Source organism: Paracidovorax anthurii (assembly GCF_003269065.1).
In the GTDB taxonomy this organism is placed as follows: Bacteria; Pseudomonadota; Gammaproteobacteria; order Burkholderiales; family Burkholderiaceae_C; genus Paracidovorax; species Paracidovorax anthurii.
On the sequence record NZ_QLTA01000016.1, the window covers coordinates 1 to 55795 of the forward strand.

Below are 55795 nucleotides of genomic sequence, written 5' to 3' on the forward strand. Positions count from 1 at the left end.
CTGATCGCAAGGGAGCGCTTGCGGCCTTCAAGCGCTGCAAGCGCTCGCTGGGGCGGGTGCAAAGTGTGCTGACGGACAGCGGTTACACAGGCGAGCCCTTCGCGCAAGGCGTCAAGGACATCCTGGGTGAGCATGTGACGGTGCAGATCGCCAAGAGAAGCGAGTTGCACACCTTCAAGGTCATGCCCAAGCGCTGGGTGGTTGAGCGCAGCTTTGCTTGGCTGGACAAGAACCGGCGGCTATGGAAGAACTGTGAGCGATGGCTCAACACCAGCTTACAGTTCGTCCACTTGGCGTTTCTGGCTCTGCTACTCAGAAGATCGTAAACACGTTCTTAGAACGTGCCCAAAGTTACAGCAGGGTGTGAGAAGCTCGCCAGTTGAGAAAAAACGACAGCCCCCCGGTGCCCAGGCCAGAGTGCCGGGTTGGCGGGCCCCTGCGTGCAGGCAGTGAACCGCGGCCCCGGCCCGCGAGACTGTGAACGCGTTCCGGGCGAGATTCGAGGCTTTTTTTGCACCATGTCGCCGTATTCATTGGCTTTTCAGCTACACAAACAATAGCAACCATGCACCACCACGATGCTCCTTCCGGCTGGATCTCGCGCTGGGCGCACCTCGTGCCGGCGGGCGGCTCGGTGCTGGACGTGGCCTGCGGCACGGGCCGGCACCTGCGCTGGTTCCATGCGCGCGGCCACCGCGTGGCCGGCGTGGACCGGGCGGCCGACGCGGTCGCTGCGCTCGGCGGGCTGGGCGAGCTGGTGTGCGCCGACATCGAGCAGGGCCCCTGGCCGTTCGCGGGCCGCCGCTTCGACGCCGTCGTGGTCACGAACTACCTCTGGCGGCCGCTGCTGCCGGCCATCGTGCAGGCCGTGGCGCCCAGCGGCGTGCTGCTCTACGAAACCTTCGCGCAGGGCAACGAGACCGTGGGCCGCCCCGCGCGGCCGGACTTTCTGCTCGCGCCCGGGGAACTGCTGCGGGCCTGCGAGGGTCTGCGGGTGGTGGCCTACGAGGATGGCTTCCTGCCGGCGCCGGAGCGTTTCGTCCAGCGCGTGGCGGCCGTCCGCGAAGTGCCCGGCGGCGCACCGCCGCGCCACGGCCTCGCGGCCCCGGGGGCGTAACCCCCGCTGCCGGGCCTGTTACGCACTCGTTAGAATGCTCTTTTACCGTTTTCCTTCGTGGACATGACCTCTTCCAGCGCCACCCTCACCGGCAGCATCGTCGCCCTCGTCACCCCCATGCACGAGGATGGCAGCGTGGACTACCCCACTCTGCGCAAGCTGATCGACTGGCACGTCGCCGAGGGCACCGACTGCATCGGCGTGGTGGGCACCACCGGCGAGTCGCCCACGGTCAACGTCGAAGAGCACTGCGAGATCATCCGCGTGGCCGTCGAGCAATCCGCCCGGCGCGTGCCCATCATGGCCGGCTGCGGCGCCAACTCCACCGCCGAGGCCATCGAGCTGGCCCGCTTCGCCAAGAAGGTGGGCGCCGACAGCCAGCTCCAGGTGGTGCCCTACTACAACAAGCCCACGCAGGAAGGGCAGTACCTGCACTTCAAGGCCATCGCCGAGGCCGTGGGCGACCTGCCCACCGTGCTCTACAACGTGCCCGGCCGCTCGGTGGCCGATATGCAGCACGACACCGTGCTGCGCCTGGCCCAGGTGCCCGGCATCGTCGGCATCAAGGAGGCCACGGGCAACATCGAGCGCGCGCAGTGGCTCATCCGCGACCTGCCCGAGGGCTTCGCCGTCTATTCGGGCGACGACCCCACCGCCGTGGCGCTCATGCTGTGCGGCGGCCAGGGCAACATCAGCGTGACGGCCAACGTGGCGCCGCGCCTCATGCACGAGCTGTGCGTGGCCGCCCTCGCCGGCGACGTGCGCCGCGCCATGGAAATCCAGTTCCGCCTCATGCCCGTGCACAAGCACCTGTTCGTCGAGGCCAACCCCATCCCCGTGAAGTGGGCCATGCAGCGCATGGGCCTGTGCGGCGGCACCCTGCGCCTGCCCATGACGCCCCTCTCCACGGGCAGCGAGGCCGTGGTGGAAGCCGCCCTGCGCTCCGCCGCCCTGCTCTGAGCCAGGACAACTCCCGCCCCGCCCGCTCTCCAGAGACACCCTCAAAGGATTTTCCGCGTGAACGCTATCAACCGCCTGGGCCTGCTGGGCCTTGCCATGGCCCTGTCCGCCTGCTCCGTGCTGGAGAACGACAAGATCGACTACAAAAGCGCCACCAAGGGCGCGACGCTCGAAGTGCCCCCGGACCTGACCCAGCTCTCGCGCGATTCGCGCTACGTCGTCCCGGGCGGCGTGGTATCGGCTGCGGCCTTCCAGGCCGGGCAGAACCAGAAGGCCCCCGGCACCGCCACCGCGGCCGCCAAGTCCGTGGGCGACGTGCGCATCGAGCGCGACGGCAACCAGCGCTGGCTGGTCGTGAGCCGCCCGGCCGATGCCCTGTGGGACCCGGTGCGCGAGTTCTGGTCCGAGAACGGCTTCGTGCTCGTGCTGGACCAGCCCAACCTCGGCATCATGGAGACCGACTGGGCCGAGAACCGCGCCAAGCTGCCCCAGGACATCATCCGCTCCACGATCGGCAAGTTCTTCGAATCGGCCTATTCCACCGGCGAGCGCGACAAGTTCCGCACGCGCCTGGAGCGCGGCGCCAACGGCGCCACCGAGATCTTCATCAGCCACCGCGGCATGGTCGAGGTCTACACCTCCAGCCAGAAGGACAACACCATCTGGCAGCCCCGCCCCGTCGATCCCGAGCTGGAGACCGAATTCCTGCGCCGCCTGATGGTCAAGCTCGGCGTGAGCGAAGAACAATCCCGCGCGGTCGCCGCCGCCCCGGTGCAGCAGATTCCCACCGCCCGCATCGGCCGCCAGAACAACGCCCCCGTGGTGGAACTGGACGAGAACTTCGACCGTGCATGGCGCCGCGTCGGCCTCGCGCTCGACCGCACGGGCTTCACCGTCGAGGACCGCGACCGCACCCAGGGCACCTACTTCGTGCGCTACGTCGAGCCCACCGAGAAGAAGGACCCCGGCTTCTTCGGCAAGCTGCTGGGCCGCTCGGGCGACGCCGCAGCCCCGGTCAAGTACCGCATCCTCGTGCGCAGCACGGACGGCAAGAGCACGGTGTCGGTGCTCAACGCGGCGGGCACGCCCGAAACGTCGGCCAACGCGGAACGCATCGTCCGCGTGCTCACCGACGACCTGAAGTAAGCAGGGCCGGCCGCCCCGCCCACCCCGCAAGGCCGCCGCGCGTGCTGCGCTTCAGGAGCCTGGGCAGCGGCAGTTCGGGCAACGCCACCCTCGTCGAAGGGTGGTGCGGCACGCAGGTGCGGCGCCTGCTCGTCGACTGCGGCCTCGGCCCCCGGCAGCTCGCCGGGCGCCTGGGCGAAGCAGGCCTCGCCATCGATGACATCGACGCGATCTTCATCACCCACGAGCATTCGGACCACGTGGGCTGCGTGCAGAAGATCGCGCTGCGGCACCGCATTCCCGCCTGGATGAGCCACGGCACGCATGCCGCCATCGGCGCACCCGACCTCGACGGCCTCCTGCGCATCGCCGGCGACGGCATGCCCATCGACCTGGGGGCCTTCCAGGCCCTGCCCTTCACCGTGCCGCACGACGCGCGCGAACCGCTGCAGCTGCGCTGCAGCGACGGCGCCACCCACATCGGCCTGCTCACCGACCTGGGCCACGCCACCGGGCACGTGCTCGCCCACCTGAGCGGCTGCCATGCGCTGCTGCTGGAGGCGAACCACGATCGCGGGATGCTCGCGGCCTCCAGCTACCCCGCGTTCCTCAAGCGGCGCATCGGCGGCACCCACGGCCACCTCGCCAACCCCGCGGCCGCCGACATCCTGCGCGCCGTGCAGCACGGCGGCCTGCGCCGCGTGGTGGCTGCCCACCTCAGCGCGCAGAACAACCGCCCCGACCTCGCGCGCGCCGCGCTGGCCGAGGCCATCGGCTGGCCACCGGAGCAGATCGACGTGGCCGATCCCCGGCACGGCACGGACTGGGTCGCGGCGGGCTGAACACGGCCTGGCGCGCACCGTGCAGCCACCGCCTGCCCGGCACAAGAAGCGCCTGCCCAAACAAAAAAGCCCCGACCTTGCGGTACGGGGCTTTTCGCGGGTCCTGCCTCCGGCGGGTGGCCCGGCGGCGGCATCGGACGGCCGGCTTACTTGGCGGCGGATGCGCCACCGGCAGCAGCGGCAGCGGCTGCATCGGCAGCCGCCTTGGCAGCGTCGCTTGCAGGAGCGGAAGCCTCGGAGGCGGGAGCTGCGGCTGCGGCGGGAGCCGATGCATCCGAAGCAGGGGCTTCTGCAGGTGCTGCGGCGGGAGCCGGTGCCGGAGCGGGGGCTTCCACGGGAGCGGGTGCCGGAGCCGGGGCTTCTTCCTTCTTGCCGCATGCGGCGAGAGCAACGGACGCGACCAGGGCAGCCAGAACGAGAGAGTTCTTCATTTCAGTTTTTTCCTATTGGACAGACGGATCTTTGAATTGCCGCCACGCCGCCCTCTTTCAGCGATGCGCGTTGGCCTCGTGTTGTGCGCCCCATGGCGCTTTGACAGCAACCGCAAATTATAGGGAGATTGCGTCAATACTGACTAATACTGACAACCCGCCACGCCTCACAGCCCCAGCGTGGTCGCCGGGAAGCCGGGCGAGCTGCGCCGCAACAGCCATTCGTCGAGCGACTCGCGCACCCTCAGGCCGCGCTCGGGTTCGCTGCCTGCGACGCCCGTGCAGCGCTGCGGATCGAGCCGCTGCAGGACCCAGCGATCCGACCACAGCACGCTGGGCAGTTCCAGCCGGTCCGCCACCGGCGCCCTGCGGCAGCGGATGATGTGGTCCCAGGCTCCGCGCCATTGCACGAACCGGGCATGGCGGCGCACCACCTCGTCGTAGTGGGTGGCCAGCAGCGTGAGTTGCCGGCCGCGCCCGGCCCAGGCTTGCAGCGATGCGATCACGTCGCGCTCCCCCAGGGGCCAGTCGTGGAAGTCGAAGTCGCAGAGCACCAGTTCCCGCCACGGCTCGCGCGCCGCGCACGCCAGGGCCGCGCGGATGCCGTCGGCGAAGGCCTTGCGCCCCTCGAAGCGGCCGGCTGGCAGCGGCGGGCCGTCGCCTGGGGATTCGGAGGCATCCATGCGCAAGTGCCTATGCGGCGCCCGCGTGCACCCACCCCGATTCGCACCACGATGCCAGCAGCTCCAGCGCATCGCAGCTCGCACGGGAGAGGTCGCGGGCCGAGAGCGCGCGCCGGTCGGCCAGGCGGCGCATTAGCGTCGCATCGCGCCCCGCCGCCAGATAGCTCTCTCCGTTGATGAACACATGGCGCGCGTCATACACCATGCGCGTGCGGCGGTCGAGCCGCACGCCTTGCGCCACGTCCGCGGCATCGCCCGGCTCGAACCAGACATTCGGCTTGGGCTCGGTGAGGCTCTCGCCCAGCGCACGCTCGACGGCCAGGGGCTCGGCGAGCGCCCGGGCCAGCGCATCGCGCGCGAAATCCACCAGGGCCGCAGGCACTTCCCCGGGCCAGTCCACCGCGCCCTGCGACGGGTCGCGGTACAGGTGCGCGGGCCCGGCACCGTCGTCGTCCGGCTCGTCGGCCAGCCGCGTGAGCAGCTCCTGCGCCAGCCCCGTGCGCGAGGGCGAACGGAAGCCGATGGAATACGTCATGCACTCGCCCTCGGCGATGCCGTCGTGCGCATAGCGCGGCGGCAGGTACAGCATGTCGCCCGGCTCCAGGACGAACTCCTGCTCGGGCTCGAAATGGTCCAGGATCTTGAGCGGTATGCCGTCCTTCAGGGTGAGATCCTTCTGGCGGCCGATGCGCCAGCGCCGCCGGCCGTGGGCCTGCAGCAGGAACACGTCGTAGCTGTCGAAGTGCGGCCCCACGCCGCCGCCATCGCTGGCATAGCTGATCATGAGGTCGTCGAGCCGCGCCTGCGGCACGAAGCCGAACTGCTGCATCAGCGCATGCACCGCATCGTCGTGCAGGTCCACGCCCTGCACCAGCAGGGTCCAGTCCGGCGTGGCGAGCGGCGGCAGGGCGCGGCGGGCAAAGGGGCCGTGGCGCAGGCTCCATGCGCCCTTCTTCTGCTGCACCAGGCGCGACTCCACCCCTTCCTGCGCGGCGAGCGCGAAAAGCTCCGGACGCAGCACCGGCGGCTCGAAGGAGGCGATGGCCTGCCGCACCAGCAGGGGCTTCTTCTGCCAGTGCCGGCGCATGAATTGGGCGGGGGTCAGTCCGCCCAGGAGAGCGAGGGGAGCGTGTGGGTCCATGGGGAAGGAAAAAGACGCCGGGCGCGGGGGACGCGGCCGGCCGGTGGTCGAACTGCGACAATTCTCCTATGGAAATCAAAGAACAATGTGTGGTCGCCTTGACCTGGATCTTGAAAGACACGCTCGGCGAAGAGCTGGACGTGCTCGACGAGCCCGTGGAATTCCTCGTGGGGGGCGATGACCTGCTCGCCCGCATCGAGGAGGCCCTGCAGGGCCATGCCGCCGGCGCCGCCCTCTCGCTGCACCTCGAACCCGAGGAAGCCTTCGGCGAATACCGGGACCAACTGCTCTTCCTGGAGCCCCGGCACCTGTTCCCCGAAGATATCGAGGAAGGCATGACCTTCGAGGGCAGCGCGCTGCCCGAAGGCACCAACCCCAGTGCTCCGCGCGACGCGCTCTACACCGTGGCCCAGATCTACCCGGAACACGTGGTGCTGGACGGCAACCACCCCCTGGCCGGCATCGCGCTGCGCCTGCACCTCACGGTGCAGGGCGTGCGCGAAGCCACCGAGGAGGAAATCGGCCGGGGCACGGCCGGCACGGGCTTTTTCCGCATCCAGGCGCCGGGCGGCGAAGACTCCCTGCTGCACTGAGGCGCCCTGGCGGGGCCGCTGAGCGGCATCGCCGATCCGAAAAAGCAAAAGGGCCGAAAGGCCCTTTTGCTTTTTGCTTCGGGAAGAAGGCAAGGACGGCGCCGATCCGCCTTGCCGGTTCCACGCTTACATGCGGGAGATCTGTCCGCCATTCAGGCTCACGCGATCGCCGGGCCGCAGATCGCCGGGCGTGCTCACGTCGTAGGCCCGCTGGCCGCCCCGGTCGAGCTGCACCGTGATGCGGTAGCCCTCGACCCGGCCGCTGTTGCTGTTGCGGCTCTCGACCTGGTTGCCCACCACGCCGCCGCCGACCGCGCCGAGCACGGTCGCCGCGGCACGGCCGCTGCCCTTGCCCACCTGATTGCCCAGCACGCCACCGATGACGGCCCCCGCCACGGCCCCCACGCCGCTGGTGCCGCTGCGGCTCTGCAGGGTTTCGATATTGGCCACCGTTCCGTACTCCACGCCCACCGGCGCTGCGGCCGGGTAGCTCGAATACGTGGGCTGCGCGGGGTATTGCGACACCTGGCGGGGTTGGTCGACGCAGGCGACCAGGGCGCCGGTCAGCGCCATCGTGATCACCAGTGCGGTGGTGCGGGAAAACTTTTGCATGCTTGACTCCTTATTAGGGAATGGGGCGGGGCCCGAACCCCGCCGGCCGATCCATTGGAGCATGGGCCCCGTCCGGGACCTCGCCGGGCGATGGCCGCGGCCACCGTAGGCGCCAACGCCACGGCCGGATAGGACGATACCTACACCTTGCCCGTGGAACCGTAACCGTTTTCTCCGCGCTCCGTCGCGGGAAATTCGCTGACCACATTGAACTGGGCCTGCACCACCGGCACGATGACCAACTGCGCGAGCCGCTCCATGGGCTGCAGGGTGAATGCCGTATCGCTGCGGTTCCAGGCGCTCACCATGAGCTGGCCCTGGTAGTCGCTGTCGATCAGGCCCACGAGGTTGCCCAGCACGATGCCGTGCTTGTGGCCCAGGCCCGAGCGCGGCAGGATCAGCGCCGCATAGTTCGGGTCCCGGAGGTAGATGGCGATGCCGGTGGGCACCAGTTGCCACGCGTTGGGCTCCAGCGTGAGCGGCTCGTCCAGGCAGGCACGCAGGTCCAGGCCGGCACTGCCCGGGGTGGCATAGGCGGGGAGTTGCTGCGCCATGCGCGCATCGAGAATCTTGACGTCGATTTTCACAAGAGCTTTCAATTGGTGATGTGGGGACGCAACGGCCGGCGGGCCGCCCCGCCGGCGGGCAGGCGTCAGGACGCGCCCTGCAGCCGCCGCGCGATGTCCGCGATGAGTTGCCGCGCCAGATCGCGCTTCGTGGCGCGCGGCAGGGTGTGGTGCCCCTCGGCATCCACCAGCAGCAGGGCGTTGTCGTCCTGGCCGAAGGTGTCGGGGCCGATGTTGCCCACGAGCAGGGGCACGCCCTTGCGCGCGCGCTTGGCGGTCGCGTGCTCCAGCAGGCTGTCGCTCTCGGCCGCGAAGCCCACGCAGTAGAGCGCTCCGCTGCGCGCGCGGCCGGAGGCGGCGATGGTCGCCAGGATGTCGGGGTTCTCCACGAAGGCCAGCGCCGGCACGGCGCCCGATCCGTCCTTCTTGATCTTGCGCGCCGCGGTCTCGGCGGGGCGCCAGTCCGCCACCGCGGCCGTCGCCACGAACACGGTGGCCTGCTGCGCCAGCGAGGCGGTGGCCTCCAGCATCTCGCGCGCGGAGCGCACATCCACGCGCCGCACGCCGCGCGGCGTGGGCTGGTGCACCGGGCCGGCCACGAGGTCCACCTCGGCCCCGGCCTCGCGCGCCGCGCGGGCGATCGCGAAGCCCATCTTGCCGCTGGAGAGATTGGTGATGCCGCGCACCGGGTCGATGGCCTCGAAGGTGGGGCCCGCGGTGATCAGCACGCGCTGCCCGGCGAGCAGCCTGGGCGCGAACGAGGCAATGAGGTCTTCGAGCAGCTCTTGCGGCTCCAGCATGCGGCCGTCGCCCGTCTCGCCGCAGGCCTGGTCGCCGGTTCCCACGCCCAGCACCACGGCGCCGTCGGCGGCGACCTGGGCCATGTTGCGCCGCGTGGCGGGGTGGGACCACATCTCGCGGTTCATCGCGGGCGCCAGCAGCAGCGGCACGCGCTGCGCGGGGCGCGCGAGGCACAGCAGGCTGAGCAGTTCGTCGGAGCGCCCCTGCGCCAGCCGGGCGATGAAATCGGCGCTGCACGGCGCGATCAGGATCGCGTCGGCCTCGCGGCCGAGGTTGATGTGCGGCATGTTGTTGGGCTCGCGCGCATCCCACTGCGAGGTGTAGACCGCGCGGCCCGTCAAGGCCTGCATCGTGACGGGGGTGATGAAGCGCTCGGCGGCCTCGGTCATGACCACCTGCACGCTGGCGCCCGCCTTGCCGAGCAGCCGGGCCAGCTCGGCCGACTTGTAGCAGGCGACGCCGCCCGAGAGGCCCAAGAGGATGTGTTTGCCCGCAAGCTCGTTCATGGGCGCGCAATTTAGCAGACGTCCCGCGGCACGGCGGGGGCAAGGGCTTGGCGGCCCCGGGCATGGGTGGGCCGGCCTCTATAATCCCGATTTCCCACCACCAAAAAAGACATGACCAAATTTGTCTTCGTCACCGGCGGTGTGGTGTCTTCCCTGGGCAAGGGAATCGCCTCAGCCTCCCTTGCCGCGATCCTCGAATCGCGGGGTCTCAAAGTCACCCTCATCAAGCTCGACCCGTACATCAACGTGGACCCGGGCACCATGTCTCCCTTCCAGCACGGCGAGGTGTTCGTCACCGACGACGGCGCAGAGACCGACCTCGACCTGGGCCACTACGAGCGTTTCATCGAAACGCGCATGAAGAAGACCAACAACTTCACCACGGGCCGCATCTACCAGTCCGTGCTGGAGAAGGAGCGCCGCGGCGACTACCTGGGCAAGACGGTGCAGGTGATCCCGCACGTCACGAACGAGATCCAGGAATACGTCAAGCGCGGCGCCGGCATCGGCACCGACGATGCCGTGGACGTGGCGATCGTCGAGATCGGCGGCACCGTGGGCGACATCGAGTCGCTGCCCTTCCTGGAAGCCGTGCGCCAGATGAGTCTGCGCATGGGCCCGAACAACGCCGCCTTCGTGCACCTCACCTACCTGCCGTGGATCGCGGCGGCGGGCGAGCTCAAGACCAAGCCCACGCAGCACACGGTGCAGAAGCTGCGCGAGATCGGCATCCAGCCCGACGCCCTGCTCTGCCGCGCCGACCGCCGCATTCCCGAGGAAGAGCGCGGCAAGATCTCGCTCTTCACCAACGTGCCCGAATGGGGCGTGATCAGCATGTGGGACGTGGACACCATCTACAAGGTGCCCCGCATGCTGCACGAGCAGGGCCTGGACGGCCTCATCTGCGACAAGCTGCGCCTGAATACGCCGCCCACCAGCCTCAAGCGCTGGGACCAGCTCGTGTACGAGACCGAGCACCCGCAGGGCGAGGTCACCGTCGCCATGGTGGGCAAGTACGTGGAGCTCTCCGACAGCTACAAGTCGGTCAACGAGGCGCTGCGCCACGCGGGCATGCGGAACCACGTGCGCGTGAAGATCGAGCATGTGGATTCCGAAACCATCGCCACCGACGATGCGGCCGAGAAGCTGGCCCGGTACGACGCCATCCTCGTGCCCGGCGGTTTCGGCGCGCGCGGCGTGGAGGGCAAGATCTCCACGGCACGCTTCGCCCGCGAGCAGAAGGTGCCCTACCTCGGGATCTGCCTGGGGATGCAGGTGGCCACCATCGAATACGCGCGGCACGTCGCGGGCCTGAAGGACGCCAACAGCACGGAGTTCGACGCGGCCACGCCGCACCCGGTGATCGCCCTCATCACCGAATGGAAGGACTCCGACGGCACGATCCAGACGCGCAGCGAGAATTCCGACCTGGGCGGCACGATGCGCCTGGGCGCGCAAAGCTCCGACGTCGCGGCCGGCACGCTCGCGCACGAGATCTACGGCAACATCGTCACCGAGCGCCACCGCCACCGCTACGAGGCCAACGTGAACTACCTCGACCAATTGCGCAAGGCCGGCCTCGTGATCTCCGCGCTCACGCAGCGCGAGCAGCTCACCGAGATCGTCGAGCTGCCGCGCGAGGCGCACCCGTGGTTCATCGGCGTGCAGTTCCACCCCGAGTTCAAGTCCACGCCCTGGGACGGCCATCCGCTCTTCAACGCCTTCATCAAGGCGGCCCTCGCGCACCAGAAGGGCCGGCAGCCCGCACAGGCCGCCGCCTGAGGCGGTGGCGGATTTTTCCGGAAAGGCACTGCCATGAAACTCTGCGGCTTCGACGCCGGCCTTGAGCACCCCTTTTTCCTCATCGCGGGCCCCTGCGTCATCGAGTCCGAGCAGCTCCAGATGGACGTGGCCGGCCGCCTGAAGGAAACCACGGCGGCGCTGGGCATTCCCTTCATCTTCAAGAGCAGCTTCGACAAGGCCAACCGCTCCTCGGGCACGAGCTTCCGCGGCCCGGGCCGCGAGAAGGGCCTGGAGATCCTCGCCAAGATCCGCCGCGAGCTCGGCGTGCCGGTGCTCACCGACGTGCACACCGAGGAAGACATCGCCGAGGCCGCCAAGGTGGTCGATGTGCTGCAGACGCCCGCGTTCCTGTGCCGGCAGACCGACTTCATCCGCGCCGTGGCGCAGTCGGGCAAGCCGGTGAACATCAAGAAGGGGCAGTTCCTCGCGCCCCACGACATGAAGAACGTCATCGACAAGGCCCGCGCCGCCGCGCGCGACAAGGGCCTGCCGGAAGACAGCTTCATGGCCTGCGAGCGCGGCGCGAGCTTCGGCTACAACAACCTCGTCTCCGACATGCGGGGCCTGGCCATCATGCGCGAGACGGGCGCGCCCGTGGTGTTCGATGCCACGCACAGCGTGCAGCTGCCGGGCGGTCAGGGCACGAGCAGCGGCGGCCAGCGCGAGATGGTGCCCGTGCTGGCGCGCGCGGCCGTGGCCGTGGGCGTGGCCGGCCTCTTCATGGAAACGCACCCCGATCCGCGCAACGCCCTCTCGGACGGCCCCAACGCCGTGCCGCTGCAGCACATGAAGGCGCTGCTCGAAACCCTGGTGGCGCTCGATGCCGTCACCAAGCGCAACGGCTTTCTCGAAAACGACTTCGGAGCTTGAGACACCCATGAGCAGCGCCTACATCATCGCGTCCGTCACCGTCACCAACCCGGAGCAGTACGACGAATACCGCCGGCTCAGCACGCAGGCCATGCAGGTGCATGGCGCCGAGGTGTGCGTGCGCGGCGGCCGGGTGGACGTGCTGGAGGGCGACTGGAACCCGGGCCGCACCGTGGTGCTGAAGTTCCCCTCCATGGAGGCCGCGCGCGCCTTCTACGAATCGGCCGAGTACCAGCAGGCGAAGGCTGCGCGCACGGGCGCGGCCATCATGCGGATGGTGTGCGTCGAGGGGGTCTGAGGATTGAAAGTACCGCTCAATCCCCCCATGGTGGTCGGGATCGCCCGCGACGGCTATCTCACGCCCCGCTACGAGTTCCCGGACCGCACGCACATCCCGGCGATGAGCCCTCCGAAATACGGGCAGGACATCACCTTCGGCTGCCGGATGGCGCCCGGGCGCCAGAGTGTCGGCAACACGCCCGACGAGCTCGCGCCCAAGATGCAGAAGCTGCTCGGCATCTTCGCGGCGGGTGACCGGACCGGCATGGCCAAACGCCTTTTCGATGCGTTCCTGCAGCCCCGCCGCTCCACCGTCGAGTATTTCGACGACCCCAACCTGAACATCGCGGCGGCCTCGCACCCCAACATCATGGCCTTCTGCAGCGCCGTGCTGTCGGCCCCGGGCTCGCAGACCCAGGCGACGAAGCAGACGCGACTGCACCAGGAGCTGAAGAAGGCGCAGTGGGACATCCAGAAGCTGTACATGCCCGCCAACCTCGGCGTGCCGGCCTTCAACCTGGGCAGCAAGGTCTTCTCGACCAAGGATTTCAACAACGGCCTGGGCCTGATGATCAACGGCGTCCAATACGTCTACGTGATCGCCACGCACTACCACTACGACAGCAAGGCCGGCAAATACTGGCTGACCCTCAAGTTCGTCTTCTACGACGTGTTCGGCCTGGACGACGACGACCTGAAGGAATACGGCGCGGCCTCGGACAACCTCCTCGCCTCCTCGGCCGCCGTCGGCATCACCGCCTGGTGGCAGCTCCAGCACCAGTACGCCTACCCGCCCCTGGTCACACGGGCCGTGGTCATCAAAGACTACGAAATCCATGCGGGATAGCGCCGTGCCGAACCTCCAACCACCCGCGCTGGCATGCGCCTGCTTCCTGCTGGGGCTGGTGCTGACCCCCTTCGCCTACATCGCCATCGGCGCGCTCGGCGGGTTCTCGGGCGCGTTTTCCGCCATCGCGCTGCCGCTCCTGCTGGCCGGAGGCGGCTTCCTGCTGGCGCGCTTCCTGCGCCGATCCACGCCCGCCGCGCCGCGCCGCGGCATGGCGCTGGCGGAGGCGGCCGGCTGGCTGCCCGTCGGCGCCTTCCTCTTCTTCGTCTCGAACTTCACCCTGCTGACGACGTTCGAGCGCATCGGCCTGTTCTGCACGCTGTTCCTGGCATGCTCCCTGGTATCGCTGCCGGTGCTGCTGCTGCGCCGCCCCGCGCTGCTCGCGCGGGCGCAGGCGTGGCCCGCGCCCCGGGCCTGGGCCGGCGCGCTGGCGGTCGGCGGGGCGTCGGCCGCCCTGGCGTCAGCCTATGTGCTGAGCGCGAATTCGTTTCTTTGAAAATAGCAAGCAACTGGAGAATCCCAATGAGTGCCATCGTTGACATCGTAGGCCGCGAAGTGCTGGACAGCCGCGGCAACCCCACCGTCGAATGCGACGTGCTGCTGGAATCGGGCGTGATGGGCCGCGCCGCCGTGCCCTCGGGCGCCTCCACCGGCAGCCGCGAAGCCATCGAGCTGCGCGACGGCGACAAGGGCCGCTACCTCGGCAAGGGCGTGCTGAAAGCCGTCGAGCACATCAACACCGAGATCTCCGAGGCCGTGCTGGGCCTGGACGCCTCCGAGCAGGCCTTTCTCGACAAGACCCTGATCGACCTGGACGGCACCGACAACAAGAGCCGCCTGGGCGCCAACGCCATGCTGGCCGTCTCCATGGCCGTGGCCCGCGCCGCCGCCGAGGAATCCGGCCTGCCGCTCTACCGCTACCTGGGCGGCATGGGCGGCATGCAGCTGCCCGTGCCGATGATGAACGTCATCAACGGCGGCGCGCACGCCAACAACAGCCTGGACCTGCAGGAATTCATGATCATCCCCGTGGGCGCGCCGAGCTTCCGCGAGGCCGTGCGCTGGGGCGCCGAGGTGTTCCACGCGCTCAAGAAGATCATCCACGACAAGGGCATGAGCACCGCCGTGGGCGACGAAGGCGGCTTCGCCCCCAGCGTCGAGAACCACGAGGCGGCCATCCGCCTGATCCTGCAGGCCATCGACCAGGCGGGCTACACGGCCGGCGAGCAGATCGCCCTGGGCCTGGACTGCGCGGCCAGCGAGTTCTACAAGGACGGCAAGTACGTGCTCGAAGGCGAAGGCGGCATCCAGCTCACGGCCCAGCAATGGACCGACATGCTGGCCGCCTGGGTGGACAAGTACCCCATCATCTCCATCGAGGACGGCATGGCCGAAGGCGACTGGGACGGCTGGAAACACCTCACCGAGCGCCTCGGCCAGAAAGTGCAGCTGGTGGGCGACGACCTCTTCGTCACCAACACCAAGATCCTCAAGGAAGGCATCGAGAAGCACATCGGCAACTCGATCCTCATCAAGATCAACCAGATCGGCACGCTGACCGAAACCTTCGCCGCCATCGAGATGGCCAAGCGCGCGGGCTACACGGCCGTGATCTCGCACCGCTCGGGCGAGACGGAAGACTCCACCATCGCCGACATCGCCGTGGGCACCAACGCCGGCCAGATCAAGACCGGCTCGCTCAGCCGCTCGGACCGCATCGCCAAGTACAACCAGTTGCTGCGCATCGAGGAAGACCTGGGCGACATCGCGCACTACCCCGGCCGCGAAGCGTTCTACAACCTGCGCTGACCCCTCGGCCCTCTTCCGCCTTTCCACGCCGCTGCTGCCATGGCCGCCCATGCCGCGCCCGCCCCCGCCCGCCGTGACCGCACGGCCCGGGGGCCGGTCCGTGGCGTGCGGGCCGGCCGTGCGGGCGGCGCGGCGGCGGCCCCCACCCCTCTCACTTTGCGCGGCTTGCGCGGCGCCCGTCCATGAGTTCCCGTGTCGTTCCCCTGGTGCTGCTGCTCCTGCTCGTGGCCGTGCAGGCGCAGCTCTGGACCGGCCGCGGAAGCATCGGCCACGTGCAGGAGATGCGCACCAAGATCGCGGCGCAGAAGCTCTCCAACGAGCAGGCCCGGCAGGAGAACGACCGCCTGTCCTCCGAGGTGCACGACCTGCGCGACGGCCTCGACATGGTGGAGGAGAAGGCGCGCAGCGAACTGGGCATGGTCAAGCCCAACGAGATCTACGTGCACGTGGCGCCGCGCTGAGCGCGCCGCGCGCCCATTGACGGCCGATGGACGGCGCCCGCCCCGCATCCCCGCCGCCGCCGATCCGCATCGCGCTGCTGGGCGCCCCGGGCACCGGCGCCGCGGCGCTGGCGACCGCGCTGCGCGGGCATGCCGCCCTGCCGCCGGACCGCCATGCGTTCATCCTGCCGGCACTGCCCGACCTGGAAATGGCAGAAGGCGCGAAGGCCGAGGCGGCGCCCCGCCCGCCGGGCTGGACGGCCGCCCTGGAAACCCTGCGCGCCACGGGCTGCGCGCAGGCCTGGCTGATGGGCCTGGACGGAATGGGCCTGGACGGCACGCCCGAACGCCCCCTGCCCGCCGACGAGCGAGCCCACCTCGAACGCCGCGACACGGCGCTGCGCGCCCTGCTGCGCGCGCTGGCTCAGCCCTTTCACGTGCTGTATGGCCCACCCCCTGACCGCCTGCGCCAGGCGCTGGCCCTGCTGGGCGCGCCCACGGACGCGGCCGGCCCGGGGAATGCTATGAAAAACATAGCAAACAATTCAATATTTACGGCGACACCGCGGCATTCCGGCACCTCAATGCCTCCGCAGCCGGTCTGGCAATGCGAGAAATGCAGCGATCCGGAGTGCGAGCACCAGCTGTTCCAGCGCCTGATCGCGCGGCCGCCGGGCTGACGGAGCCCTCTTCCGGCCTGTCCTAGCCCCGGGCGGCACGCCGCCGGGGCTGCGCCCCTCCTTACTGAACGGACTGGGTGCCCGGCGGCAATTCCGCCGCATTGGTGAAGATCTGCGCGGCATCCACCGGGTCGAAGCGGTACTGCTGGCCGCAATACTCGCAGGCCACCTCGATCTCGCCCCGCTCGGCGATGATGCTTTCGGCCTCCTGCGGGCCCAGGCTGCGCAGCATGGAACGCACGCGGTCGCGGCTGCAGGTGCAGGTGAAGCGCGGGCCGTCCACGCCCGCCTTGGGCACGAACCGCAGCAGCTTCTCTTCCCAGAAGAGGCGGTGCAGGATGGTGTCCACGTCCAGGGACAGCAGTTCCTCGCGGGTGAGGCTGGCCGCCAGGGTGGCGATGCGGTTGTAGTCCTCGTTGTGCCCGATCTGGTCCTCGTTCTCGCTGTGGCTCAGTTCCTGGCCCGCCAGGTTTCCACCGCCCTTGACCGGCATGCGCTGGATCAGCAGCCCCGCTGCCACCTTGTCGTCCGCCGCCAGCACCAGCGTGGTGTCGAGCTGCTCGGACTGCAGCATGTAGTGCTGCAGCACGTCGCTGAGCTTTTCCAGCTTCTCGTGCCGGTCGCCATGCAGCGGCACCACGCCCTGGTAGGGCTGCTGCCCCGGCATGCGGTCCTTGGGGTCGAGCGTGATCGCGCAGCGCCCGCCGCCGTGGACGTTCAGCATCTCGGACAGCCGCGCACCCAGCGGCACCTCGCCCTGGATGGAGGCCGTGGCGCGCAGCCCCAGGTCGGACTGCACCTCGGCCACGGCCAGCTTGACCGGGCCGTCGCCGAACACCTGCAGCACCAGCGCGCCGTTGAACTTGATGTTGGACTGCATGAGCACGCCAGCCGCGGCCATCTCGCCCAGCAGTTCGCGCACGGCGGGCGGATAGGCCCCCGTGGCCGTGTTGCCGGCGCGGCGCGCGAGGATCTCGGTCCAGGCATCCGTGAGGCGGACGATCATGCCGCGCACGGGCAGGCCATCGAAGAGGAACTTGTGGAGTTCTGACACCCTGGGGTCTTTCTGCAATCTGCGGTCAATGGGTGCCATCCGGGCATCAGCCCGTCCGGCGCAGCCCCGCCCGGAAACGCCGGGCGTTGGCGATATAGGTCTGCGCGTTCCGGCGCAGGCCCTCGATGTGTTCCGGCGAGAGCTGCCGCACCGCCTTGGCCGGACTGCCCAGTATCATCGAGCCGTCCGGGAACTCCTTGCCTTCCGTCACCAGCGCGCCGGCCCCGACCAGGCAGTTGCGGCCGATCCGCGCGCCGTTGAGCACCACGGCCCCGATACCGATCAGCGACCCGTCGCCCACCGTGCACCCGTGCAGCACCACCCGGTGGCCGACCGTCACGCCCTCGCCCAGCACCAGCGGCTGCCCGGGGTCGGAATGCAGCACGCTGCCGTCCTGCACGTTGGTCCCCGCGCCGATGGTGAGCGCCTCGTTGTCCCCGCGCAGCACCGCGCCGAACCACACGCTGGCCCCATCGCCCAGCACCACGTTGCCCATCACCTCCGCGCTGTCGGCCACCCAGGCCGAATCGGCGATGCGGGGGGCCATGCCATCGAGTTCGTAGAGCGCCATCGTGTTGTCTCCAGTGCCTGTCGTGCGTGCCGTCCACCCTCCACCTGGGGGCGGAAACCTAGAATTGTAGGGATGGAGCTTCGCCATCTCGCCCTGCAGGCCCTGTGCCTGACCGATCCCGAACACAAGGCGGCCCGGACGCTGGAGCTGCACGCCTCGGCCGATGCGCTGGCCATCGCGCCCGACGCGCCCGCCCCGCCCGCCCCGGACACCCTGCCCGGCCGCCCCGAGCGGCCCGAGCTGCGCCGCCACACCGAAGTCGCGCGGCGCTCGCCTGCCACCCCGCTCGGGCGCGCCGTGCTGCTGCACGCCATCGCCCACATCGAGTTCAACGCCATCAACCTCGCGCTCGATGCCGTCTGGCGCTTCGGCGGCATGCCGCGGGACTACTACCTCGACTGGCTGCGCGTGGCGGCCGAGGAGGCGTCGCACTTCCGCATGCTGCGCGCGCACCTGCGCGGCATGGGCCACGACTACGGCGATTTCCCTGCCCACCAGGGCCTGTGGACCATGTGCGAGAAAACCGCGCACGACATCGTCGCGCGCATGGCGCTGGTGCCGCGCACGCTGGAGGCGCGCGGGCTGGACGCCACGCCGATCATCCAGCGCAAGCTGACCCAGGTCGGCACGCCGGATGCCCTGGCGGCCGTGGCGATCCTCGACGTCATCCTGCGCGAGGAGGTGGGGCACGTGGCCATCGGCAACCGCTGGTACCGCTGGCTGTGCGAGCGCGGCGGGCACGACCCCGAGACCCACTACGGCGAACTCGTGCGGCGCTACGAGGCCCCGCGCCTGAAGCCGCCGTTCAACGAGGCCGCCCGGCGGATGGCGGGGTTCACCGAAACCGAGCTGCGCTGGCTGCAGGCCGAATGACGGAGCGCCCCGGGGGCATGGCGAATTTCCTACAATGGCCCCGGTTGCCCCGCGCGCATCGGGGCGGCTCTTGTTCCCAGACCCGGCATGCTTCCCAACCCATCCTCCATGACCTCCCAGCGCCCCGCCGATAGTGCCGCCTCCAGCGCTGGGTCTTCGGGCGCCATGATCGCCCGCCAGGCGATCGTGAACGCCCAGCACTCCGTGATCGGCTACGAGCTTTTCAACCGATCCCGGGCCGGCGTGGCGCATACCGCCGCCACCGACGTCTTCCTGGTGTTCACCGCCCTCTCGCACGCGGGCACCGAGGAACTGGTGGGCAAGAAGCTCATCTTCGTCAACAGCACGCACGAAAGCCTGGCCGGAGGGCACCTCGAACTGGTGGACCCCGACAAGGTCGTCCTGGAGATCCCGCCCCTGGGGCACGCGGCGGCGGCCGAAGTCGGCACGCGGCTGCCGATCCTGCAATCCCTGCGCGCGCGGGGCTTCCACCTCGCGTTCAACCACACGGTGCTCGAATCGGCCTACGCCCCCTGGCTGCCCCTGGCCGACTACATCAAGCTCGATCTCTCGCTGCTCGCGCCCGACCAGCTCGCCGTGCTGATCAACTACGCCGGGCGCCATTCCAAGGCGGAACTCATCGCCGAGAAGGTCGAGAGCGCCCAGCAGTACGACATGGTCTCCAGCAAGGGCGTGCAGCTCTTCCAGGGGTTCTGGTTCGCGCGCCCGGCGATCGTCGAGGCCAAGCTGCTCACCCCGTCCCAGGCCAGCATCCTGCAGCTCATCAACCTGGTGCGCCAGCAGGCCAGTACCGACGAAATCGAGGAGGTGCTCAAGAAGGACGCCGGCCTCGCCTTCAACCTGATGCGCCTGATCAACTCCTCGGGCTTCGGGCTCGACCGCGAGATCACGTCCTTCCGGCAGGCCGTGATGCTCATGGGCCTGAAAAAACTGTTCCGCTGGGCCGCGCTGCTGCTCACCGCCTCCCGCATCGGCGGCACCCCCGCCGCGGTGGGCCACACGGCGGTGGTGCGCGGCCGCCTCATGGAGCTGCTGGCCCTGGAAACCCTCTCCCAGGAAGATGCCGATCAGGCCTTCGTGGCGGGCATCTTCTCGATGCTGGACGCCATGCTCAACATGCCGATGGAATCGGCCATCGGCCTGCTCCACATCCCGGAGCCGGTGGCGAATGCCCTCCTGCACCGCCAGGGCGTGCTCGGCGAGCTGCTGCGCCTCGCGGAGGCCTGCGAGTCGAGCGACGACGCGCTGTTCGACCAGGCCGCCAGCACGCTGCACCTCAGCAGCCAGCAGATCAACTGGGCCCACTTGCAGGCCCTGGCCTGGGCCGACCAATTGACGGACTGATCCCCATTGCCGCGACGATGTCGCCCGAGGCTCACGAAACGTCTCCTTGGTGGTAAGGTGAGGGGCTGAAACGGGGCATCTCCCGGCTTTTCCTTCCATTCACGTCCATGTCGAGCACCACCGAAAACGCACCGGCTTTCGAGCCGACCCAACCTCCGGACGGCACCGACCCCGCGGCAGACAGCGACAGCCTGGCCATCATCGCGCGCCAGGCCATCGTGGATGAGCACCGCGCCGTGTTCGGCTACGAACTGTTCGACCGATCCACCGCCACCGACGCCCACACCGCCGCGAGCGACGCGGCCCTGCTCTTCAACGCGCTGTCCTATGCCGGCACCGAGGCGCTGGTGGGCAAGAAGACCGTTTTCATCAACTGCACGCACGACAGCCTCGCGGGCGGCCACCTGGAACTCATCCACCCGGAAAAGGTGGTGCTGGAGGTGCCCACGCTGCCCGACACCGCCACCCTCGAAGAGATCGAGGGCCGGCTCTCCACCCTCGAAGGGCTGCGCGCGCGGGGCTTCCGCCTGGCGTTCAGCCAGAACGTCCTGCGGCGCAACTATGGCAGCTGGCTGCGCATGGCGGCCTTCGTCAAGCTCGACATGCAGGCCTTCCGCCCCGAGCTGGCCGAGCCGCTGGTGAAGTTCGCCCGGGCCAACAGCCAGGCCATGCTGGTGGCCGAAAAGGTCGAGACCGCCGAGCAGCACGAACGCATGGCCGCGCTGGGCGTGAAGCTGTTCCAGGGCTTCTGGTTCGCCAAGCCCGCCCTGGTCAAGGCCCAGACCATCCGGCCCTCCCAGGCCACGATCATCCAGCTCATCAATCTGGTGCGCAAACAGGCCAGCACGGCGGAGATCGAGGAGCTTCTCAAGAAGGACCCCACCCTGTCCTTCAACCTCCTGCGCTTCATCAACTCGTCGGGCTTCGGCCTCTCGTGCGAGGTCACCTCGTTCCGGCACGCGGTGATGATCCTGGGCCTCAAGAAGCTCTTCCGCTGGGCGGCCCTGCTCATGACCACCTCGCGGGCCGGCGGCTCCCCTCCGGCCGTGGGCCAGACGGCCGTGGTGCGCGGGCGCCTGATGGAGCTGCTCGCGGCCGAACTACTGCCCCCCGAGGAATGCGACAACGCCTTCGTCGTGGGCGTGTTCTCCCTGCTGGACGCCATGCTGGGGGTGCCGATCGAGAAAGCGCTCGAATCGGTGGCGCTGCCCCAGCCGGTCATCGATGCGCTGCTGCACAACACCGGCGTGTTCGCTCCATTCCTGGAGCTCACAAAGGCCTGCGAAAGCGGCGACGAAATGGCGTTCGCCCGATCCGCCGAAGAACTGCATCTGTCGAACCGGCAGGTCAACTGGGCCCACCTGCAGGCCCTGACCTGGGCGGAGAACCTCGGCGAATAGCGCCGCCTCGGCGCATGCGGGTGCCATCGTCCGCATGCGCCGAACGGGCGGAGGGGGGGCAAACCCTTGCGCCACCCGCCCGACCGGGCCCGCGTCAATCCAGTGAAATGCGGGCCGCGCGGATGATGCGGGCATTGTTCCGGGATTCCTCCGCGATCTGGCGCGCGAACTCCGCCGCCGTCCCGCCCGCGGGCACATTGTCCGTGGCGGCCAGGCGGGCGCGGAAGTCCGGCTGGGCCAGGGCCTTGTTGATCTCGGCATTCAGCCGCTCCAGCACCGGCGCGGGGGTGCGGGCGGGTGCGAAGATGCCGAACCGCGAGCTCAGGTTGGCGGGCGCCAGCCCCAGCTCCCTCAGGGTCGGAACCCCGGGCAGCGCGCCGATCCGCTCCGGGGCTCCGACCGCCAGCGCGCGCAGCTTCCCGGCCTGGATGTGCTGCATCACCGCCGATCCCGCGTTCGTGGACAGCACCTCGAACTGCCCGCTCAGCGCATCATTGATCTGCTGCCCGCCACCCTTGTAGGGCACATGCGTGATCCGCGCGTGGGTTCCCTGCATGATCTGTTCGAGCATGATGTGCCCCAGCGACGCCAGCCCCGACGTCGCCCAGCGCACCTCGCCCGGCCGCGCCTTGGCCAAGGCGATGAGCGCCTGGAAATCCGGAGCGGCCAGGGCCGGCGTGGCCAGCAGCAGCACCGGGGACACCATCACGCTGGCCACGGGCGCGATATCGCGCTCCGGGTCGAACGGCGACTTGCCCAGATGGGGGCTCAACGCCAGCGGGCTGATCGACGAGAAGCCCAGCGTATAGCCATCGGGCGGCGCCTTGGCGACCATGTCCATGCCGATGGTGCCGCCCGCGCCGGCCTTGTTCTCCACCACCACGGGCGTGCCCAGTTGCACGGAGAGCCTCTCTCCCAGCGCCCGCGCCACCACATCGCTCACGCCGCCCGCGGGGTACGCCACGACGATGCGCAGGGGCTTGGCGGGCCATGGAGAGGCCTGTGCGTGCAGGTGGGCCGGAGCCGCCCCCGCAAGAACGAGGGAAGCGCATACGGAGAGCATGCGCCGGCGAGAAAGCGATTCATTCATGGAAAACCATCCCGGCAAAGCCAACAACGGGGGGATTGTGCGCCGCTGCACCAGCCTCGCCCCTGCATGTCCCTCGATCTCGGGATCCATGATGGGTCTGTCGCTCACCCCCTCGGGTGGTGCTGGGCGTGCAGCGCCTTGAGCCGCTCGCGCGCCACGTGGGTATAGATCGTGGTGGTCGAAATATCGGCATGCCCGAGCAGCAGTTGCACCACGCGCAGATCCGCGCCGTGGTTGAGCAGATGGGTGGCGAAAGCATGGCGCAGCGTGTGCGGCGACAGCGCCACGGTGATGCCGACCGACTGGGCGTGCTTCTTGACGATCACCCAGAACATGGCACGCGTCATGCCCGCGCCACGCCGCGTCACGAAGAGGTCATCGGTCTGCTGGCCCGCCAGAATGGCGCCCCGGGCGTCCTCCAGATAGCGCTGCAGCCACTCGGCGGCCACCTCGCCGAAAGGCACGAGGCGCTCCTTGCTGCCCTTGCCCATGATGCGCAGCACGCCCTCGTTCAAGCCCACGTGGAAGGTCTTGAGCGTGACCAGTTCGGTGACCCGCAGGCCGCTCGCGTACATGAGTTCCAGCATCGCGCGGTCGCGCAGCCCCAGGGGCTCCCCCACGTCGGGGGCCTGCAGCAGCGCCTCCACCTGGGACGCGGACAGTGTCTTGGGCACGCGCAGCGGCTGGCGCGCGGCCTGCATGCGGCCGGTGGGATCGGCGGCGATGCGCCGCTCGCGCAGCGCCCAGTGGAAGTAGCGGCGCAGCACCGTGAGGCGGCGGTTGGCGGACGTCGCGCGCGTCTCGGCGTGGCGCGCCGCGAAATAGGCCTGGAGATGGTGCTCCTGCGTGCCATTGAGCCCGAGCCCCGGCGCCTGAAGCTCCAGCCACTGTGCATATAGCGACAGATCGCGCCGGTACGCCGCCAGCGTGTTGCGGGAGAGGCCATCCTCCAGCCACAGCGCATCGATGAACGCATCGATGGCGGCCTGGCTGTCCTGCGAAACGGTCATCGCCCGACCTTAGCACGGGCCACGTCCGCGCCATGATGAGAAAGGCCCCCACGCTCCCCTCGCTGCGCGGGGTCGCTGCCCCCCAAGGGGGCGTTTTTCATCTTGGGGCGGCCCGGCGATGAAAACTGGCCCCCACGCTCCCTCGCTGCGCGGGGTCGCTGCCCCCCAGGGGGGCGTTTTTCATCTTGGGGCGGCCCGGCGATGAGAAAGAAGCCCCCACGCTCCCTCGCTGCGCGGAGTCGCTGCCCCCCCAAGGGGGTGTTTTTCATCTTGGGGCGGCCCGGCGATGAAAAAAGGCCACGGTGCTTCGGCAAGCGCCATGGCCTCGGGATATCAGGCGCGACGGCCCGGGCGGCCCGTCAATCCAGCACGAGCTTCTGCTTTTGCACCACCGACTTGTAGACCTCGAACTCGGCCTTGATCTGCTCGGCGAACTGCTCGGGCGTGTTGCCGACGATGAGGGAGCCCGTGTCCTCGATGCGCTTGCGCACGGCGGGGTCCTCCAGCGCCTTGCGAACACCGGCGTTGATCTTGTCGACGACGTCCTTGGGCAGGCCCTTCGGCCCCAGGATGCCGTAGTAGGCCATGCGGTTCACGGGCTCCAGCCCCACCTCCTTGAACGTCGGCACGTTGGGCAGTGCCGCGATGCGCTGCGGCGCGGCCACCACGATGGGCACGAGGCGGTTGTCCTTGATGAAGGGCAGCGTGGAGGGGAAGTTGTCGAAGATGATGGGAACCTGCCCCGCCACGGTATCGTTGAGCGCGGGGCCGGCCCCCCGATAAGGGATGTGGGTGACGAAGGTGTTGGTGAGGCTCTTGTAGAGCTCCATCTGCAAGTGGCCGATGCCGCCGGTGCCCGAGGTCGAGTACGAATACTTGCCCGGCACCTTCTTGATTTCGGCAAAGAAGCTCTTGTAGTCCTTGGCCGGGAAATTGGGGTTCACCGCGATGATGTTCGGCGTCGCGGCGATGTTGATGATCGGCGTGAAGTCGGTCAGCGGGTTGTAGGTGATGCGCGGGTTGATGGCCGGATTGGCCGCCGTCGTGGACACGGTCGCGATGCCCAGCGAATAGCCATCCGGCGTGGCCTTGGCGGTTTCAGCGGCGCCGATGATGCCACCGCCACCGCCCCGGTTGTCCACCACCACCGGCTGACCCAGCGCACGCGACAGCGGATCGGCGATCACGCGCGCGATGATGTCGGTGGTGCCGCCGGGTGCGAAGGGCACCACCAGCTTGATCGGCTTGGAAGGATAGGCTTGCGCCCAGGCGCAGCCTGCTGCGGCGAAGAGGGCGAATCCAACCCAGTTTCGGCGGTGCATGAACAATCTCCTTGTAACTGCATGAAAACGATGATCGCGCATCCTAAGCGCTGATGCGCGACCATCGCCCCATGCAGCCCCTCCCTGGATGAGGAAATACCCGCATCCATTGCACTCTGTATCAACTGATTGAAATTCTTCGCGCCCCGGCACCGCCGGTCGGCCAAGACTCTCGGGCCCTGCCCGGCATCACGCAGGGGCCATGGCATCCCACAACAATTTGGCGCCCAGCAGCACGGTGAACACCAGGAAAACGGCCTTCATGCGCGGCGGGGGCAGCGTCTTGGCGGTCCAGGCCCCCATCACCCCGCCCACCGCGCAGCCCAGCAGCAGCGGAATGCCCAGATGGAAGTTGATGACGCCGCTGCTCGCGAACGTGCTCACCGATGCCCCGACCACGAGCAGGTTGATGCGCGTCATCACCGAAGCACTTTCGGAGAACGTGAGGCCGAAGAAATGCATGAGCGCGAAGATGAGGAAAGTGCCGAATCCGGCCCCGAAGAAGCCGGAGTACACGCACAGCGCGAACACCGTGATGACGCCGGCGGCCGGGATGCGGACCATGGCCCTCCCGGAGGCCCGCGAGTCCGCCGACAGGTCGGTGCGATAGGTGATCCACAGCACGGCCGTCATCAGCACGACGACCATGAACTTGAGGAACCGCTCGTCCATTCCGGTGACCAGCAGCGAGCCCGTCACGGAGCCCGCGACGCACAGCGGCCAAAGAATCCAGGGCACCGCCACCTCCGTGCGCTGGCCCTGGCGGTGCGTCAGGGCGCCGGTGACGAAGGAGCCGATCAGGGCGAACTTGACGGTCGCGATCGCAGTGGCGGCAGGCTGCCCCATGAGCAGCAGGAGCGGCACGCCCAGCGTCACGCCGCCCCCCACCGTGACAGCGACGATTCCCACGACGCCCCCCAATCCGGCGAGCGCGGCAGTCCAGAGCATCACCATGCGAGATAAGGCTCCGAAGAGGGCACGGACGCGATGTCCATGCACATGCTCTGTCCCATCAGCGCCGCCGCGGACAGACGGGAGCGACCGAGGTACCGCTGGAGAACCGCCATGCGCACGGCCACGCCGCTGGCCGCCTGCCGGAAATAGTGGTTGAAAGGCGTGTCGTCCAGGTCTTCCGCCAGTTCCTGGCCGCGGGGCAGGCAGTGCATCACGGCGACCTCGGCCGCGGCGCGGCGCATCAGGCTCCGGTGCACGCGGCATCGGCGCAGCTGTTCCTCGTACGTGGCAAGGTCGCGGTACTGCTCGCGCTGCACGCGCACGACGTAGAGCACATCGATCTGGTCGAGCATGTCGGCCACGCTCGCATGCTCGTGCACCGCCGTGCCTGCCACGTCGGACAGCGGCTGCAGCTCTGCCGAGGAGGCATCCGCGTCCACGTCTCCCACCGCATCCACCGCGTGGATCTGCACATCGCGGAACCGGCGCAGGCCGCACAGCAGCGACTTGGCCGCGCGCGAGTAGCGCAGCCCCCCGGCAATGCCCACGCGCAACCCGTCCAGGACACCGAAGTGCTTGCGCATCGTGTAGAGGTCGATGAGCGTCTGCGTGGGATGCCGGCCCTGGCCTTCGCCCGCGTTGATGAGGGGGACATCCACCACCTCGGCCATGCGCTCCATCACGCCGTCCTGCGCGTGCCGCGCCACCACCAGGTCCGCGTAATAGCCCGCCATGCGCACGGTGTCGGCCACGCTCTCGCCAAGCCCCACGCGCGTGGTCTGCATGTCGCCGACGCTCAGGACCTTCGCGCCCAGCCGGTGCGCTGCGGACTCGAAGCTGAGGCGGGTGCGCGTGCTGGGCTCGAAAAACACCGTGCACACCAGCATGCCGTTGAGGCTGTATGTGAATTCCCCGGGATAGCGGCGGACGTCTTCCGCCGCGCCGAGCAGGTTCTCGATGTCTCCGCGCGTCCAGTCCTCGATGGACACGAAATTCCGGGAAACCATGCGCGGGGAAGAGGCGCGCATGGGTCCGTCAACGGGCAAGGGGCGGGGGCACTGCAACACTGGAAACAAACTTGTTGTGCGAAGGGACAAACTTTCTGCTTCAATCTTCCTGCCGGCTCTTTCATAAGAGAAGGTTTTATTTCTTATACGAACCATAAAAATTATCTTGGACACAACCATCGATCTAGAGCAGCTACGCACCTTTTCGCTGGTGCTTGAGCTGGGGAGTTTCTCCGCGGCGGCAGAGCGGCTGGGCTTGACACAGCCGGCCGTCAGTGTGCAAGTCAAGAAGCTGGAGCGTTCGCTGTCCGTGCGGCTGGTGGAGCGGGTGGGCCGGCGCGTCAGCGCCACGCCCGCGGGCGCCGACCTGCTCGCCCAGGTGCCGCACGTGGCGACGGCGGTCGCCAACGCGGTCAGCGCGGCCACCTTCCACGCGGCGGGCGTGTCGGGCACGGTGCGGCTGGGCACGGGGCTCACGCCCTGCCTCTACTTCCTGCCGTCCGTGCTGCGCGATCTGCGCAAGCGATACCCCTCGCTGCAGATCGTGGTGAGCACGGGCAACACGGAAGACTATGTCCGCCAGATCGAGGGCAACATCGTCGATGTCGCCCTGGTCACGCTGCCGGTCACCTCCCGCGCCCTCGCCGCCACGCCGGTGCTGGAGGACGACTTCGTCGCCATCTGCCGGCGCGGCACCTGCGACTGGCCGGCCACCGTCACCGCGGAGATGCTGAACGAGCAGCCCCTCGTGAAGCTCGGCACGGGCACCACCACGCGCACGCTGGTCGATGACTGGCTGCGCCAGGGGGGCGGCCCGCTGGGCACGCCGGTGATGGAGTTCGACAGCGTCGAAGCCATCAAGGCGATGGTGGCCGCGGGGCTCGGCTGCGCGGTGCTCCCGCGCATGGCCGTGACCGGATCGGGCAAGCACAAGGACCTGGACATGCGCCCGCTGCGCCCCCGCCTCAAGCGCACGCTGGCATTCATCCTGCGCCAGGACAAGCCCGTGAACCGGGGCCTGAAGAAAGTGCTCGAGGCCATCGTGGACGGCGCCAAGGCCATCAAGGCCAAGGATTGAGAGGGGGCATCCCCCTTTGCCCCTCGTCTCGCCGCGCTGAGCGCTGCGGGGAAGGGGCCGCCGGTGCGCGCCGGCCTGCGCGCGCGCCGGGTATCCTGCGCCGGTGAACTACGCCCAGCTTCTCTTTCCCGACTTCTCCCTCATCCTCTTCGGATACCTCGTCTGCCGGTACACGCCGCTCAACCGCTCGGTCTGGCAGCCGGTCGAGAGCCTCGTGTATTACCTGCTCTTTCCGGTGCTGCTGTTCCAGTCCATCGTGAAGAGCCCGATCCAGATCGGCGAAGCGTCGGGGCTGATCGCGGCCGGGGTGCTCACGGGCCTGTGCGGCATCGGGCTCGCCTACCTGCTGCCCCACGTGCCGGGGCTGGCGGGCCGGATCGATGAACGCGACCACGCGGCGAGCGCGCAGGTGGCGTTCCGCTTCAATTCCTTCATCGGGCTGGCGCTCGCGGAACGGCTGGCGGGCGCCCAGGGGCTGCTGCTCATCGCCGTGCTCATCGGCGTGTGCGTGCCGCTCTTCAACATCGCGGCGGTCTGGCCGATGGCCCTCGCGGCGCGCCAGGGGTTCCTGAAGGAGCTGGCGCGCAACCCGCTGATCATCGCCACGGCCTCGGGGCTGGTCGCCAACCTGCTGGGCTTTCGCATCCCCGCCTGGATGGAGCCGTCGGTGAACCGCGTGGGCGCGGCATCGATCGCCCTGGGGCTCATGTCGGCGGGCGCGGGCATGCAGCTCGGGCTGCTGGCGCGCAGCAAGCTGCTGTCGGCCTCGGTGCTGGCCATCCGGCACCTGGTGCAGCCGCTGGTGGCCTGCGCGATGGCGAGGTGGATGGGCCTGGACACCGTGCAGGCCACCGTGCTGCTCGCCTTCTCGGCCCTGCCCACCGCATCGACCTGCTACGTGCTGGCAGCGCGCATGGGCTACAACGGACCGTACGTGGCCGGCCTGGTGACGCTGTCCACGGTGCTGGGCGTGGTCAGCCTGCCGTTCGCGCTGGGCGTGCTGGGCCCCTGACCGCCGCGGAGCCATTCGCTACCATTTTCGCAGCAAAGAACCTAGCAAATCCGGCGACTAGGGAGCCTTTTCACCCAAAGCCCAGGCCACATGCTCGCGCACGAGCGCGCTCGGGTCTTCGGCGCGCGAGGCCAGCGCGGCGCGCAGCGTGGGGTCGTGCGTGGCGCGCAGCGCGTTGCCCAGCGCCACGGCCACGTTGCGCAGCCACCGCTCATGCCCGATGCGGCGGATCGGCCCACCCTCGGTCCTGCGCAGGAAGGTGGGCTCGTCCCACGCGAACCACTCGGCCAGGGGCCGGCCCGCGAGGTCCGGCCGCTCGTCGAAGTCGGGCAACCGGCTCGGCTGCGCGAACTTGTTCCAGGGACACGCGAGCTGGCAGTCGTCGCAGCCGTACACGCGGTTGCCCATCAGGGGCCGCATCGCCTCGGGGATCGGCCCCGCGTGCTCGATGGTGAGGTAGGAGATGCAGCGGCGCGCATCCACACGGTGCGGCGCAACGATGGCCTGCGTGGGGCAGACATCGATGCAGGCCTGGCAGGAGCCGCAGTGCGCGGTGACGGGCTCGCTGGGCGCGAGCGGCAGATCGACGTAGATCTCGCCCAGGAAGAACATCGAGCCGGCCTCGCGGTTGAGCACCAGCGTGTGCTTGCCGCGCCAGCCCTGCCCGCTGCGCCGCGCCAGCTCGGCCTCCAGTACGGGCGCGGAGTCGGTGAACACGCGGTGGCCGAACGGCCCGATGGCGGCGGCGATGCGGTCCGCGAGCTTCTGCAGCCGGGCGCGCAGCACCTTGTGGTAATCCCGCCCCCGGGCATAGACCGAGACGATGCCCTCGCGCGGGCGCTCCAGCCGCGCGAACTCGACCGCCTGCCATCCGGCGCCGCCCTCCTCGCCCTCCCGGGCCGCGCCCCGGTCCAGCGTGGCGTGCGGCAGGTAGTCCATGCGCGCGGTGATCACGCTCACCGTGCCCGGCACCAGCTCGGCCGGGCGGGCGCGCCTGAGGCCGTGCGCCTCCATGTAATGCATCTCGCCATGGAACCCTTGGGCCAGCCATTGCATCAATCCCGGCTCCGCGGACGACAAATCCACGCCGGCGATGCCGATTTGGGAAAATCCCAGCTCGCGGGCCCAGCCTTGCATTTGAGGAACGAGTTGACTGCTGCACGACATCACCCCGGGATTGTAGAAAGCCCCCCCGCGCCGGCCGGCGCGCAGCTCGCCTGGCACGGCGAGGACGACACGGCCGCCTTCGCCGCGCGCCTGGCCGCGCAGCCCGCCCTCGGCCATGCGTTCATCACGCTGCACGGCGATCTGGGCGCGGGCAAGACCACGCTGGTGCGGCACCTGCTGCGCGCGCTCGGCGTGCAGGGCCGCATCAAGAGCCCCACCTATGCCGTGGTGGAGCCCCACGACGCCCCGGGCCTGGCCATCTGGCACTTCGACTTCTACCGCTTCAGCGATCCGCGCGAGTGGGAGGACGCCGGTTTCCGCGACATCTTCGCGGGCCCGGGCCTGAAGATCGCGGAGTGGCCCGAGAAGGCGGCGGGGCTGATTCCCGCTGCCGATCTTGCTATACACATTGAAGCAGTGGATGATGCGGCCGGCGCGTACGATGGCGACGCGCCCCGGCAGGTGACGCTGCGGGCCGGCACGCCCCTCGGCCACACCCTGGTGCAAGGACTGACGACAGCATGAGCGACGACGCATCCTCTTTCACCACGCCGCCCGGCCCATCGACGGGGCCGCGGCCCGATCCCGCGCGGCGCGCCGTGCTGCGCGCCGGCACCCTGGTGCTGCTGCTCGGGGCCCAGCAGATCGCGCGCGGCGCCGGCATCGTGGCCGTGCGCGTCTGGCCGGCGCAGGACTACTCCCGCGTGACCATCGAATCCGACCGGCAGCTCACGGCCAAGCAGTTCTTCGTGGCCACGCCGCCGCGGCTGGCGGTGGACATCGAGGGCATCGACCTGAACCCCGAGTTGCGCGAGCTGGTGGCCAAGGTCAAGCCCGACGACCCCAACATCGCCGGCATCCGCGTGGGCCAGAACGCGCCGGGCGTGGTGCGGCTGGTGGTGGACCTCAAGCGCGCGGCCCTGCCCCAGGTGTTCACGCTGCCGCCCATCGCGGCCTACCAGCACCGGCTGGTGTTCGACCTCTACCCCGCCGAGCCCGAGGACCCGCTGGAGGCGCTGATCGCCGAACGCCTGCGCGAAGCCGCGCCCGGCACGCCGGCGCCCGCCCCGGTTCCCGACATCGCCGCCGCGCGCCCCGGCTCGGCGGGCGATCCGCTGGGCGACCTCATCGCGCAGCACAGCCAGCGCCCCGGCGCCGCGCTCCCCAACGGCCTGCCCCCCGCCGCGCCCGGCACCCCGGCCCCCGTGGCGACGCCTCCCGGCGCGCCCGCCGTGGCGGCGGCCCCCCCGCCCCCGGCCGGCGGCAAGGCACCCGCGGCCCCCGCCGTCGCGCGCGCCACCGACCGCCTCATCATCGTCGCGCTCGACCCCGGCCACGGCGGAGAGGACCCCGGCGCGACGGGCCCGGCGGGCACCCGCGAGAAGGACGTGGTGCTCAAGGTGGCCTTCCTGCTGCGCGACCGCATCAACGCCACGACCATCGGGGGCAACCCGATGCGCGCCTTCCTCACGCGCGACGCCGACTATTTCGTGCCGCTGGGCATGCGCGTGGAGAAGGCGCGGCGCGTGCAGGCGGACCTGTTCGTCAGCATCCACGCCGATGCGTTCACCACGCCCGCCGCGCGCGGCGCCAGCGTCTTCGCGCTGAGCCAGAGCGGCGCCTCCAGCTCCGCCGCGCGCTGGCTGGCCAACAAGGAGAACCAGTCGGATCTGGTCGGCGGGCTGAACGTGCGCTCCCAGGACCGCCACGTGCAGAGCGCCCTGCTCGACATGAGCACCACCGCGCAGATCAACGACAGCCTCAAGCTCGGCAGCGTGCTGCTGGGCGAGATCGGCAACATGGCCAAGCTGCACAAGCCGCGCGTGGAGCAGGCGGGCTTCGCCGTGCTGAAGGCGCCCGACATCCCGAGCGTGCTGGTGGAGACGGCCTTCATCAGCAACCCGGAAGAGGAAGCCAGGCTGCGCACGGCGGCCTACCAGCAGCAGCTCGCGGATGCGCTGATGCGCGGCATCACGCGGTACTTCGCCAAGAACCCGCCGCTGGCGCGCAGCCGGTCGGTGTAAGAGCGCGTTCACGTTCTCAGGTCGGGCGGCCCGGGGCATTGCCATGCGCACGCCCTTGGGCCACAGTCATGGCACCCACGAACCGCCCCGCAGCGGGCAGCAAGGAGTTGCCATGGCACTGCCGCACGCACGTTCCGCCGAAGTCGTCAGCATTCACCCCCTGGGGCCCGCGCTGGAGAACACGGCCACCTCGGCCATCATCAAGGCGGCACAGCTGGAGGTCATCCGCGCGGTGCTGCCCGCGGGCAAGGAACTGCGCCAGCACGATACGCCCGGCGAGGTCACCATCCAGTGCATCGAGGGCGAGGTGGAGTTCCACAGCGCGTCGGGCGCCAGCCTGCTGCGCGCGGGCGACTTCATCCACCTGCAGGCACGCGCGCCCCACTCCCTGCGCGCGGTGCGCCCCGCGTCGCTGCTGCTGACGCTGTGCCTCGCGCCGGGGTAGCGCCCGCTCCTGGGCCCGTGCGGGGCGCCGGCAACCATCCGCCGCCCCGCTCCAGCGCCCCGCTTGGGCGCCACGGTAACGTCCTACAACACCGGGCTTGACCTGCTTACACGCGGTGCGGACCGGCACGGCGATAGTTCGGACATGGGCCATGCGCCACCGATGGGCACCGCCCCCACATCCGCCACAAGAAGGAGCACACCATGAACTACCGCCATCTGCTGACCGCCGCCGCCTGCGTTGCCGCCCTGGGCCTGGCCGGCTGTTCCACCAACCCCACCAACGCACAGATCGGCACCGGCGTCGGTGCGGTGGCAGGCGGCGTGCTGGGCAGCGCCCTGGGCGGCACGGCCGCCACGGTGGGTGGTGCTGCGGCCGGTGCGCTCATCGGCCACGAACTGGGCGAGGACCGCGACCAGCGCCGTCGCTGATCCCGATCCCGCGCGAGGGGGATTCACCGCCCCCTGCGATCACTCCGACCGCCCGCACGGCAACGCGCCGTGCGGGCGGTTCGCTTTCCGCCGATGGACGAAGCACACGGCGGGCAGGCCGGCCCCAAAAGAATCGCTATGCCAGGCCATGCCTCCCGTCATGCTCCGGGCGCCCGTCAGCGCATAGCATGCCCGCTTCTTTTTTCCGCCTGAAAGGAGCTGCCGCCCATGCCCCAACGCCCTCACGTACCGCACGCCGGGAATCCACCTTCACAGGAAGCCGTGAACCGCCGCCGCGCCGCCTTGCAGATCCTCGCGGTGCCGCTGGCCCTGGCTTCGGGCAGCGCCCTGCCCGGCGAAGGTTTCGATGCCTGGGGCGCGGCGGCACCGTCCCGCTTCACGACGCTGGAAGGCAGTCCGCTGCATTACCTGGACCTGGGCCGGGGCCCCGCCGTGCTGCTCGGCCACAGCTATCTGTGGGATGCCTCGATGTGGGCGCCCCAGATCCGGGCGCTGTCGCGGCACTTCCGGGTCATCGTGCCCGAGCTGTGGGGCCACGGCGCATCGGGCCCGTTGCCCGGGAACACGCAAGACCTGCAAGGGCTGGCGGCGCAGATGCTGGCGCTGCTGGACGCGCTGCGGATCCGCGAATGCGCGGTGGTGGGCCTGTCGGTGGGCGGCATGTGGGGCGCCGAGCTGGCGCTGCAGGCGCCCGGGCGGGTGCGCAGCCTCGTGATGATGGACACCTACCTGGGGGCCGAGCCCGAGGCGACGCGCCAGCGCTACTTCGGCATGCTGGATGCGATCGAGGCCGCCGGCCAGATCACGCCGGCCCTGGTGAACGCCATCGTGCCCATCTTCTTCCGCCCCGGCACCGATCCGTCCGCGCCCCGGCCGGCGGCGTTCGCGCGCAGCCTGGCGGCGATGACGGCCGAGCAACTGCGCCAGTCGGTCGTGCCGCTGGGGCGCATCATCTTCGGCCGCGCCGATGCGCTGGACCGCCTGGGCGCGCTCGATCCCCGGACCACGCTGCTGATGGGCGGCGACGAGGACATCCCGCGCCCGCCGCACGAGATGCAGGAGATGGCCGAGGTGATCGGCTGCGAGTCCGTGCTCATCCCGACCGCCGGCCACATCTCCAACCAGGACAATCCGGAGTTCGTCACCCGCCACCTGCTGCACTGGCTGGGCCGCACGATGCGCTGAGAACGTGTCCACGTTCTGAGCGCCGCCGGGCTCAGGCCGCCGGCTTCTGCTGGCGGCCGGCGCGCCAGGCGCCGTAGATCGCGATGAGCCCCGGCACCAGGATCAGCGCCCAGATGATCTTGTCCAGGTTCGCCTGCACCCAGGCGAAATTGCCGAAGAAGTAGCCCGCCGTGCAAATGCCCAGCACCCAGAGCAGCGCGCCGCCCACGTTGAAGGCGGTGAACCGGGCGCGGTTCATCTCGGCCACGCCCGCCACGAACGGCGCGAAGGTGCGGATGAAGGGCATGAAGCGCGCCAGCACGATGGTGATGCCGCCGTAGCGCTCGTAGAACGCATGGGCCTGGTCGAACGCGCGGCGGTTGAACCAGCGCGAATCGGGCCACTGGAACACCTTGGGCCCGAAGTGCCGGCCGATGCTGTAGTTGCACTGGTCGCCCAGGATGGCGGCCACGATCAGCACCGCGCACGCGATGGGATAGCTCATGAGCCCCGCGCCGCACATCGCGCCGACGATGAACAGCAGCGAATCGCCGGGCAGGAAGGGCATGACGACCACGCCCGTCTCCACGAACACGATGATGAACAGCAGCGCGTAGACCCAGGGCCCGTACGCGGCCACGAAGGCCGCGAGGTGCTTGTCCACGTGCAGGATGAAATCGATGAGGAACTGGAGGATTTCCAAGAGAAGGCCTTCGGAAAGGTAACGGCGGATAAACGGGGCCGGGAGCGTGCCCGGCGATGCCCCGGCAAGCCGCGCGGCGGAGCCGGGAATGCGGCGCAACACTCTAACCGCACTGCCTACAATGCCGGCCAATGACCACAGAGCCCGCACCGCGACGCCCCATCCGGGACCTGCCCGACGAACTCATCAGCCAGATCGCCGCGGGCGAAGTGGTGGAGCGGCCCGCCTCGGCGGTGCGCGAACTCGTGGACAACGCGCTCGATGCCGGCGCCACCCAGGTCACGGTGCGGCTGCTGGCCGGCGGCGTGCGCCTCATCGCCGTGGAGGACGACGGCTGCGGCATTCCGTCCGAAGAGCTGGCGACCGCGCTGCGCCGCCACGCCACCAGCAAGATCACGAACCTGCACGACCTGGAGTCCGTCGCCACGATGGGCTTTCGCGGCGAGGCGCTGGCTGCCATCGCCTCGGTCTCGGAGATGGCCCTGCTCTCGCGCACCGACGAGCAGCCCAGCGCCTTCCTGCTCGACGCGCGCAGCGGCGAGCTGCGCCCCGCCGCGCGCGGCCGCGGCACGACGGTGGAGGTGAAGGAGCTGTTCTTCTCCACGCCGGCGCGGCGCAAGTTCCTCAAGTCCGACGCGACGGAGCTGGCCCACTGCATCGAGGCCGTGCGCCGCCACGCGCTCGCGCGGCCCGACGTGGGCTTCGCCATCTGGCACGAGGGCAAGCTCGTGGAGCAATGGCGGGCCACGCTGGCGCGGGGCGATGCCGATGGCGATGGAGGGGCCGAGCCGGGCGGCGCGGCCTATCTGGCGGCGCTCGCGCGGCGCCTGTCCGACGTGCTGGGCGAGGAATTCACCCGCGATTCGGTGCCCGTGCAGCACCGCTCGGGCGCCGTCACCGTCACCGGCCACGCGGGCCTGCCCGACATGGCGCGCTCGCGGGCGGACCACCAGTTCTGCTACGTGAACGGCCGCTTCGTGCGCGACAAGGTGCTCACGCACGCGGCCCGCAGCGCCTACGAGGACGTGCTCCACGGGCAGAAGCAGCCGGTGTACGCGCTCTACGTGGAGATCGATCCGATGCGCGTGGACGTGAACGTGCACCCGACCAAGATCGAGGTGCGCTTCCGCAACAGCCGCGAGGTGCACCAGGCCGTGCGGCACGCCGTCGAGAACGCCCTGGCGGTGCCGCGCGCGCAGGCCCTGGCGGCCGGAGCCGCCGAGGCCGCCCCTGCGGCCTCCCCCGGCGGGGCAGCGGCCTCCCCCGTGGCGCATTCAGTGCCAAAACCCCCTCATGTCGCCGCGTTTGCTGCACAGTCTGCTATACCTTTTGAAGTACGGCCAGGGCACCGCGTCACCGATCTGGAAGCACTCTGGGGTCGGCGCGACGGGGGCGCGCCTGCCGCCACGCAGCCGCAGTGGCAGCCGCAGCCCGCCGAGGCGCCGGCCTGGAGCCCCGCCCCGGCCGCCGTGCACGAGCCGGCCCCCGCGTATGCGGACGCCGCCGGCGCCCCGTCGCCCGCACCCGATGCCGATGCCGATGCCGCAGTGGCTGCAACGGCCACGGCGGCCAGCCCCGCGCCGCCCGACACCTGGCCCCTGGGCCGGGCCGTTGCGCAGATCCACGGCGTGTACATCCTGGCCGAGAACGCCCAGGGCCTGGTGATCGTGGACATGCACGCCGCGCACGAGCGCATCGTGTACGAGCGCCTCAAGGCCCAGGTCGATGCGAGCCAGCGCATCGCCAGCCAGCCGCTGCTGATCCCCGCGACCTTCGCCGCCACCCCGGAGGAAGTCGCCACGGCGGAGGCGCACGCCGACACGCTGGCGACGCTGGGCATGGAGGTGTCGCCCTTCTCGCCCCGCACCCTGGCCGTGCGCGCCGTGCCCACCACGCTCGCGCAGGGCGATGCGGTGGAACTGGCACGCAGCGTGCTTGGCGAGCTGGCGGCGCACGACGCGAGCACCGTGGTGCAGCGCGCGCGCAACGAGATCCTCGGCACCATGGCCTGCCATGGCGCGGTGCGCGCCAACCGGCGCCTGACCCTCGACGAAATGAACGCCCTGCTGCGCCAGATGGAAGTCACCGACCGCTCCGACCAATGCAACCACGGCCGACCCACGTGGCGGCAGCTCTCCATGCGCGAGCTGGACGCGCTGTTCCTGCGCGGCCGCTGAACGCCGTGCCCTGCGCCGCCTCCACACCCTCCACCGGAAAGCCCCCGCCACCATGACCCATCCGCGCCACCGCCGCCCCCGCATGCGCACCACCGGCGTGGCGCACGGCCTCGCGGCCCTCGCCGCCGTCGCGGCGTCCACCCTGCCGGTGCATGCGGGCCGCCCGCTTTCGGTGGACGACGCGGGCGTGAACGCACCGGGCGAGGGCCATGTCGAGCTGTGGTGGGAAGGCGTGCACCACCAGCGCGGCGCGGTGTACGCCGCCCCGGCCTACGCGCCCCAGGCGCTGCCCGGGCTGGAAGTCGGCGCCCTGCTGGCCCGCGACCTGCACGGCCACACCACGCTGAGCGGCATGCTGGCCAAGTGGCAATGGACCCCGGCGCCGGAGCGCGGCTGCCATGCCGCGAGCAGCGCCGGCCTCACCCATGCCTACCGCGAGACCGGCAGCACGCTGGCCCTCACGATGCTCGGCACCTGCATCGCCCCCTGGGGCGCGCTGCATGCCAACCTGGGCGCGCAGCACACGCCCGGGCGGCAGTGGCTGCCCGCCTGGGGCGCCGCGCTGGAATCCACCTGGGGCGCGGTCACCGCGCACATCGAGGCCTTCGGGCAGCGCGGCAGCCCGCCCACCTTCCAGACCGGCGCGCTGTGGGAATGGACGCCGGGCTGGCAGCTCGACGGCATCGTGGGCCGCCGCAAGGGCGAGACACTGCTGAGCCTGGGCGTCAAGCACAGCTTCTGACGCCTGCCGCCGCACCGGCGCGGCGCGGCCCCCTTCCCTCGGATTTGCCATCCGGGAGGGCACACGCCGCGAAGCCGCGCAGCGTGCCGCGGCACGGCGATCACTCGTCGCGCGCGGCCTTGGCCTGGTCGGGGAAGTCCGAGAACACGCCGTCCACGCCCAGCCGGTAGAACAGGCGGTATTCGGCCTTGGGGTCGCCCTTGAAATCCGAGGCCAGGCGGCGGGCCTCGCTGCGGAAGGTGTAGGGGTGCACGAACAGCCCGGCCGCATGCGCGTCGGCCACCACGCGGGTCGGCGCCATCATCACGCGGTCGCGTTCGTCGATCAGGCCGTCGCCGTTGAGGTCGTCGGGCTGGCCGTCGTTGTTGTCGTCCTTGAGCCGCGACGGGATCAGATAGGGCTTCCAGGGGCCGATGCCGTCGGCATAGGTCCTGACCTCGCGCAGGCCCTCGGGCGTGAGCAGGCTGGCGAAGGTGCGCGGGTCGCCGGAGACCGCGAAGTCGTAGGGCCGGCCGTAGGGCGCGGAGAGGTCGATGCTGCCGTCGGGCTTCACGTCGTTGCCGTCCACGAGCTGCACCAGACGCACCGAGGTCCGGGTGCGCAGGTACTTGAGGTTGGACACCTCGAACGACTGCACCATGACCGGCGAGGCCGCCGTGGTATGGCCGTACTGCGACAGCGTGGCGAGCAGCCGGTCTTCGAGCTTCAGGTTCAGGTCGGCGTGGTAGGTGGGGTGCTTGGTCTCGATGTAGACGCCCACGGCGCGGCCCGTGCGGGCGCCCTCGGTGCGGGCGAGGTCCAGCACCTCGGCCAGCGTGGGGATCTGGAAGCGGCCGTTGAAGGACGGGTCGCGCTCGGGCAGCGGCTGGATGGCGCGCAGGGTCTTGATCTCGGCCAGCGTGAAGTCGGAGGCGAACCAGCCCTCTTCCTGCACGCCGTCCACCGTCCTGCGGGTCTTGCGGCTGGCGAACTCGGGGCGCTGGGCGACGTCGGTGGTGGCGGTGATGTTGGGCTCGTGGCGCGCGATGAGCGCGCCGTCCTTCGTGGCGACGAGGTCCGGCTCGATGAAGTCCGCGCCCATCTCGATCGCGCGGCGGTAGCCCTCCAGCGTGTGGTCGGGCAGGTAGCCGGCGGCGCCGCGGTGGCCGATCACGAGGGGCTTGCCGCCGTCCAGGGTAGGCCAGGCGCCGCCGCCGTTGCCTCCGCAGGCCGCCAGGGCCATGCCGGCCGCCAGGGCGGCGAGCCCCGCACGGCAGGTGGCGCCCAGCCGCAGGGCCGGCCGGGTGGTCGTGGCGGGGCAAAGCGGTGATGGCTGTGTCATGGGTCTCTTCTCCTCTCGTTGGTTGTCTCTGCGAAGGCGCCACTCTGGCGACGCCGGATGACAGTGCCGTGACGCCGGCGTGGCACGGCGCAGCGGCCCGCCGCACCGGAACGGGGCCCGGAAAATGATGGCATGCCCCGCCAGCGTGCGCCCCCGTTCGGCGGCGGGGGGCGCGCCCTCCCCGGGCCGCCCCGGTACGCCCCAACAGCAGGGATTCCCCGGGGCATTTCCGCGCTTTCCAGGGTCAACCCGGGCCGGCATGGTGCGTTTTTTGCTGGATGCTCCCCGTCCGGCCGGCGTCGATCGGACGTGCATTGCTACCGAAACAATAGCAAACCACGCAGCACGCATGAGGGGAGCACCGATGAAAACCCACCGAACTTTCCGCGCGCAACCGCACTCTGTCATTCCGATGAAACGCTGGCCCCTCTTCACCACCCTCGCGCTCGCCGTTGCCGTGACGGCGGGCTGTGCCACCCTCGACGCGAAGCAGCGCGAATGGATCTTCCAGCCCAGCGACCGGGCCTGGGGCGGCGCGCAGGCCACCGACGACATGGAAGACGTGTGGATCGCCTTCGATTCGCGCACCACGGGCAAGGCGGAGAAGCTGCACGGGCTGTGGCTGCCCTCGGACCGCGCGGATGCCCCGGTGCTGCTGTACCTGCACGGCGCGCGCTGGAACGTCTCCGGCTCGGCCGGGCGCATGCGGCGGATGAAGGACCTGGGTTTCTCGGTGCTGGCGGTGGACTACCGGGGCTTCGGCCGCAGCAGCCCCACCCTGCCCTCGGAAGCCACGGCGCTGGAGGACGCCCGGGCGGCCTGGGACTGGCTCGCGCAGCGCGCGCCCGACGCGCCGCGCTACATCTTCGGCCATTCGCTGGGCGGCGCCATCGCCATCGACCTCGCGGCCATGGTGCCCGACGAGAAGGGCACCATCGTGGAGGGCACCTTCACCAACATTCCCGAGGTGGTGGCCACCTTCAAGTGGGGCTGGCTGCCGGTCTCCGGGCTCATCACGCAGCGCTTCGAGTCGATCCGCAAGGTGGCCCACATCGGCTCGCCGCTGCTCGTGGTGCACGGCAGCGAGGACAGCCTGATCCCGCCGTCGCTTGGCCGCAGGCTCTACGAGGCCGCACAGGGCCCCAAGCGCTTCGTGCTGGTGGAAGGTGGCACGCACCACAGCACCAACAGCGTGGGCGAGGCGCAGTACCGCGAGGCCCTGGCGGATCTCTTCCGCATCCACCCGGCGCCGGCGGCGCGGGCGCGGCCCGCCGTGCCGGGCGCCTCGGCCTCCATCGCGCCCGCCTGACCGGCCCGCCGGCCGGTCAATCCGCCGGCGCGGACCGCGCGTCGGCGCGCTCCTGCGCCGCCAGGATCTCAGGCAGGTGGCCGCCGATCCAGTCGGCGAGCGCCTGCACCCGCAGCCCCACCTCGCGCCCCAGGGGCGTGAGGCTGTACTCCACGTGCGGGGGAACCACCGGATAGGCCTTGCGCGCCACGAACCCGTCGCGCTCCAGCCACTGCAGCGTCTGCGCGAGCATGCGCTCACTCACGCCGGCCACCTTGCGGCGCAGCTCGCTGAACCGCAGGGTGCCGTCGTGCAGCGCCACCAGCACCAGCACGCCCCAGCGGCTGGTGACGTGCTGCAGGATCTCGCGCGAGGGGCAGGCCGGTGACAGCACGTCGCCCCGGCGCATCAGCTCGGCCAGCGACGTGGGCGGCCCCTCGGTGCAGGCGGCGGGCGGAGGGGGAAGGGACACCGCGGGCGGGGTGGTCGTCATAAGCTTACCTTTTTGTTGGTACTTACGAAAAGTTTGTACTCTTGCTATTGTCGCGCTCCTGTCCACTCTTCACAAGGATTCCGAACATGATCGTCGTCACTGGCGCCTCCGGCCAATTGGGCCGCCTCGTCATCGAAGAACTGCTGCGCAGCGTGCCCGCCGGCGGCATCGTCGCCGCGGTGCGCGATCCCGCCAAGGTGGCGGACTTCGCCGCCCGGGGCGTCGTGGTCCGCCGGGCAGACTACGCCGATGCCGCCTCCTGGGATGCCGCGCTGCAGGGCGCGCGCAAGCTGCTGCTGATCTCGGGCAACGAAATCGGCCAGCGCACGGCCCAGCACCGCACCGTGATCGACGCGGCCCGCCGCGCCGGCGTGCCCCTGCTGGCCTACACCAGCGTGCTGCGCGCGGACCGCTCGCTCCTGGGTCTGGCGCGCGAGCACCATGAGACCGAACAGCTCCTGCAGGCCTCCGGCGTGCCCCACGTGCTGCTGCGCAACGGCTGGTACACCGAGAACTACCTGGCCGGCGTGGGCCCGGCCCTGCAGCACGGCGCGCTGTTCGGCAGCGCCGGCGAGGGCCGCATCGCCTCGGCGGCACGCGCAGACTACGCCGCCGCGGCCGCCGCCGTGCTCACGCAAGATGGCCAGGCCGGCCGCGTGTACGAACTGGCGGGCGACAGCGCCTACACGCTCGCCGACCTCGCCGCCGAGCTCTCCCGCGCAGCGGGCAAGGCCATCCCCTACCGCGACCTGCCCGAGGCCGACTACGCCAAGGCCCTCGAAGGCGCGGGCCTGCCCGGCCCCTTCGCCGCCATCCTGGCGCAGTCCGACGCCGCTGCCGCGCAGGGCGCGCTGTTCGACGAAGGCCGGCAGTTGAGCCAGCTCATCGGCCGCCCGACCACGCCCTGGACGACCCAGGCGGCCGAGGCCGTGCGCGCCATTTCCTGAGCCCCCCTCCCTGAGCCGCCTTCGGCGTCTTCCCCCCGAGGGGGACGACGCCAGCGGCCCGGTCAAGCCACGGCTCTGCGGCATCCGCTGGCATGGCCTGCTCCGCGGCCATCCGCCTCGGCGACCATCGCCGCATTGGGTGAGAGCACCCACCCGCCGGACCCGCTCGGCGAAGTCGATTGCCGCGCAATCACCTGCAGCGGCGCCCCGATCCCATCTCTCTTGCGCTCGCGAGCTTCGGCAAACAGGTTGAACTCCAGGGCGCTGCGGGGTGTGATCGTGCGGTCAGGTAGAGGGTCGTTGTGTGCTCACGGAATGAGCCCGTGGGTTTTGAGAGATCTCCAAATCAACGACTTCGCAAAATACGACGGATATTCGCATGCCTGGACATGGGCAGATTCCATTTTGTCGATCATGTGCGCGCTTTACTACCTGAAATCGACAAAATCATGAAACCTGTTTCCCAGAGCGCAGTATTCAAGCGCGCATCGTCTTCGAAGAACAACGACTCCCAGACGGAATTGCAGCGCACGCAATCCGAGAGCCGTTCAAAATCGGCTCAGTCGCTATCGACAGCCGCACATGCAAGCGGTATTCCGACCACCCGTGGCGAGGCCTCCGGCAAAAGCCACAAGGTTATTTCACCCCGAAACGCGAAGATCCAGAAGTTGTCTTCGCCATCCACCAGCCAACCGATCAAAGAACGTGTCGAAGCAACCGTCGGGAAAATCAGGGGCATTCACGCAAAGATGAAGCCTCGGCTCGATGCCCACAAGGAGCATGTAAGGAATGACCCGAATCGCACGCAAGCCTACATTCCCAATGGACTTGAGCCTTGCGACGAGGTGAATGCATGCCTGGATTCGCTGGTGACGACGTGCAATGAAGATTATTCTTCCGAAGAGGCCAAGGCCGTACAGAAGGAATTGAGCGATATAGCCTCCGATCTCCGGGAGATTTCCAACCTTTCCGAAGGGGAAATGGAACGGGTTGCCCTGGACTACATCTTCGCCGTTTACAAGGACAAAGGCATTCCCGTCCTGGATGCCAACTCGAACACGAAAGAAGACAGAACGGCCCACCTGATGAAGATCGTGTTCGACGTCCCGAACAGCAGCAAGATCGACGGCATACAGGAAAGCCATCAATTCTCGTTCCCGTATCTCGACAACTATGACAAGATGGCAGAGAACGAGTTGCGCCTGTTGACGAAAGACAGCTCGATTCCGGATTTGAAAAACAAGACCATTTCATTCGTCGGCGCCGGCTTCCCCTTGTCCGCCATCATGTACCATATTCATTCGGGGGCGCAGATTCATCTGGTGGATATTGACAAAGGCGCTTGCGAAAGGGCCAAGGCCTTCCTGGATATTTGCGCCAAGGCCAACATCCTCAACCGGGATGATTTCTCCATCACCCAAGGTGATGCCAGCCAGATCAAATACACCCGGAAATCGACCGCCGATATTGCGGCGCAAGCGTCCGAAACCATGGTGGATGCCTCGCGGCACCCGTCAGGGGTCTCAGAACTGCAGAGCGACGTCCTGGTCTTTGCCGCGGCATTGCCCAGCGAAATCAAGGCCGCCGCCTTGAAGAATGTTTCCTCCGGAGGATTGGACGTCATCAATCGGTGCACCTCCGAAACAAACAACCTGCTTTATCCGTCCACCAAGTTGTCTTCTTTGCAGAAGAATTATGGCCTGGAGAATGGCAACCGTGTTTTCACGCCGGAGAAAATCATGTATCCGGAATACGCCTACAGAAACAAGACCTCCATCAATTCGGCGGGCGTTCGGGTCAACAAGAAGGGCGTGCCCGCCATTGAAACCAACAAAATCAACCAGAACACCGCCCAAAAGATTGGCGTCAAAGTAAACACCGAATCCAGGGGCACGGTCATGCATTGAACGGCATTGCACTGAGCCGAGCGGTGTCTGGCCTCCAACCCGGGGGCCAGTGCGTCGATGGCGCTGCCGGGCGCACGTCGACGGGGAGCGATGGCGGGTCGAACATGGTCAGCCGAGGCGGCAGGCCCGCGGCGCTGACGCCGCTGCGCGCGCCCCCCGGAAGATCGCAAACACGTTCCTACGCCGCCCCACCCCCTCATCGGACGGAGCGGGCCGCGCTGGTACGCTCAGGGCATGCCCATTTCCCCGTCCCTGCCGGCGGCGCATGCCGGAGCGCCGGCCATGAGCGCCCGCCCGCCCCCCCTTCCCGCCTACATCGCCCTGGCCGGCCCCACGGCCTCGGGCAAGACGGACGGCGCGCTGGCGCTGGCACGCGCGCTGGCGCCCCGCCAGCCCGTGGAGATCGTCAGCGTGGACTCGGCCCTGGTGTACCGGGGCATGGACGTCGGCACGGCCAAGCCCTCGGCGCAGGAGCTGGCCGCCGTGCCGCACCACCTGATCGACATCCGCGATCCGCTGCAGGCCTACAGCGCGGCGGAGTTCGTGGCCGACACGCAGCGGCTGCTGCGGGACATCCGCGCGCGCGGCGCCCTGCCGCTGCTGGTGGGCGGCACCATGCTGTACTTCAAGGCGCTGTGGGACGGCATCGACGACATGCCCCCGGCCGACGCGGCCGTGCGCGCCCGCATCGAGGCGCAGGCCGCTGCCGAGGGCTGGCCCGCGCTGCACGCCGAGCTGGCGCGCGTGGACCCGGCCACCGCGGCGCGCCTCGCGCCCGCCGACAGCCAGCGCATCCAGCGCGCGCTGGAGGTGTGGCATGTGTCGGGCCAGCCGCTATCGAGCTTCCACACTATCAAAAAGAGAGCAGACAATGCAGCGGATTCGCCGACATGCGTGCTCTTTTCCCTGGAGCCGACCGATCGAGCCTGGCTGCACGAGCGCATCGCGCGGCGCTTCGACGCCATGCTGGAGGGCGGCTTCGTCGAAGAGGTGCGGCGCCTGCGCGCGCGCGGCGACCTGCACCCGGACCTGCCCTCGATGCGCTGCGTGGGCTACCGACAGGCCTGGGAGGCCCTGGACGCGGAGGCCGCCACCGGCACCCTGCCCCTCGCGGCCCTGCGCGAGCGCGGCATCGCCGCCACGCGGCAGCTCGCCAAGCGGCAGATCACCTGGCTGCGCGGCATGCCCTGGCGCCGCGCCATCGCCTGCGATGCGCCCGATGCCACCGGGCAATGGGTGGAAGCCGCGCTGGCGGCGCTGCACGCCGCGCCATGACGCACGCCGCCCACGGGCCCACGCCCTCTGGCACGCCGCTCCTGCAGGCACAGGGGCTCTGCAGGCACTACGGCCCCGGCGCGCCGGTGTTCCAGGACGTGCACCTCGCGGTGCGGGCCGGCGAGTTCGTCGCCATCGTGGGCGAGTCGGGCGTGGGCAAATCCACCCTGCTCAATTGCCTCGCGGGGCTGGACGCCTGGCAGGCCGGCCGCGTGCTGCACGGGGACACCGACCTCGGCACGCTCGATGAGGCCGCGCGCGCCCGCTGGCGGCGCGAGCACGTGGGCTTCGTGTTCCAGGCCTTCCACGTGCTGCCGCACCTGGACGTGGCGCAGAACGTGGCCCTGCCGCTGATGCTGCTGGGCCGGCACGATCCCGCGCGCGTGGAGCACATGCTGCAGGCCGTGGGGCTGGAGGGGCTGGGCGCGCGCCTGCCCCGGCAACTGAGCGGCGGCCAGCTCCAGCGCGTGGCCATCGCGCGGGCGCTGGCGCACCGCCCCGGCCTGCTGCTGGCCGACGAGCCCACGGGCAATCTCGACCCCTCCACGGCCGGGCGCGTGATGGACCTGCTGGTGGCGCAGACGCGCACGCACGGCGCGGCCCTGGTGCTGGTCACGCATTCACCCGCAGCGGCGGCGCGCGCCGACCGGGTGCTGCGCCTCACCGCCCGGGGCATCGCCGACGCCGCGGCACCGGCGGACTGAGCGCGCCCCCCCTCGCGCCATGCTCGCCCTTCTGCGCACCTTCTCCTGGCAGGAACTGCGCCACCACCCGTGGCGCGCAGCGGCGGCCGTGGTGTCGGTGATGCTGGGCGTGGCGCTCGCGTTCGCGGTGCACGTGATCCATGCCTCGGCGCTGTCGGAGTTCTCCCAGGCCGTGCGCGCGGCCAGCGGCCAGCCCGACCTGCAACTGCGCGCGGCCCAGGGCCCCCTGCCCGAGGCGCTCTACGGCCGGGTGGCCACGCACCCCCTGGTGTTGCGCGCGGGCCCGCTGCTGGAGGTCACGGTGCAGGCCACGGCCCCCGGTGCCGACCCGGCCCGCGCGGCCCCCGTCGCGCTGCGCGTGCTGGGCGCCGATCCGCTGCTGCTGCCCGCCATGGCCCCGGAGCTGGTCCCGCGCGCCTTTCCTGGCGCCGGGCGCCTGGCCATGCTGTCGCCCGGCACGCTGTTCCTCAACGCGGCGGCGCTGCAGGCCCTCGGGCTGGAGGGCGGCCGGCGCGCCGCGCTGCGGCTGCGCAGCGGGCTCGCGGTGCTCGATGCCGAGGTGGCGGGCAGCGTGGCCGCGGGCGGCCCCGCGCTCGCGGTGATGGACATCGGCGCCGCGCAGGACCTGTTCGGCCGCGGGGGTACGCTGAGCCGCATCGACGTGCAGTTGCGCCCCGGCCAGGGCGTGGAGGCGTTCCAGGCCGCCCTGCCGGCCCTGCTGCAGGGGATGGGCGCGGCCCCGCAGGTCGCGGTGGTGCGCCCGCAGGACGCCGCGCAGCGCACGGACCAGCTCTCGCGCGCCTACCGCGTGAACCTGACCGTGCTGGCGCTGGTCGCGCTGTTCACGGGGGCCTATCTCGTCTTTTCGGTGCTGGCGCTCAGCGTGGCGCAGCGCGCACCGCAGTTCGCGCTGTTGGCGGTGCTGGGCGCCCCGCCCCGCGCGCGCCGCGCGCTGGTGCTGGCCGAATCGGCCGCGCTGGGGCTGGCGGGCAGCGCGGCCGGCATCGCCCTGGGCACGGCGCTGGCGGCCCTGGCCCTGCGCCAGCTGGGCGGCGACCTGGGCGGGGGCTACTTCGCCGGCGTGCAAACGCCGCTGCACTGGAGCCCGGGCGCAGCGCTGCTCTACGGCGCACTGGGCGTAGCGGCCGCGCTGGCCGGCGGATGGTGGCCCGCCCGCGCGGCGGAGCAGCTGCCCCCGGCGCAAACCCTCAAGGGGCTGGGCGCGGCCTGGGGCACGGGGCCGCGCCTGGGCCCGGCCGCGCTGGCGGTCGCCGCGGGCGGCGCGCTCGCGCTCCTGCCGCCGGTGGCCGGTATCCCGCTGGGGGCCTATCTGTCCGTCGCCTTGCTGCTGGTGGGCGGCATCGGCCTGCTGCCGGCCGCCGTGGAGATCCTGCTCGCCGGGCTGGCGCGCCGCGCGGCCCGCAGGCCGCTCGCCCTGCTGGCCCTGGAGCGCGCGCGCCGCATGCGCGGCATGGCGGCCGTGGCGGTGGGCGGCGTGGTGGCCAGCCTCAGCCTGGCCGTGGCGCTGACGGTGATGGTGGACAGCTTCCGAGGCTCCGTCATGCAGTGGCTGGACGCGGTGCTGCCCGCACCGCTCTACGTGCGCGCGGCCGGCGCGGCCGGCGCGGCGGGCGACGACGGTGCCGCGTTCCCGCCCGGCTGGGACGCCGCGGTGGCCCGCCTGCCCGGCGTGGAGCGCGCCGAGGGCCTGCGCGCGGGCAGCCTGCTGCTCGACCCGGCGCGGCCGGCGGTGGCCCTGCTGGCGCGCCCCTTGGGTGGCTCAGGTGGCGCGGGTGGCGGCGCGTCGCACTCGCTGCCCCTGGTGCAGGGCCCCCTGCCCGTGCCGGATGGCCGCGTGGGCCTCTATGTGAGCGAGGCCGTGCTCGACCTCTACGGCGTGCGCCCCGGCGGCGACTGGCCCGCGCTTTCGCAGGCATTTCGGCCGCTTGTCGTTGATTCCACTGCGCCGACAGCTACGTTTTTCATAGCAGGCGTCTGGCGCGACTATGTGCGCCAGTTCGGCGCCGTCGCCCTGGAGCGCGCCGACTACATCCGCCTGACCGGCGACGCCCGCATCAGCGATCTGGCCGTGTGGCCCGCGCCCGGCACGGACGAATCCGCCCTGCGCGCAGCCATCGGGCAGGAGGCGGCGCGGCTGGCGGACACGGGCCCGGCGCCGCCGGCGCTGGAATTCAGCACGGCCCGCGCGATCCGCGAACGCTCGCTGGCCCTCTTCGACCGCAGCTTCGCAGTCACGTACTGGCTGCAGGCCGTGGCGATCGGCATCGGGCTGTTCGGCGTGGCCGCGAGCTTCAGCGCCCAGGTGCTGGCGCGGCGCAAGGAATTCGGGCTGCTGGCCCACCTGGGGCTCACGCGCGCGCAGGTGCTGGCGGTGGTGGCCGGCGAAGGCGCCGCCTGGACCGCCGTGGGCGCCGTGGCCGGAACGGCGCTGGGGCTGGCCGTCTCGGCGGTCTTGGTCCACGTGGTGAACCCGCAGAGCTTCCACTGGACCATGGACCTGCGCATCCCCGCGGCCCGCCTGCTCGCGCTGTGCGCGGCCGTGGTGCTCACCGGAAGCCTGGCCGCGTGGCTTTCCGGCCACGCGGCGGGCCGGCGCGACGCGGTTCTGGCAGTTAAAGAAGACTGGTAAGCGGAATACCGTAACAAAATATAGTGGTTTCGCTTTATGTTCTAGCAAAATAGAACAATTGCAAACGAATGGGCCAAGACCATGAAAGAGAGGGGATGGCCACGCAAGCGTTAGCGCATTGCGCCTTGCAAGTCATCAACAAGCCATCGGACCGAGGCAACCAGAAGCCCGGCCGAAAGAGGAGGTTTACCAATGCTTCGACAATCCCTGCGCTGGCTGGCCGGTGCGGCCCTGGCCGCGGCCCTGTGCGGCCCCGTTGCCGCACAGTGGGTCACTCCCCCGGGCAGCTCGCTCGACGTGCCCCCCGGCGGCGCCATCGACATCGCCTGCACCTCGCTGGACATGCAGGGCACCCTCAACATGAACGGCGGCACGCTGAACGTGGACTCCTCCGCCACCTTCGGCTCCGGGGCCACCGTGACGGGCTCGAACGGCACCATCTCCGTGGGGGGCGACCTCATCCTCTCGGGCCCGCTGGACGCCGGCAACAACACGCTGGTGCTGCGCGACGGATGCGATCCCGGCAACACCACCCAGCTCAGCGGCACGCTGGTCGTGCAGAACCTCGTGCTGCAGAGCACCACCGGCCGTGCCTTCGTGCTGCCAGCCGGCGCGAACATCACCGTGCTGGGCACCCTCACCCTGCAAGGCACCTCGACCCAGCCGGTGCAACTGGCCTCCGCCAGCGGCACGGCCGTGATCAACCTCGGCCCGAGCGCCACGGTCACCCGCACCTTCGCGTCCGTGCCCTCCTCGGTCCAGATCGGCGCCGCCACCTCCACGGTCATCTCGATCCCCACCCTCAGCGAATACGGTCTGATGCTGCTGTCGCTGCTCCTCGGTGCGGCGATGTACTGGACGCGGCGCGATCCCGCCGCCGCGCGGGCCGCCCTGGCGCGCCTGCGGCGCTGACCCTCCACACGTCCACCCCCGCTTCATTCCCATTCAGCCATTCACACCAAGAGAGAGGGCCACAACATGTCCAATAAGAATCGCGGCTATCGCCAGTGGATCGTTCCCGCACTGAGCTCCGTCCTTGCCCTGCACGCCGCGGGCGTGCTGGCGGCGGACGTCACCGTCACCCCGCCCAGCGGCGGCGGCTTCGTCGTCAAGGGCCAGGGCGGGCAGGAGCGACTGCGCGTGCAGGGCACGGGCGAGGTCTATGTGCCGGGCCTGCCCTCCACCTCCAACAACAGCAACCTGGCGTGCTATGACAGCTCCACCGGGCAACTGACGAAATGCGCGCCGGGCGTGGGCAACGGCGCGACGGGTGCTACCGGGGCCACGGGCGCCACCGGGGCCACGGGGGCGACCGGCGTGACCGGCGCCACGGGGGTGACCGGCGCCACGGGTGTGACGGGCGCCACCGGCCCGACCGGCGCCACGGGCGTCACCGGAGCGACCGGGCCCACCGGCGCCAGCGGCACGGGGGCCACGGGCGCGACGGGTGCCACCGGACCCACGGGCTCCACGGGAGTGACCGGCGCCACGGGTCCCACGGGCTCCCAGGGCATCCAGGGTGTGACCGGCGCGACGGGCGCCACCGGGGCGACCGGCGCAACGGGCCCGACCGGCGCGACGGGTGCCACCGGCACGACGGGTGCCACGGGTGCGACGGGCAGCGTGGGTTCCCTGACCACCAACTCCAGCTCGACGAGCTGCGGCAGCAGCGGAAACGTGACGGTCACCGCCTCCTGCAGCAGCGGCAATGTCGTGTCGGGCGGCTGCTCGGCATCGAGTCCCACGTTCAACACCGTGGGCAGCACCCTGCGCAATGGCACCACTGCCTGGACCTGCGTGTACGCCTGCACGGACGCATCGCAGGTCACGGCACTGGCTTACTGTCAGTGATGGCTCCACCGGCGTCCCTCCCGGGTCCGTCGGTCCCTCACCCCATCGCGGAGCCCTCCATCTTGGGCCGCCCCCGCGTCTGCCTCAGCATGATCGTGAAGAACGAGGCACCGGTGATCACCCGGTGCCTCGCTTCGGTGCGCCCCTTCATCGACCACTGGGTCATCGTGGACACGGGCTCCGATGACGGCACGCAGCAGGTCATCCGCGACTTCATGCAGGGCGTGCCGGGCAGCCTCCATGAGCGGCCGTGGAAGAACTTCGCGCACAACCGCAACGAGGCGCTGGAGCTGGCGCGCCCGCAGGCGGACTACCTGCTCTTCATCGACGCGGACGAACAGCTGCGCACGACCGAGGGCTTCGCATGGCCCGCGCTCGCGGCCGACGGCTACCTGTTCACCTGCCGCATGAACGACTGCGAGTACCAGCGCAACAGCATGGTGGCCACGCGCGTGGACTGGCGGTGGGAGGGCGTGCTGCACGAATACCTCACCGCGCCCGCGCACGGCGGCTGGCAGGTGCTGCCGGGCCCGGCCATCGACGTTTCGCACGACGGCGCGCGGGGCCGCGATCCGCAGACCTACCTGCGCGACATCGCCGTGCTGGAAGAAGCCCTGCGCCAGGATCCCCACAACACGCGCTACGCGTTCTATCTGGCCCAGAGCCTGCGCGATGCCGGCCGGCTGGAGGCCTCGCGCAGCGCCTACCGCCACCGCGCCGCGATGGGTGGCTGGGACGAGGAATGCTGGTACTCCGCCTTCCAGGTGGCCGCGCTCACCGAGCGCCTGGACGCCCCGGCGCCGGAAGTGCGCGAGGCCTACCTGGCGGCCTACGCCCTGCGCCCCACCCGGGCGGAGTCGCTGTGCGAGCTGGCCCGCTACCACCGCCTGCGGTCGGAGTTCGCCCTGGCGCACCTCTATGCCCAGCAGGCCGCGCGCATTCCCCGGCCCGCCGACATCCTGTTCGTGGACGCCTCCGTGTACGAGTGGCGGGCCCTCGACGAGCTGACCGTGAGCGCCTTCTACGCCCACGCGCTGGAGCAGGGCCGCGAGGCCCTGCAGAGGCTGCTGAGCGAACGCCGCTTCCCGGCCAGCGAGGCCGCGCGCATCGAGGCCAACCGGCCGTTCTTCGGCCTGTGACGCGCGCGGGCGGCGGATCGGCGCGGGGCGCCGGCGAAGGCCTGCGATACTCGCCGGCATGACCGCGCCCCTCCCTTCCCGCACGCCGTCGCCCGGCACCCGCTGGCTGCACAACGCCATCGCGCGCATCGAGGCCGACTACCAGCGCAGCGCCGACACGCACCTGATCCCGCTGAACCTTCCCGCGTACGCGGCGCACGGCATCGACCTCTACCTCAAGGACGAATCCACCCACCCCACCGGCAGCCTCAAGCACCGGCTCGCGCGCTCGCTGTTCCTCTACGCGCTGTGCAACGGCTGGGTGCACGAGGGCTCCACCATCGTCGAGTCCTCCAGCGGCTCCACCGCCGTGAGCGAGGCGTACTTCGCGCGGCTGCTGGGCCTGCCCTTCGTGGCCGTGATGCCGCGCAGCACGTCGGCGGAGAAGGTGGCGCTGATCGAGTTCCACGGGGGCCAGTGCCATTTCGTCGGCAGCGCGGCCCAGGTGTACGAAGCCGCGCGCGACATCGCCGCCGAGACGGGCGGCCACTACATGGACCAGTTCACCTACGCGGAGCGGGCCACCGACTGGCGGGGCAACAACAACATCGCCGAAAGCATGTTCACGCAGATGCGGCGCGAGCGCCACCCGGTGCCGCGCTGGATCGTGGTGGGCGCCGGCACGGGGGGCACCAGCGCCACCATCGGCCGCTACATCCGCTTCCAGCAGCACGCCACGCAGGTCTGCGTGGCCGACCCCGCCGGCTCGGTGTTCAGTGCCTACCACCGCACGGGCAACGCGACCCTCACGGCCTCGGGCTCGCGCATCGAGGGCATCGGCCGCCCGCGCGTGGAGCCCAGCTTCATCCGCACGCTGGTGGACCGCATGGAGGACGTGGCCGACGCGGAGTCGGTGTCCGCCATGCAGGTGCTGTCCGGGTTGCTGGGCCGGCGCGTGGGCCCGTCCACGGGCACCAATTTCGTGGCCATGCTGCGCCTGGCGCGCGAGATGCGCGAGCACGGCGCGCAGGGCTCCATCCTCTCGCTGCTGTGCGATTCGGGTGAGCGCTACCTGCCCACGTACTTCGACGAGGCCTGGGTCGCCGCCACCCTGGGCGACTGCGGCGCGGCCCGCGCCGGCATCCAGGCGCTCCTGGACGCCTGACGCACGCCCGGCCGCCCTCCGGCACCGCCGCCATGCCCCCGCTGCCGCCACACGCGACGCGCCGCGCCTGGCTGGCCGCCGCGATGGCGACCTGCGGCCTGCCGGCGGCGGCGCTGCCCGCACGCACCCTCGCCTTTCCGCGCGACCACGGCAGCCATCCGGAACTGCGCACCGAGTGGTGGTACCTCACCGGCCATGCGCAGGCCGGCGGGCAGGACTGGGGCTTCCAGATCACCTTCTTCCGCGCACGGGTGGACGAGGCGCGGTCGCTGCGCTCGGCCTTCGCCGCCCGGCAGCTGATCTTCGCGCACGCGGCGCTCACCGATGTGCGCGGCCGCAGGCTCCACCACGACCAGCGCATCGCGCGCGAAGGCTTCGGCGTGGCCGGCGCGGCGCAGGCCGACACCGCCGTACACATCGGCGACTGGTCCCTCACGCGCACGGACACCGGCCCCGGCGGCGGCCACAGCCGCTACACCGCCCGCATCCCCGCGGACGGTTTCGTGCTGGACCTGCAATTCGACAGCACGCAGCCGCCGATCCTGCAGGGCCGGGACGGCCTCTCGCGCAAGGGGCCGCAGCCCGAGCAGGCGAGCTACTACTACAGCCAGCCCCAACTCACGGTGCGCGGCGGCATCGCGCTGCGGGAGCGCCGCTTCGCGATCCCGGCGGCCGGCGACGGCCCGGCCGCGCGGCCCGCCCGCGCCTGGCTGGACCACGAGTGGAGCGAGGCCCTGATGCACCCCGAGGCCGTGGGCTGGGACTGGATCGGCATGAACCTGGAGGGCGGCGGCGCGCTCACGGCCTTCCGGCTGCGCCGCGGCGACGGCACGGCCCTGTGGGCGGGCGGCTCGTTCCGCGCGGAAGGGGGTGCTCCGCTGCAGGGGTTCGGCGATGCGAGCTCGGTGGCATTCACGCCCGCGCGGCACTGGACCAGCCCGCGCACCGGTGCCCGCTATCCCGTGGCCTGGCGCATCGAGACGCCCGCTGGGCGCTTCGAGGTCGAGGCCCTGGTCGATGACCAGGAGCTGGACAGCAGCGGCTCCACAGGCGCCGTCTACTGGGAAGGCCTGAGCGCCCTGCGCGATGCCGCCGGCCGGGAGGTGGGGCGTGGCTACCTCGAACTTACGGGCTACGCGGGCGCGCTGCGCCTGTGATGCCGCACGCGGCAGGCTTTTGAACGGTCAGAGACTTGTCAGTCGATGGCCGTGGAGCATGCCCCGAGACACAAAGAACCCAAGGGGAGTTCGATCCGTTCGCGGCACCTGGACAGGCCGAGCCCCTCCCCTCCGAAGGCCGCGGAGCAGGCCACGCCAGCAGACGCCGCGGAACGGGCTCCGCCCGGCCGCCAGCGTCGTCCCCCTGGGGGGATGGCGCCGCAGGCGACTCAGGGGGGATTCACTTCCGGATTCTTGCGATGATCTCGCCCATGATCCCGCGGCGGAACGCCAGCACGCACACGACGAAGATCAGGCCCGTGACGATGGTCACCGACTCGCCCAGCGTGCGGAACCATTCCACGCCCGTGAGCGCGGCCAGCAGGTTGCCGAACTCGCCGATCTTGTTCTCCAGCAGTACCACCACGGCCGAGCCCGCCAGCGGCCCCGAGAGCGTGCCCAGGCCGCCCACCAGCGTCATCAGGATCACCTGGCCCGAGGCCGTCCAGTGCACGTCCGAGAGCGTGGCGAAGCCCAGCACCAGGGTCTTGAGCGCGCCCGCCAGCCCCGCGAGGGCCGCCGAGATCACGAAGGCCAGCAGCTTGAAGCGCTGCGTGTCGTAGCCCAGGGACACCGCGCGCGGCTCGTTCTCCTTGATGCCCTTGAGCACCTGCCCGAAGGGCGAATGGATGGTGCGCACGATGAGCAGGAACGCGGCCACGACGACGGCCAGGGTCACGTAATACATCACGAGGTCGCTGGAGAGGTCCAGCACGCCGAAGAGCTTGCCGCGCGGCACGCCCTGCAGCCCGTCCTCGCCGCCGGTGAATGGCGCCTGCAGGCAGGCAAAGAACAGCATCTGCGCGAGCGCCAGCGTGATCATCGAGAAATAGATGCCCTGGCGGCGGATGGCGAGCCAGCCGAATAGCAGCCCCAGCAGCGCGCCGCCGGCCGTGCCCAGCAGCAGGCCCACCTCGGGCGTGAGCCCCCACACCTTGATCGCGTGGCCGGTGACGTAGGCCGCGCCCCCCAGGAAGGCCGCGTGCCCGAAGGACAGCAGCCCGGTGTAGCCCAGCAGCAGGTTGAAGGCCGAGGCGAAGAGCGCGAAGCACAGCAGCTTCATCACGAAGACGGGATACGCGCCGAGGAACGGCGCGGCCAGCAGGCCCAGAAGCAGGAGGCCGTAGCCGGCGGTGGCAAGGGTTTTGTGGCGCATGCGTGCGGCCCTTTTCCTATCGTTCCTTGCCGAACAGGCCGGCGGGGCGGATCAGCAGCACGATCACCATGATGACGAACACCACGGTGGACGAGGCCTCGGGATAGAACACCTTCGTGAAGCCCTCGACGATGCCCAGCCCCAGCCCCGTGAGGATGGAGCCCATGATGGAGCCCATGCCGCCGATCACCACCACCGCGAACACCACGATGATGAGGTTCTGCCCCATGAGCGGCGTGACCTGGTACACGGGCGCGGCCAGCACGCCCGCGAAGGCCGCGAGCGCCGCGCCGAAGGCATAGGTGAGCGTGATCATCACCGGCACGTTGATGCCGAAGGCCTCCACCAGCCGCGGGTTCTCGGTGCCCGCGCGCAGGTAGGCGCCGAGCTTGGTCTTCTCGATGACGTACCAGGTGCTCACGCACACCACGATGGAGGCCACCACCACCCAGGCGCGGTAGTTGGGCAGGATCATGAAGCCCAGGTTGGTCGCGCCCTCCAGCAGCTCGGGCGTGTCGTAGCCCAGCCCCGAGACGCCGTAGATGGAGCGGAACACCCCCTCGATGAGCAGCGTGAGCCCGAGCGTGAGCAGCAGGCCGTAGAGGTGGTCGAGCTTGTAGATCCAGCGCAGCAGCAGCCGCTCGATGGCCACGCCGAAGAGCCCGACCACGAGCGGCGCCGCGACGAGCATCACCCAGTAGTTGATGCCGAAGTACGAGCCCGCCATCCACGTCAGCAGCGCCCCCAGCATGAACAGCGCGCCATGCGCGAAGTTGATGACGTTGAGCAGGCCGAAGATCACCGCCAGCCCCAGGCTGAGGATGGCGTAGAACGAGCCGTTGACCAGCCCCAGCAGGAGCTGGCTCAGCAGGGCCGGCAGGGAGACACCGAAGAGTTCCATGGGGAGGCGGCGTGGATGTCGGGGTGGGGAAGGCTCAGGCGGCCCGGATCACTTCCAGAGCGCGCACTTGCTCTCGGCCTTGGTGGC

56 protein-coding genes (1 of these 56 cut by a window edge) are annotated in these 55795 nt (G+C 70.1%); 37 read left to right on the plus strand and 19 right to left on the minus strand.

Annotation, left to right across the window (positions count from 1 at the left end; all coding sequences use genetic code 11):
* The 5 genes from AX018_RS09940 to AX018_RS09960 form a co-directional block, all read left to right on the plus strand.
* The coding region (locus AX018_RS09940) for a transposase (protein WP_146749278.1) at positions 1–326 on the plus strand (326 nt) is incomplete at its 5' end.
* Positions 327–565: 239 nt separating this feature from the next.
* Entirely contained in the window at positions 566–1117 is a 552-nt protein-coding gene (locus AX018_RS09945; RefSeq protein WP_111877133.1) for a class I SAM-dependent methyltransferase, read from the plus strand.
* 63 nt (positions 1118–1180) lie between these two features.
* Complete coding sequence (dapA, locus tag AX018_RS09950) at positions 1181–2077, plus strand: 4-hydroxy-tetrahydrodipicolinate synthase (RefSeq protein ID WP_111877134.1); 897 nt, start codon at positions 1181–1183, stop codon at positions 2075–2077.
* Between the two features lie 57 nt (positions 2078–2134).
* Positions 2135–3223 carry an NlpB/DapX family lipoprotein gene (gene bamC, locus AX018_RS09955; RefSeq protein ID WP_111877135.1) on the plus strand — a complete coding sequence of 363 codons (1089 nt, stop codon included), beginning with the start codon at positions 2135–2137 and terminating at the stop codon, positions 3221–3223.
* Between the two features lie 41 nt (positions 3224–3264).
* Positions 3265–4044 carry an MBL fold metallo-hydrolase gene (locus AX018_RS09960; RefSeq protein WP_111877136.1) on the plus strand — a complete coding sequence of 260 codons (780 nt, stop codon included), beginning with the start codon at positions 3265–3267 and terminating at the stop codon, positions 4042–4044.
* A 598-nt stretch (positions 4045–4642) separates the two neighbouring features.
* Here AX018_RS09960 and AX018_RS09970 read toward each other — a convergent pair.
* Both AX018_RS09970 and AX018_RS09975 read right to left on the minus strand, forming a co-directional pair.
* Complete coding sequence (locus AX018_RS09970; protein WP_111877138.1) at positions 4643–5158, minus strand: hypothetical protein; 516 nt, start codon at positions 5156–5158, stop codon at positions 4643–4645.
* Between the two features lie 10 nt (positions 5159–5168).
* Positions 5169–6299 carry a cupin domain-containing protein gene (locus AX018_RS09975; RefSeq protein ID WP_111877139.1) on the minus strand — a complete coding sequence of 377 codons (1131 nt, stop codon included), beginning with the start codon at positions 6297–6299 and terminating at the stop codon, positions 5169–5171.
* A 68-nt stretch (positions 6300–6367) separates the two neighbouring features.
* Here AX018_RS09975 and AX018_RS09980 point away from each other — a divergent pair, with 68 nt between their 5' ends.
* A complete protein-coding gene (locus tag AX018_RS09980; protein ID WP_111877140.1) occupies positions 6368–6892 on the plus strand; it encodes an FKBP-type peptidyl-prolyl cis-trans isomerase in 525 nt (174 codons plus the stop codon).
* 126 nt (positions 6893–7018) lie between these two features.
* On the opposite strand, the gene AX018_RS09985 is transcribed toward AX018_RS09980, so the two are convergent.
* From AX018_RS09985 to coaBC, 3 genes are all read right to left on the minus strand, one after another.
* On the minus strand, positions 7019–7504 hold the full coding sequence (locus AX018_RS09985; protein ID WP_111877141.1) for an outer membrane lipoprotein: 486 nt from the start codon (positions 7502–7504) through the stop codon (positions 7019–7021).
* A 140-nt stretch (positions 7505–7644) separates the two neighbouring features.
* Entirely contained in the window at positions 7645–8091 is a 447-nt protein-coding gene (dut, locus tag AX018_RS09990; RefSeq protein WP_111877142.1) for a dUTP diphosphatase, read from the minus strand.
* A gap of 65 nt (positions 8092–8156) precedes the next feature.
* A complete protein-coding gene (gene coaBC, locus AX018_RS09995) occupies positions 8157–9377 on the minus strand; it encodes a bifunctional phosphopantothenoylcysteine decarboxylase/phosphopantothenate--cysteine ligase CoaBC (RefSeq protein ID WP_111877143.1) in 1221 nt (406 codons plus the stop codon).
* Positions 9378–9488: 111 nt separating this feature from the next.
* Between coaBC and pyrG the strand changes: the two genes are divergently transcribed.
* The 8 genes from pyrG to AX018_RS10040 all read left to right on the plus strand — a co-directional run bounded on the left by pyrG (position 9489) and on the right by AX018_RS10040 (position 16105).
* Complete coding sequence (pyrG, locus tag AX018_RS10000; RefSeq protein WP_111877144.1) at positions 9489–11159, plus strand: CTP synthase; 1671 nt, start codon at positions 9489–9491, stop codon at positions 11157–11159.
* 33 nt (positions 11160–11192) lie between these two features.
* Complete coding sequence (gene kdsA, locus AX018_RS10005; protein WP_111877145.1) at positions 11193–12050, plus strand: 3-deoxy-8-phosphooctulonate synthase; 858 nt, start codon at positions 11193–11195, stop codon at positions 12048–12050.
* 7 nt (positions 12051–12057) lie between these two features.
* On the plus strand, positions 12058–12348 hold the full coding sequence (locus tag AX018_RS10010; protein ID WP_111877146.1) for a DUF1330 domain-containing protein: 291 nt from the start codon (positions 12058–12060) through the stop codon (positions 12346–12348).
* A gap of 27 nt (positions 12349–12375) precedes the next feature.
* Positions 12376–13176: a hypothetical protein gene (locus AX018_RS10015; RefSeq protein WP_111877147.1), complete on the plus strand. Its 801-nt coding sequence runs from the start codon at positions 12376–12378 to the stop codon at positions 13174–13176.
* A gap of 4 nt (positions 13177–13180) precedes the next feature.
* Positions 13181–13672: a hypothetical protein gene (locus AX018_RS25240; protein ID WP_170146225.1), complete on the plus strand. Its 492-nt coding sequence runs from the start codon at positions 13181–13183 to the stop codon at positions 13670–13672.
* 26 nt (positions 13673–13698) lie between these two features.
* On the plus strand, positions 13699–14985 hold the full coding sequence (eno, locus tag AX018_RS10030) for a phosphopyruvate hydratase (protein WP_111877149.1): 1287 nt from the start codon (positions 13699–13701) through the stop codon (positions 14983–14985).
* Positions 14986–15167: 182 nt separating this feature from the next.
* Positions 15168–15446, plus strand: a complete 279-nt coding sequence (locus AX018_RS10035) for a septum formation initiator family protein (protein WP_111877150.1) — start codon at positions 15168–15170, stop codon at positions 15444–15446.
* A gap of 26 nt (positions 15447–15472) precedes the next feature.
* Complete coding sequence (locus AX018_RS10040) at positions 15473–16105, plus strand: hypothetical protein (protein WP_111877151.1); 633 nt, start codon at positions 15473–15475, stop codon at positions 16103–16105.
* A gap of 61 nt (positions 16106–16166) precedes the next feature.
* Here the strand turns inward: AX018_RS10040 and hslO are convergent, their stop codons facing one another.
* Complete coding sequence (gene hslO, locus AX018_RS10045; RefSeq protein ID WP_111877152.1) at positions 16167–17159, minus strand: Hsp33 family molecular chaperone HslO; 993 nt, start codon at positions 17157–17159, stop codon at positions 16167–16169.
* A gap of 46 nt (positions 17160–17205) precedes the next feature.
* On the minus strand, positions 17206–17730 hold the full coding sequence (locus AX018_RS10050; RefSeq protein ID WP_111877153.1) for a gamma carbonic anhydrase family protein: 525 nt from the start codon (positions 17728–17730) through the stop codon (positions 17206–17208).
* A gap of 72 nt (positions 17731–17802) precedes the next feature.
* On the opposite strand from AX018_RS10050, the gene AX018_RS10055 reads away from it, so the two are divergent.
* From AX018_RS10055 to AX018_RS10065, 3 genes are all read left to right on the plus strand, one after another.
* Complete coding sequence (locus AX018_RS10055) at positions 17803–18603, plus strand: ferritin-like domain-containing protein (protein WP_111877154.1); 801 nt, start codon at positions 17803–17805, stop codon at positions 18601–18603.
* A 108-nt stretch (positions 18604–18711) separates the two neighbouring features.
* Positions 18712–19968 carry an EAL and HDOD domain-containing protein gene (locus AX018_RS10060; RefSeq protein ID WP_111877155.1) on the plus strand — a complete coding sequence of 419 codons (1257 nt, stop codon included), beginning with the start codon at positions 18712–18714 and terminating at the stop codon, positions 19966–19968.
* Between the two features lie 107 nt (positions 19969–20075).
* Positions 20076–21368, plus strand: coding sequence for an EAL and HDOD domain-containing protein (locus AX018_RS10065; RefSeq protein WP_111877156.1), 1293 nt, complete (start codon positions 20076–20078; stop codon positions 21366–21368).
* 94 nt (positions 21369–21462) lie between these two features.
* On the opposite strand, the gene AX018_RS10070 is transcribed toward AX018_RS10065, so the two are convergent.
* The 5 genes from AX018_RS10070 to pyrB all read right to left on the minus strand — a co-directional run bounded on the left by AX018_RS10070 (position 21463) and on the right by pyrB (position 26772).
* On the minus strand, positions 21463–22458 hold the full coding sequence (locus tag AX018_RS10070) for a Bug family tripartite tricarboxylate transporter substrate binding protein (protein WP_111877157.1): 996 nt from the start codon (positions 22456–22458) through the stop codon (positions 21463–21465).
* Between the two features lie 104 nt (positions 22459–22562).
* Complete coding sequence (gene xerD / locus AX018_RS10075; protein WP_111877158.1) at positions 22563–23468, minus strand: site-specific tyrosine recombinase XerD; 906 nt, start codon at positions 23466–23468, stop codon at positions 22563–22565.
* Between the two features lie 359 nt (positions 23469–23827).
* The gene (locus tag AX018_RS10080; RefSeq protein WP_111877215.1) at positions 23828–24790 is read right to left on the minus strand and encodes a tripartite tricarboxylate transporter substrate binding protein BugE; all 963 of its coding nucleotides are present in this window, start codon (positions 24788–24790) and stop codon (positions 23828–23830) included.
* 189 nt (positions 24791–24979) lie between these two features.
* Positions 24980–25744 carry a sulfite exporter TauE/SafE family protein gene (locus AX018_RS10085; protein WP_111877159.1) on the minus strand — a complete coding sequence of 255 codons (765 nt, stop codon included), beginning with the start codon at positions 25742–25744 and terminating at the stop codon, positions 24980–24982.
* Positions 25738–26772 carry an aspartate carbamoyltransferase gene (pyrB, locus tag AX018_RS10090; protein ID WP_245951501.1) on the minus strand — a complete coding sequence of 345 codons (1035 nt, stop codon included), beginning with the start codon at positions 26770–26772 and terminating at the stop codon, positions 25738–25740. Before pyrB ends, AX018_RS10085 begins: the two co-directional genes overlap by 7 nt.
* A 145-nt stretch (positions 26773–26917) precedes the next feature.
* Between pyrB and AX018_RS10095 the strand changes: the two genes are divergently transcribed.
* Together AX018_RS10095 and AX018_RS10100 are read left to right on the plus strand one after the other, a co-directional pair.
* Positions 26918–27829, plus strand: a complete 912-nt coding sequence (locus tag AX018_RS10095) for a LysR family transcriptional regulator (protein ID WP_111877160.1) — start codon at positions 26918–26920, stop codon at positions 27827–27829.
* Positions 27830–27932: 103 nt separating this feature from the next.
* On the plus strand, positions 27933–28841 hold the full coding sequence (locus AX018_RS10100; RefSeq protein ID WP_111877161.1) for an AEC family transporter: 909 nt from the start codon (positions 27933–27935) through the stop codon (positions 28839–28841).
* Positions 28842–28898: 57 nt separating this feature from the next.
* Here the strand turns inward: AX018_RS10100 and queG are convergent, their stop codons facing one another.
* Positions 28899–29978, minus strand: coding sequence for a tRNA epoxyqueuosine(34) reductase QueG (gene queG, locus AX018_RS10105; RefSeq protein ID WP_111877162.1), 1080 nt, complete (start codon positions 29976–29978; stop codon positions 28899–28901).
* 12 nt (positions 29979–29990) lie between these two features.
* Here queG and tsaE point away from each other — a divergent pair, with 12 nt between their 5' ends.
* The 5 genes from tsaE (at position 29991) to AX018_RS10130 (ending at position 34114) form a co-directional block, all read left to right on the plus strand.
* Positions 29991–30533 carry a tRNA (adenosine(37)-N6)-threonylcarbamoyltransferase complex ATPase subunit type 1 TsaE gene (tsaE, locus tag AX018_RS10110; protein WP_111877163.1) on the plus strand — a complete coding sequence of 181 codons (543 nt, stop codon included), beginning with the start codon at positions 29991–29993 and terminating at the stop codon, positions 30531–30533.
* Complete coding sequence (locus AX018_RS10115; RefSeq protein WP_245951502.1) at positions 30530–32032, plus strand: N-acetylmuramoyl-L-alanine amidase; 1503 nt, start codon at positions 30530–30532, stop codon at positions 32030–32032. Before tsaE ends, AX018_RS10115 begins: the two co-directional genes overlap by 4 nt.
* Positions 32033–32144: 112 nt before the next feature.
* Complete coding sequence (locus AX018_RS10120; protein ID WP_111877164.1) at positions 32145–32477, plus strand: cupin domain-containing protein; 333 nt, start codon at positions 32145–32147, stop codon at positions 32475–32477.
* 203 nt (positions 32478–32680) lie between these two features.
* Positions 32681–32908 (plus strand): YMGG-like glycine zipper-containing protein, encoded by a 228-nt coding sequence (locus AX018_RS10125; protein ID WP_111877165.1) that lies wholly within the window; start codon positions 32681–32683, stop codon positions 32906–32908.
* Between the two features lie 228 nt (positions 32909–33136).
* Positions 33137–34114 carry an alpha/beta fold hydrolase gene (locus AX018_RS10130; protein ID WP_111877166.1) on the plus strand — a complete coding sequence of 326 codons (978 nt, stop codon included), beginning with the start codon at positions 33137–33139 and terminating at the stop codon, positions 34112–34114.
* A 31-nt stretch (positions 34115–34145) separates the two neighbouring features.
* Here AX018_RS10130 and AX018_RS10135 read toward each other — a convergent pair whose 3' ends face one another.
* Complete coding sequence (locus AX018_RS10135; RefSeq protein ID WP_111877167.1) at positions 34146–34796, minus strand: DedA family protein; 651 nt, start codon at positions 34794–34796, stop codon at positions 34146–34148.
* A gap of 131 nt (positions 34797–34927) precedes the next feature.
* On the opposite strand from AX018_RS10135, the gene mutL reads away from it, so the two are divergent.
* On the plus strand, positions 34928–36973 hold the full coding sequence (mutL, locus tag AX018_RS10140; protein WP_111877168.1) for a DNA mismatch repair endonuclease MutL: 2046 nt from the start codon (positions 34928–34930) through the stop codon (positions 36971–36973).
* Positions 36974–37025: 52 nt separating this feature from the next.
* Positions 37026–37715 carry a PA4824 family protein gene (locus AX018_RS10145; RefSeq protein ID WP_111877169.1) on the plus strand — a complete coding sequence of 230 codons (690 nt, stop codon included), beginning with the start codon at positions 37026–37028 and terminating at the stop codon, positions 37713–37715.
* A 100-nt stretch (positions 37716–37815) separates the two neighbouring features.
* Here the strand turns inward: AX018_RS10145 and AX018_RS10150 are convergent, their stop codons facing one another.
* Complete coding sequence (locus AX018_RS10150) at positions 37816–38937, minus strand: glycerophosphodiester phosphodiesterase (protein WP_111877218.1); 1122 nt, start codon at positions 38935–38937, stop codon at positions 37816–37818.
* Positions 38938–39448: 511 nt separating this feature from the next.
* Here AX018_RS10150 and AX018_RS10155 point away from each other — a divergent pair.
* Positions 39449–40345 (plus strand): alpha/beta hydrolase, encoded by an 897-nt coding sequence (locus tag AX018_RS10155; protein WP_111877170.1) that lies wholly within the window; start codon positions 39449–39451, stop codon positions 40343–40345.
* Positions 40346–40361: 16 nt separating this feature from the next.
* On the opposite strand, the gene AX018_RS10160 is transcribed toward AX018_RS10155, so the two are convergent.
* Entirely contained in the window at positions 40362–40817 is a 456-nt protein-coding gene (locus AX018_RS10160) for a winged helix-turn-helix transcriptional regulator (protein ID WP_111877171.1), read from the minus strand.
* 86 nt (positions 40818–40903) lie between these two features.
* Between AX018_RS10160 and AX018_RS10165 the strand changes: the two genes are divergently transcribed.
* The 10 genes from AX018_RS10165 (at position 40904) to AX018_RS10210 (ending at position 53591) form a co-directional block, all read left to right on the plus strand.
* Positions 40904–41764: an SDR family oxidoreductase gene (locus AX018_RS10165; RefSeq protein ID WP_111877172.1), complete on the plus strand. Its 861-nt coding sequence runs from the start codon at positions 40904–40906 to the stop codon at positions 41762–41764.
* 389 nt (positions 41765–42153) lie between these two features.
* Entirely contained in the window at positions 42154–43671 is a 1518-nt protein-coding gene (locus tag AX018_RS24745; protein ID WP_170146226.1) for a class I SAM-dependent methyltransferase, read from the plus strand.
* A gap of 282 nt (positions 43672–43953) precedes the next feature.
* Positions 43954–44946: a tRNA (adenosine(37)-N6)-dimethylallyltransferase MiaA gene (gene miaA / locus AX018_RS10175; protein WP_245951503.1), complete on the plus strand. Its 993-nt coding sequence runs from the start codon at positions 43954–43956 to the stop codon at positions 44944–44946.
* Positions 44943–45650 carry an ABC transporter ATP-binding protein gene (locus AX018_RS10180; RefSeq protein ID WP_111877219.1) on the plus strand — a complete coding sequence of 236 codons (708 nt, stop codon included), beginning with the start codon at positions 44943–44945 and terminating at the stop codon, positions 45648–45650. Before miaA ends, AX018_RS10180 begins: the two co-directional genes overlap by 4 nt.
* 19 nt (positions 45651–45669) lie before the next feature.
* The gene (locus AX018_RS10185; protein WP_111877175.1) at positions 45670–48300 is read left to right on the plus strand and encodes an ABC transporter permease; all 2631 of its coding nucleotides are present in this window, start codon (positions 45670–45672) and stop codon (positions 48298–48300) included.
* A gap of 192 nt (positions 48301–48492) precedes the next feature.
* The gene (locus AX018_RS10190; RefSeq protein WP_111877176.1) at positions 48493–49212 is read left to right on the plus strand and encodes an IPTL-CTERM sorting domain-containing protein; all 720 of its coding nucleotides are present in this window, start codon (positions 48493–48495) and stop codon (positions 49210–49212) included.
* 66 nt (positions 49213–49278) lie between these two features.
* Positions 49279–50151: a collagen-like protein gene (locus tag AX018_RS10195; protein WP_111877177.1), complete on the plus strand. Its 873-nt coding sequence runs from the start codon at positions 49279–49281 to the stop codon at positions 50149–50151.
* Positions 50152–50240: 89 nt separating this feature from the next.
* Positions 50241–51290, plus strand: coding sequence for a tetratricopeptide repeat-containing glycosyltransferase (locus AX018_RS10200; protein ID WP_245951506.1), 1050 nt, complete (start codon positions 50241–50243; stop codon positions 51288–51290).
* Positions 51291–51348: 58 nt separating this feature from the next.
* Entirely contained in the window at positions 51349–52434 is a 1086-nt protein-coding gene (locus AX018_RS10205; RefSeq protein ID WP_111877179.1) for a PLP-dependent cysteine synthase family protein, read from the plus strand.
* Positions 52435–52466: 32 nt separating this feature from the next.
* Positions 52467–53591 carry a lipocalin-like domain-containing protein gene (locus tag AX018_RS10210; RefSeq protein WP_111877180.1) on the plus strand — a complete coding sequence of 375 codons (1125 nt, stop codon included), beginning with the start codon at positions 52467–52469 and terminating at the stop codon, positions 53589–53591.
* Positions 53592–53832: 241 nt separating this feature from the next.
* Here the strand turns inward: AX018_RS10210 and AX018_RS10215 are convergent, their stop codons facing one another.
* The 3 genes in view from AX018_RS10215 to AX018_RS10225 are tightly spaced (at most 48 nt apart) and all read right to left on the minus strand, a layout consistent with a single transcriptional unit that may run on beyond the window.
* Complete coding sequence (locus AX018_RS10215; protein WP_111877181.1) at positions 53833–54807, minus strand: branched-chain amino acid ABC transporter permease; 975 nt, start codon at positions 54805–54807, stop codon at positions 53833–53835.
* A 16-nt stretch (positions 54808–54823) separates the two neighbouring features.
* The gene (locus tag AX018_RS10220) at positions 54824–55708 is read right to left on the minus strand and encodes a branched-chain amino acid ABC transporter permease (RefSeq protein WP_111877182.1); all 885 of its coding nucleotides are present in this window, start codon (positions 55706–55708) and stop codon (positions 54824–54826) included.
* Between the two features lie 48 nt (positions 55709–55756).
* Positions 55757–55795: the final stretch of an ABC transporter substrate-binding protein gene (locus AX018_RS10225; protein ID WP_111877183.1), read on the minus strand. 1164 nt of this gene lie beyond the right edge of the window; 39 of the gene's 1203 nt are visible here — the last part of the coding sequence; the start codon falls outside the window, past its right edge; it ends in the stop codon at positions 55757–55759.

What these genes read in the sequence shown, in the direction of transcription:
- AX018_RS10065 (WP_111877156.1), top strand. Translation starts at nt 20,076, where the DNA reads ATGTCGAGCACCACCGAAAACGCACCGGCTTTCGAGCCGACCCAACCT.
- AX018_RS10130 (WP_111877166.1), top strand. Translation starts at nt 33,137, where the DNA reads ATGCCCCAACGCCCTCACGTACCGCACGCCGGGAATCCACCTTCACAG.
- AX018_RS10080 (WP_111877215.1), bottom strand. Translation starts at nt 24,790, where the DNA reads ATGCACCGCCGAAACTGGGTTGGATTCGCCCTCTTCGCCGCAGCAGGC.
- AX018_RS10210 (WP_111877180.1), top strand. Translation starts at nt 52,467, where the DNA reads ATGCCCCCGCTGCCGCCACACGCGACGCGCCGCGCCTGGCTGGCCGCC.
- AX018_RS10155 (WP_111877170.1), top strand. Translation starts at nt 39,449, where the DNA reads ATGAAACGCTGGCCCCTCTTCACCACCCTCGCGCTCGCCGTTGCCGTG.
- pyrG (WP_111877144.1), top strand. Translation starts at nt 9,489, where the DNA reads ATGACCAAATTTGTCTTCGTCACCGGCGGTGTGGTGTCTTCCCTGGGC.
- AX018_RS10205 (WP_111877179.1), top strand. Translation starts at nt 51,349, where the DNA reads ATGACCGCGCCCCTCCCTTCCCGCACGCCGTCGCCCGGCACCCGCTGG.
- AX018_RS10010 (WP_111877146.1), top strand. Translation starts at nt 12,058, where the DNA reads ATGAGCAGCGCCTACATCATCGCGTCCGTCACCGTCACCAACCCGGAG.
- AX018_RS10150 (WP_111877218.1), bottom strand. Translation starts at nt 38,937, where the DNA reads ATGGCCCTGGCGGCCTGCGGAGGCAACGGCGGCGGCGCCTGGCCTACC.
- AX018_RS10185 (WP_111877175.1), top strand. Translation starts at nt 45,670, where the DNA reads ATGCTCGCCCTTCTGCGCACCTTCTCCTGGCAGGAACTGCGCCACCAC.
- AX018_RS10085 (WP_111877159.1), bottom strand. Translation starts at nt 25,744, where the DNA reads ATGGTGATGCTCTGGACTGCCGCGCTCGCCGGATTGGGGGGCGTCGTG.
- AX018_RS10055 (WP_111877154.1), top strand. Translation starts at nt 17,803, where the DNA reads ATGGAGCTTCGCCATCTCGCCCTGCAGGCCCTGTGCCTGACCGATCCC.
- miaA (WP_245951503.1), top strand. Translation starts at nt 43,954, where the DNA reads ATGAGCGCCCGCCCGCCCCCCCTTCCCGCCTACATCGCCCTGGCCGGC.
- AX018_RS10115 (WP_245951502.1), top strand. Translation starts at nt 30,530, where the DNA reads ATGAGCGACGACGCATCCTCTTTCACCACGCCGCCCGGCCCATCGACG.
- AX018_RS10220 (WP_111877182.1), bottom strand. Translation starts at nt 55,708, where the DNA reads ATGGAACTCTTCGGTGTCTCCCTGCCGGCCCTGCTGAGCCAGCTCCTG.
- AX018_RS09985 (WP_111877141.1), bottom strand. Translation starts at nt 7,504, where the DNA reads ATGCAAAAGTTTTCCCGCACCACCGCACTGGTGATCACGATGGCGCTG.
- AX018_RS10070 (WP_111877157.1), bottom strand. Translation starts at nt 22,458, where the DNA reads ATGAATGAATCGCTTTCTCGCCGGCGCATGCTCTCCGTATGCGCTTCC.
- eno (WP_111877149.1), top strand. Translation starts at nt 13,699, where the DNA reads ATGAGTGCCATCGTTGACATCGTAGGCCGCGAAGTGCTGGACAGCCGC.
- AX018_RS10060 (WP_111877155.1), top strand. Translation starts at nt 18,712, where the DNA reads ATGACCTCCCAGCGCCCCGCCGATAGTGCCGCCTCCAGCGCTGGGTCT.
- AX018_RS24745 (WP_170146226.1), top strand. Translation starts at nt 42,154, where the DNA reads ATGGGCAGATTCCATTTTGTCGATCATGTGCGCGCTTTACTACCTGAA.
- AX018_RS10040 (WP_111877151.1), top strand. Translation starts at nt 15,473, where the DNA reads ATGGACGGCGCCCGCCCCGCATCCCCGCCGCCGCCGATCCGCATCGCG.
- AX018_RS10195 (WP_111877177.1), top strand. Translation starts at nt 49,279, where the DNA reads ATGTCCAATAAGAATCGCGGCTATCGCCAGTGGATCGTTCCCGCACTG.
- AX018_RS10190 (WP_111877176.1), top strand. Translation starts at nt 48,493, where the DNA reads ATGCTTCGACAATCCCTGCGCTGGCTGGCCGGTGCGGCCCTGGCCGCG.
- AX018_RS10125 (WP_111877165.1), top strand. Translation starts at nt 32,681, where the DNA reads ATGAACTACCGCCATCTGCTGACCGCCGCCGCCTGCGTTGCCGCCCTG.
- AX018_RS10050 (WP_111877153.1), bottom strand. Translation starts at nt 17,730, where the DNA reads ATGGCGCTCTACGAACTCGATGGCATGGCCCCCCGCATCGCCGATTCG.
- AX018_RS10215 (WP_111877181.1), bottom strand. Translation starts at nt 54,807, where the DNA reads ATGCGCCACAAAACCCTTGCCACCGCCGGCTACGGCCTCCTGCTTCTG.
- AX018_RS10165 (WP_111877172.1), top strand. Translation starts at nt 40,904, where the DNA reads ATGATCGTCGTCACTGGCGCCTCCGGCCAATTGGGCCGCCTCGTCATC.
- AX018_RS09945 (WP_111877133.1), top strand. Translation starts at nt 566, where the DNA reads ATGCACCACCACGATGCTCCTTCCGGCTGGATCTCGCGCTGGGCGCAC.
- xerD (WP_111877158.1), bottom strand. Translation starts at nt 23,468, where the DNA reads ATGACCGTTTCGCAGGACAGCCAGGCCGCCATCGATGCGTTCATCGAT.
- queG (WP_111877162.1), bottom strand. Translation starts at nt 29,978, where the DNA reads ATGCAAGGCTGGGCCCGCGAGCTGGGATTTTCCCAAATCGGCATCGCC.
- pyrB (WP_245951501.1), bottom strand. Translation starts at nt 26,772, where the DNA reads ATGCGCGCCTCTTCCCCGCGCATGGTTTCCCGGAATTTCGTGTCCATC.
- AX018_RS09970 (WP_111877138.1), bottom strand. Translation starts at nt 5,158, where the DNA reads ATGGATGCCTCCGAATCCCCAGGCGACGGCCCGCCGCTGCCAGCCGGC.
- mutL (WP_111877168.1), top strand. Translation starts at nt 34,928, where the DNA reads ATGACCACAGAGCCCGCACCGCGACGCCCCATCCGGGACCTGCCCGAC.
- coaBC (WP_111877143.1), bottom strand. Translation starts at nt 9,377, where the DNA reads ATGAACGAGCTTGCGGGCAAACACATCCTCTTGGGCCTCTCGGGCGGC.
- AX018_RS10200 (WP_245951506.1), top strand. Translation starts at nt 50,241, where the DNA reads ATGATCGTGAAGAACGAGGCACCGGTGATCACCCGGTGCCTCGCTTCG.
- dapA (WP_111877134.1), top strand. Translation starts at nt 1,181, where the DNA reads ATGACCTCTTCCAGCGCCACCCTCACCGGCAGCATCGTCGCCCTCGTC.
- AX018_RS09975 (WP_111877139.1), bottom strand. Translation starts at nt 6,299, where the DNA reads ATGGACCCACACGCTCCCCTCGCTCTCCTGGGCGGACTGACCCCCGCC.
- AX018_RS09980 (WP_111877140.1), top strand. Translation starts at nt 6,368, where the DNA reads ATGGAAATCAAAGAACAATGTGTGGTCGCCTTGACCTGGATCTTGAAA.
- AX018_RS10120 (WP_111877164.1), top strand. Translation starts at nt 32,145, where the DNA reads ATGGCACTGCCGCACGCACGTTCCGCCGAAGTCGTCAGCATTCACCCC.
- kdsA (WP_111877145.1), top strand. Translation starts at nt 11,193, where the DNA reads ATGAAACTCTGCGGCTTCGACGCCGGCCTTGAGCACCCCTTTTTCCTC.
- AX018_RS10160 (WP_111877171.1), bottom strand. Translation starts at nt 40,817, where the DNA reads ATGACGACCACCCCGCCCGCGGTGTCCCTTCCCCCTCCGCCCGCCGCC.
- AX018_RS10145 (WP_111877169.1), top strand. Translation starts at nt 37,026, where the DNA reads ATGACCCATCCGCGCCACCGCCGCCCCCGCATGCGCACCACCGGCGTG.
- AX018_RS10180 (WP_111877219.1), top strand. Translation starts at nt 44,943, where the DNA reads ATGACGCACGCCGCCCACGGGCCCACGCCCTCTGGCACGCCGCTCCTG.
- AX018_RS10035 (WP_111877150.1), top strand. Translation starts at nt 15,168, where the DNA reads ATGAGTTCCCGTGTCGTTCCCCTGGTGCTGCTGCTCCTGCTCGTGGCC.
- AX018_RS10015 (WP_111877147.1), top strand. Translation starts at nt 12,376, where the DNA reads ATGGTGGTCGGGATCGCCCGCGACGGCTATCTCACGCCCCGCTACGAG.